The sequence below is a fragment of the Sphingopyxis sp. USTB-05 genome (genome assembly GCF_023822045.1).
GTDB lineage: Bacteria > Pseudomonadota > Alphaproteobacteria > Sphingomonadales > Sphingomonadaceae > Sphingopyxis.
Window position 1 is genome coordinate 3,233,955 of record NZ_CP084712.1, and the last position, 57,671, is coordinate 3,291,625.

Here is a 57,671-nt window from a genome sequence, read left to right on the forward strand (position 1 = left end):
TCGGCGCCATCGACTGGCAGGGCAAGGAAGCGCAAGCGCTGCTGGCCGAGGCAAGCCGCTGATACAAGAAAGGGCGGGTGCCCCATGACACCCACCCTTCCCTGCGACCCAGAGCAAGGCTCCGGGGAACTTGATCGAGCTTAGCCGCCGACCGTCACGCGGCCGCTGCGATAGCCCTTCTTGCGCATTTCCTTCACATAATCCTTGTCGGCATCGACGATTTCATTCTCCCACTCGTCCCACGCATCCCAGCGGTCTTCGCGGTCGGTGGAGTGGCGAAGGTCGCTCCGCAATTCCTTCTCCGCCTCCAGAATGTCGGCTTTGTAATTATACCAATATTGGTTCACGACGCCCGCAATCGGGGTAGTGCGGATATGCGGCGCCTCAAAGCCCGGCGGCATCGAGCCATAGGGCACGGCAGCGACGGCGGCTGTGGCGGGGAGAGCCACGAGAATAGCGAGGGTGGTCCATTTTTTCATCGTCCATCTCCTGATTGCCGGCCCGCTAGCGAGCCGGTCAGGTGAGTCAACGAAGCAGACCGCCCTTTTATTCCCGGCTTAACGGAGATTCGGCACGTCTGACGGTGGAATCGTAGATTCTCGTCATTGCGAGCGAAGCGAAGCAATCCAGTGGCGGGCTTGCACGCTCTGGATTGCCGCGTCGCCTTCGGCTCCTCGCAATGACAGGGATAAGCTTAGCCGGGATGCGATTCGTCGCCGACGCTGGATTTCAGCAGGCCGCGAAACACGTCCTGCGCGCTGCGTTTTCCCTGCGTCACGTCATAGACGTCGCGCGCAATCGGCATGTCGAGGCCGTAACGTTCGGCAAGCGCAATCACGGTCGGCGCGCTCTTCACGCCCTCGGCGACCATGTTCATGCCCGCGATAATCTCGTCGATCGGCCGCCCCTTGCCGAGTTCGACGCCGACATGGCGGTTGCGCGACAAGGGGCTGGTGCATGTCGCGATCAGGTCGCCCATGCCGGTGAGCCCCGCAAAGGTTTCCGCCCGCCCGCCCATCGCGACGCCGAGCCGGGTGATTTCGGAGAGCCCGCGCGTCATCAGCGCCGAACGCGTATTGTCGCCCGCGCCGAGGCCGTCGCCCATGCCGACCGCGATCGCGATGATATTCTTGAGCACTCCGCCGAGTTCGCAGCCGAGAAGGTCGGTGTTGGTGTAGACGCGGAACAGCCCCGAGTGGAACACGGGCTGGAGCGCGCGCACGACGATCTCATCCTCCATCGAAAGCACGCTAGCCGCCGCCTGCCCCGTCATGATTTCGCGCGCGAGGTTCGGGCCGGTCAGAACGCCGACGGGGTGGCCCGGAAGGACCTCCTCGATCAGCTCGGTCATGCGCTTGCCCGAAGAAAGTTCGAGCCCTTTGGTCAGGCTGATTACCGGAACCCACGGGCGCAGGTGGTTGCGCGCTTCCTCTAGAACGCTGCGAAAGCTGTGCGAGGGGACCCCCATGACCAGCACATCGGCGCCCGCGACGACCTCCGCCATGTCCGCGGTCGCACGGAGCGCCGAGGGCAGCTTGATGCCGGGCAGATATCGGCGGTTCTCATTATCGCTGTTGATGCCATCGACCGTCTCGGCATCGCGCGCCCAAAGCGTGATCGGCGCGTTGCGCGACACCACCGACGCAACCGTCGTTCCCCAGCTACCCCCGCCGAGCAGCCCCACTTTCAACCGCATCCCGCCCTCCCTGTTTTCGAAGAGAGACTGACGGCAGTTTCAATGCTTGGCAAGAAACTCGCGCTGTACCTCTGCGGTCGCCTTGGGATCCTCGATCATCGGCACATGCGCGACATGTTCGAAGATATGCGACTTACTGCCCACGATACCAGCTTCGAGCACCGCGACGCAGCTCACATCGATCAGCTTGTCGTGGCGGCCCCAGATGATCAGCGTCGGCACCTTCACACCGCCAAGCTGGTCGTTGAGCGGCTTCTGCTCCATCTCGTCGGCGATGATCCAGAAAATCTGGTCGAGCAGGTCGCGGTGTTTCAGCGCATCGGCATAGATGACGGGCTTGAGCCGCGCCGGCACATGCGTCGGCTTGCGGACGACGAAGGCGATCAGGCGGTCGGCATCCTCCAGATTGGCGAGCACGAGCGGATTATAGTCGCGCCCCGCCGCCAGCTTCTGTAGCTCGCTTTCGTCGGCGCCGATAATCCCGGCATTGTTCATCAGCGTCAATGTGCGCAAGCTGCCCGGATAATCGATCGCAAAGCGCAGCGCGATCCAGCCGCCCATGCTGTTGCCGCCAAGATGCGGGCGCTCGATACCCAGTGCGTCCAGAAAATCCTTGAGCCGCCGCGCCTGGCTGGTCACGTCGAAGGGCAGTTCGCGGTCGCGGTCATTCTCGCCAAAACCCGGCAGGTCGGGCGCGATCAGATGATAGTCGCGCGTCATCCACGGCGCATAAAAGGTCCAGTGATCCTTGTCCGCACCGAAGCCATGGACCATCACAAGCGTCGGCTTCGACGGATCGCCGCCCTCTAGATAGGGCCAGTTACGACCGCCCACCGTCACCGTTTTGCGCACCAACCGTGCGCGTCTGCGCATCAGCCAGCGCATCAGTTGCACAAGCTGTTCGGGAAAGAGGAAATAGAGGAGCGCGAGCGTGATGAGCGGCGCGAAAATTAGGACCAGCAGGATTTTCATGCCGCAGCCGGTCCCTTCACATGCGCGTCGAACCATCCGATCAGATCATCGAGCACCGCGTCGCGTTCGGGCTCATTGTAGATTTCGTGGAACAAGCCGGGATAGATTTCGAGGCGCTTGTCCTTCGATGCCACATTATCGAACAGATAGCGCGACCCAGCAGGCGCGGTGAGGCGGTCGGCCTCGCCATGCTGGATCAGGATCGGCAGGCGTATCTTCGGCGCATCGGCCTGCGCGACCGCCATTGCATCCATGAATTCCTTGCCGAGCCGCGCGCCGATCTTGCCGGTGTAGACGAGCGGGTCGGCCTTATAGGCCTCAACGACCAGCGGATCGCGGCTGACGCCGTTTGCATCGAGCGACAGCACGCCGAGGCGCGGGAAGAAGCGCGCAAGGAAACGGCTGATCCAGACAGTGAAGCGCGACGGCGGTTCGGCGGGCAGAATTGCGGGTCCCGAAACGGCGGCGGCGAGAAACGCCTGCTGCCGTTCGACGAGGAACAAAGTCGCGATCAGTCCGCCCATGCTGTGGCCGAGCAACAGGCGCGGCGTATCGCCATGATTGATCTCGACGAGCGTCAGAAGTTCGGTCATGCCGTCGAGAAAGGCAGAAAAGCGCGGGACGAAACCGCCGTCGCCGTCCGAATTGCCGTGACCCCAATGGTCGACCGCATAGATTGCATAGCCCGCGTCGGTCAGGCGCTTTGCCACATATTCATAGCGCCCGGCATGCTCGGCATAACCGTGCGCAAGCAAGACCACCGCGCGCGGGCGCCCCTCGGGCAGCCAGTGGGTGACGTGAAGCTTTGCGCCCGCACCCGCGGATTCGGCCGGCAGGATCACCGCTCCGCTTGTCATATCAAATCCCAACCGTTCGCCCTGAGCTTGTCGAGGGGCCGTTCTTTCTTTCAGCGTCGCCAAAGGAAATACGGTGCTTCGACAAGCTCAGCACGAACGGGCAAAAGGGCAGTTCAAAGTCTCGACGCATCTAGCGAACCGCCTTTTGCAGCGCGGCGCTGCGGTGGCCGGGGCCGTCGTCACCCGCCTTGTCGATCTTCGCCAATATGGCTTCGAGCGCGCGGCTGATTGCGGTCTGGGTACGCACCATTTCGACCTTCGGCCAAGCGGTGCGCTCACCCGTATCGATCAGTTCGTCGATATCTTCCTGTCCCAGATCGCTCAAAATCTTGGTCGGCGACCAGAATTTGGGCGGGCGGATGATGTTGATGTCGCCGGTATATTCCTGATTGATCACCGAACGCGCCATGTTGGCGATGCTGTTGAGCGGCGGCACCCATTCGAGCGGCTTCTGGAAGATCACCATATTTGCGTTGAGCCACGCCCGGAAGGTCGTCATCGACGCGTGCTGAATCGCCTCGATCGGCGCCATCTGCTTACGCGTGTCGGTCGCGAACGGCAGCGCGATCGGGTTCGCCTGGCTGACGATATGGTGATTGACCCCATAGAGTCGTTCGAGCCGCTTGGTCGGAATGTCGTGCGTCACCGAACCATCGACCCAGCGCCGATCGGGCTGATAGGGTACGCGGTTGCCCGCATCGTCACGCGCCATCAGCATCACCGGCGGGAAGACTCCCGGCACCGCGCACGAAGCGAGCACCGCCTCGCGGATCAACACGTTCGGCGCGGTGATCGCATTCAGCAGCCGGCCGTTCTGATGCTTTTCGGCGGGCGCGACCGAAACGTTGAGGTGCCGCCCGCTGACCTCATAGGCCTCCTGAAAGGTGAGGTCGGGGATCAGGTCGGCGAGCCGCGCGCGGACCTCGTCGGGTGCAAGACGCCGCCCCTCCGGATCGCGGTCGGGATTGGCGAGGCGTTCGCTTTCCAGGAAAGCACCGATGTCGGCATTTTTGCGCGTGCAGACGACTGCGGCGACGATCGACCCGCCGCTCGCGCCCGACATGATCGCGGGCAACACACCCTCTTCCCACAAGGCCTTTACGACACCGATATGGAAGAAGAGGAAGCTGCCCGAGCCGGAGAGCAGCAGCGCCGAGCGGCCATAGCAATGTTGCGCACGGCGGAAGAAATCGCGCTTCTCGTCGCGGCCGATGCTGCGCGCGGCAGCAATCTTGTCGAGCGAGGCGACGACCTCCGCGACATAATCCTCGATCAGCTTTTTCGTGCCGAAACGCGCCTTCTGGTACAGCCGTTCGTGTCCCATGCCGTCGATATTGCCGTGAATGCCCTCGTTCAGGACAAAGAGCAGCCCCTTGACGTCACCCGCGGCGGATAGCTTGCGCAGCTTTTCCAGCCGCGCGCGGATCGCCTTATAATCGAAATGCTTGCTCTCATCGGCGGCGCGCCATGCCGACATCCCCGATTTGCGGTCATGTTCCTGCGCCGCTTTCGACCAGGCGGCATAATCGGTTGCGGTCACAAGATCGCGATCGGCGCTGAGCGTCGGGGTGAAAAGCATTCGGTAATCCTGCGAGAGCATGGTTTATTTTTTCCGAGTCTTGCCGGTTGCGTTCGCTTTAGCAACCGGTTTCACCCTGGCTTTTGTCGCAGTTTGGGCCGTCGCCTTTGGCTTTGCCCTGGATTTGGGGGCGGGTTTGGGCGCCGCTTTCGGCTTTGCCGTAGCGGCTTTCGGCTTTTCGGGTTTCGGCGTCGCGGCCATCAGGTCGGCGAAACTTTCGTCGATGCATTCGCGGAAAAAGGCGATGTCGGGCATGATCGAGCGTTCGCCGATGATCGAGAAGGCGATCCGGCCGTTATAGCTTGGGGTCGCAACGAACAGCCCCATATTGTTCGCGAGCGGTGCCATGCCATGCTGCTGCACCAACTGAGCACCGGCCAGATAGAGCGGCACCTGCGCGCCGGGGACATTCGAGATGAAGAGGTTGGTGCCGCGCACCGCGAAACGCTCGCTGGTCACGAGCCGGGCAACCGCCGCCATCGTGGCGCCCGGAATATGCTGCGACAGGTCGGTCATGATCCGCGCGCTGACCCCGGCCTTCGCCTCCTTCGCCTCGACCGTATAGTCGCGGATCGCCGCGAGCCGTTCGAGCGGTCCCGCGATGTCGGTGCGGATCGGGACGCTCATCGCCGACACCTGATTGCCCGGGGTCGATGCCTTTCCGCCCTTTCCGCGCAGATTGATCGGCGCGACCGCGACAAGGCTCTCGTTCGGCAGTTCCTTATGCTTCTGAAGATATTTGCGCAGCGCGCCGCCGACGGTGGTCAGCACCACGTCATTGACCGTCGCACCGAGCACTTTCTTGCGTATTTCCGCCACGTCGGTCAGCGCGACCGTCGTCGCGTCGAACATCTTGTGCGGGCCGACGGCCACGTTGAAGCGCGTTTCGGGGACTCCAGCGGTCATGCCGCCCTCGGAAATCGACTTCCGCGCCGAAGAGATGATCGCGGGCGACATCTTCATGAGCGCGTTCATGAACTTGACCGGCGACTGCATCGATGCCGACCAGGCGCGCGAGAGGGTTTCGGTGCTCGACGGTGCCTTGCCCAATTCCTCGACCGGCGGCGGTTCGGGTATCGCGGGCGTGCCCTTTGCATCGATGTCGCTCATCGCGATAAAGGCGTGCGCCCCCGACGCGCCGTCGACCGCTGCATGATGAACGCGGTGGAGCATCGCGAAGCTGCCCTTCGGGATGCCCGGAATGCGGTCGAGCCCCTCGATGATATAAATGTCCCAGAGCGGGCGATTCATATCCATCGGCTTTGAGAACCAGCGCGCGACCGCGATGCAGAATTGCCGCCAGTCGCCGGGTTCGGGCAGGCGCGCGTGGCTCATATGCGCCTCGATGTCGAAATGCTCGTCCTCGACCCAATAGGGATGGTCCATGTCGAACGGCAGGCGATGCAACCGCCGCTTGAACAGTGGCGAGGTGTCGACTCGGCTTTCGACGTGGCGGATGATGTCCTTGAAGCGCACGAAACCGCCCGGCGCGGTCGAGGGGTCATAGATATAGACCCCCATGATGTGCGTCAGATTGTTCGCGGTCTGCGTGTAGAGGAACTGGGCGTCCTGCGCGCTAAGCTGTTTGAGCATTTATCCTCCTGAACCCGGCAAGCGGTCGGCGAGCGCGACGGTCGAAAGCCGCATCGTCTCCATGACGTTGGCGAGGCCGCGCAGTTCCATCAGCAGCGCGCGGCGCGCCGCGAGATTCACCGGCGTCGCCTCTTCCGCGAGCCCCATGTGGCGCATCAGCGACAGGCCGTTGGCAAAGAGCAATTTTCCGATCGCCGCCTCGCTGCTGATACGGCGGAGCAGCCAGGCCTGCCGCCCCTCGACCAGCGCCGCGTCGAGCAGCGCCTTTTCGTCGACCGCATCGCCGGGATTCGCCCGCGCAAGCTGTTCGGCGACGACCGAATAGGCCTCGGCGAAGGGCAGCAGGATCGCGTGACCGACGACGGGCTGACAACGGCGTAGAAGCTGCGCGACACCGCGGTCGCCGCTCGCAAGCCGGCGGTCCCACACCGGGTCGATGCGGGCAAGTTCGGCCTCCAACGCGGCGCGATGTTCGTCGCGGGGCGGGTAGAAGAATTCGAATTTGAACAGATCGCGAAGGCGGTCGATCTTCGCCCAGAAGGCAGCCGTCGCATCGCCGCTGTCGCCATCGCGCAGTTCGAACAGGGCGAGTTCGATCATCGCACGGTCGAGGAAATGATGCGCGATGATGTTGCGGTAATAGCTTGCCATCGGATGTTTGGCGGGGTCGATCGAATAGACATTCTCGCTGCCCGCCTCGTAACGCGTCAGCAGGCCGCTCTCGACCAGCGTATCGACGGTTGCCGACAGCGCGCCGTCGTCGCCGCTCTCCAGTTCGCGGCTGAGACGGATATCGCGTGCACGCGCCCAGTCGGTCACCGCGCCGATCGCGCCGAGAAGTTCCGCGGCAGTTGCCCCCCGCGGCGCCATGCCGAGCAGGATCAGGCACATGACCGAGGTGACGGTGAGCGGGGTGACGCGGTTCGCCTCGACTGCGACCGCAAAGGCGATCTTCTCGAGCGCGCGCCTGTCGTCGGGGGCCGGCGCTTCGTCGATCACCACGGGATTGCCGATGTCCAGGCGGATGCGGCCCGATGGTTCCTTCAGGCTTTTCATATAGCCAATAAACCATGACAGGCTTTCGGGCTTCTTGTTCCGCCCCGTCTGTTCGGCCGCATATTCCTCGACATCGCGGATCAGGTCGAAGCTGGTGACGAAGGGAACGAAATGCACATCGCGCGTGCCCGTCGCATGTGCCGCGTCGAGGACATATTTCATCAGCCCATATTTGGGCGGCATCAGCTTGCCGAGCCGCGATCGCGTTCCCTCGAACGCCCAGCTCAGGGGGAAACGCTTGGCGAGCAGCCACGCGATATAATGACGCAGCACAAGCTTATAGACCGGCTGATCCTGAAAGCTGCGCCGGATGAAAATCATCCCCGATCGGCGGAAGAATTCGCCCATCACAGCGAAGTCGAGATTGGCGCCGCCGAAGCTGTGCAGCATCGGCATGTCGTTCTCATATGTCAGCCGGCTGGGCGTCGCGCCGTCGATATAGGTTTTGTGCGTGAAGAGAATCGCGGTGGGATGCTCGCGCAGGATGCCCCGCAGCTTCGCGAGCTCCGCCGCGTCGATTTCCATTTCAGGCGCATATCCGCCGAACATCATGCGATCGAGCCGCGCGCGAAGGTCGAGGAAGAGCGCCGACGGCCGCGCGATGACTTCCTTCATCAGCGGCCGTGCCTCGCGATAGAGATCGCCGACCGGGCGGCCCGTCTTCTCCGCCAGATCGGCGAGCGCGGCGCGGAATTTGGGACTGGTGCGCAGGCCATCGGCGACGAAGCGCGGCACCTTGTAACGCGTCCCCCGAATGCCGCGCTCCGCAACGTCGAGCGCAAGCGCCGCCTGCCGCGCGACGAAGCCCGCGAATTCCGGGCTGTCCGCGCCCTCGCCGTCGCCGCCGCCCGTTTGCGCGCAAAAGCGGTCGCGGAGCGTGTCGAGCGTCGCCGCCTCGCCGACCAATATCTGCGCCCGGCGGCGATCGCGGAGCAGAATCAGCCGGGACCGGAGCGGGCCCGGATGACGCGGATCGCCGAAGATCAGGTGGCGGAATTTGAGCGCGCGGTCCCTGTCGAACCCGGGGATGCGCCAAGCGACGCGCAGGGGCACCACCAGCCGCGACGGTGCACCGCCAAGCCGCGTCTGAAGCACGTCGACGGGCAGCGCATGGTCGCCATCCTCGATATCGAGACTTGCCCAGGCCGGTTCGTCATCGCCGCTCGTCGAATGGATCCAGTCGAGGAGCAGGCGCCGCTCGACCCCGTTGCGCGCGTCGATGATATAAAGCCGGTCGGCCGCCTGCTCCGCCACGATAGGGGTGCGGGGCGTTCCGTCCGCCACGGTTTAGACCGCCGTCATTGCGAGGAGCGAAGCGACGCGGCAATCCAGTGTCGCGTAAGCCGCCCTGGGTTGCTTCGCTTCGCTCGCAATGACGAGGTGAAACATGGCTAGGCCTTCTTTTCCTTTCGCGCGGCGGCTTTCTTGGCCGGAGCCTTTCTCTTCGCTGCGGGCTTCTTTTCAGCTGCCTTCTTCGTCTTGGCCTCAGGCGGAGCAGCCGCCGGCTCTTTCGCCACCGATTCCGCCACGCTCTCCTCAGGCTGCCCCAAGGTACGCAGGAACATGTTGCGGACGTCACGGACGTGATTGTTAATCGTCCGCGGGCTCCATTTCGACGTGTCGACGGGCGGCAGCACCGTGACGCGCACCGTTGCGGGACGCATCACGAACTCATTCTTCGGCGCCACGTCGGTCGCATTGTGAATGACGATCGGGACGATCGGAACGCCCGCCTGCATTGCAAGGTGGAACGCGCCCTTTTTGAAGGGTTCAAGCTTCGGCGTCAGGCTGCGCGTCCCTTCGGGCGCGATGCAGATCGACTTTCCTTCCTCGCGGATCGCGTCGACGAGGGGCTCCATCGCCTTGATCGCGCTCTTGCCGTCGGCACGGTCGACGAAGACGGTGCCGCCCCATTCCATCAGCTTGCCGAGGATGGGGATGTCCTTGATCTCCTTCTTCCCCACCCCGCCCATGTCGCGGCGGATGAGCTTGGCGAGGATCATCACGTCCGCCTTGCTCTGATGGTTGAAGATGAAGACGCATGGGCGCGATGACCAGAGATGGCGTTCGTCCTCGACCTCCAGCTCGACGCCGGTGATCGCGGTCGCGAAATCGCCGAACAGTCCCATCGAGAAATTGACCGCCTCACGCTGCGATCGGGTCAGCGCCCAGATCGGCAGGCCAGCAGCGAAGGCGCCGACGAGCGAGCCTGTTGCGTAAATGGTGCGCGTATAGTCGATCCACGACGGCGTGCCGCGGCTAGCAAAGCGCTGGACGGGCCAGTTGCGCTCATCGGCGATGCCCTTCAGCTTCATGTTCGGATTAAGCGGCCGCGGCTTGCCGACGCGTTCGAGCAGTTCGATATCGTCGTCGCTGTCCGAGTAGAAAAAGCTCTGATCGAGATCGAGGCCATATTCGGCGGCGAGTTCCTCGGCGGCAAGCACCTTCCCATCGCCAAAGCACAGCGGTCGGATGATCTCACCAGTGAAAACACCGTCCTCGATCTCATAGGCCGAGCATTTTATGTCGGTGATGCCAAGGTCGCGCGCGGTCGGTTCGATCTGGTAGATCGTCGCCGACGAGATGATTGCGACGCGATGCCCCTTTGCCTGATGCGCCTCGATAATCGCCCGCGTCTCGGGGTAAATTTTCCGCGCGATATGCTTTTTGTAGAGCTCTTCGCCAAACGCGACAAAGCTCTCCTCATCGACGCCCTTCATGAATTTGGCGGCGGCGGTCATCAGCCCCGAGAAACCGATCTGGCCGAGGCTGTGCTGCGCGACGACCTGTGCGGTCTCGGCAATCTCCTCGACCGACATTTCGCGGCGCTGAAATTTCTCGCGCAGCATCGCGGTCGCCGAATAGCCCGAGATGATCGTGCCGTCGAAATCGAACAGTGCGGCGATGTGCGGTCCGGGTTCGGAGCTGAGAACTTCTTCCAAATGTGGCTGCGGCCTTGGCACCCGTATCTCCCCACCAGCGGCTATGTTGCCGCTTATCCCTGCACGATGACAGGTAAAATGGGGTTAATCAATGGCCCGAAAGTGCCGACGCCTCGCGCGCGAGAGCTTCGACCCGCACCGGGTCGAGCGGCCCCGACGGGACGACCCAGCTGCCACCGACGCAAAGCACGGGCCCCAGCGCGAGCCATTCGGGTGCGGTCGCGGCGCTGATCCCGCCGGTCGGGCAGAAATTGATCCCGCCGAACGGCCCCGTGAGCGCCTTCAATGCCGGAATGCCGCCGCTTGTCGCGGCAGGGAAGAATTTGAAGCTGTCGAGTCCGAGGTCGAGCCCCGCCATGATATTCGATGCATTGGCGACGCCGGGCAGGAACGGGATGCCGCTTGCCACCGCCGCTTCGCCGAGGCTGTCGGTAAGGCCCGGGGAGACGATGAATTCGGAGCCCGCGTCAATGGCGTCCTTGAGCATCCGGGGGTTGAGCACCGTCCCCGCGCCGACCACCGCGCCGGGCACCGCCTTCATCGCCCGGATCGCATCGAGCGCCGCGGGGGTCCGCATCGTCACTTCGAGCACCCTGAGGCCGCCCGCGACGAGCGCCTCGGCCATCGGGACCGCATCCTCGACGCGGTCGATGACGATCACCGGGATGACCGGCGCGATGCGCATGATCTGCTCGATACCTGAATCCGACATTTCAATCTCCGTTCGCCCTGAGCTTGTCGAAGGGCTGTTCTTTTCTTGACCCGCTGGAAGGGAAATACGGTCCTTCGACAAGCTCAGGACAAACGGGTTTGAGGACTTAGGTCACCATTTCCATCGCCGCGAGCACCGCCGAACCGCCCTTCTCCGCCTCGTCGGCGTGATGGCGGAACAGCGCGAACAATTCGCGCCCGACGCCAAGCGCTGGCGGCGGCGCGGCGGCCGGTGTGCGCGATGCCCACTCGGCCTCGTCCACGAGCGCGACCGCTTCGCCGTTCACCGCGCACACGCGCACGATGTCCCCGTCCTGAAGATAGGCGAGCGGACCGCTCACCCCATCGGGGCCGGGCAAAGCTTCGGGTGAAAGGTGAATCACCGCAGGAACTTTGCCGCTGGCGCCCGACATGCGGCCGTCGGTGAGCAATGCGACGCGGTATCCCTTGTCCTGCAGCACACCGAGCGCGGGTGTGAGCTTGTGCAGTTCGGGCATGCCGTTGGCGCGCGGGCCCTGGAAGCGGACGACGACCACAACGTCGCGTTCCAGTTCACCCGCCTTGAATGCGGTGAGCACCTGATTCTGGTCGTCGAAGATCCGGCACGGCGCCTCGATCGTCCAACGATCCTGGGCCACGGCGCTGGTCTTGATGATCGCGCGGCCGAGATTGCCTGCGAGCAGGCGCATGCCCCCATCGGGCGAAAAGGGCGCCGCGACCGGACGCAGCATGGTGTCGTCGCGGCTGGTCTCCGGCGCGGCCTGCCAGCGGAGTTCGTCGTCCACGAGCACAGGCTCGGAGGCATAATCGGCCATCGTGCCGCCGACGGTCAGCACATCGCCGTGCAGCAAACCGGCGCCGAGCAGCTCGCGCACGATATAGCCGATGCCGCCGGCAGCGTGGAAATTATTCACATCGCCCGCGCCGTTCGGATAGACGCGCGCGAGCAAAGGCACGGCGTGGCTCAGCTCGTCGAAATCCTGCCAGTCGATGATAATCCCCGCCGCGCGCGCGATTGCGGGCAGGTGGATCGCATGGTTCGTCGAGCCGCCGGTGGCGAGAAGCCCGATCGCGGCGTTGACGATCGCCTTTTCGTCGATGCAGCGCGCAAGCGGGCGATAATCGTCGCCATCCCAGCCGATCTCGGCAATTCGGTGCGTCGCGGCGCGCGTCAGTTCCTGCCGCAGCTTGGTGCCGGGGTTGGTGAAGGCGCTGCCGGGAACGTGGAGCCCCATCAGTTCCATCATCATCTGGTTGCTGTTCGCCGTGCCATAGAAGGTGCAGGTGCCCGCGCCGTGATAGGACGCCGCTTCGGCCTCGAGCAACTCGTCACGCGTCGCCTTGCCTTCGGCATAAAGCTGGCGGACGCGCTGCTTTTCCTTGTTCGCAAGGCCAGAGGGCATCGGCCCCGCCGGCACGAGGATCTGCGGCAGGTGGCCGAAGCGCAGCGCACCAATCAGCAGGCCGGGAACGATCTTGTCGCAGATGCCGAGCAGCAGCGCGCTTTCGAACATCGCATGGCTGAGCGCGATCACCGTGCCCTGCGCGATATTGTCGCGGCTGAACAGCGACAGGTCCATGCCCGCCTGCCCCTGCGTCACGCCGTCGCACATCGCAGGGACGCCGCCCGCGACCTGTGCGGTCGCGCCCACTTCGCGCGCGAAGAGTTTGATCTGTTCGGGGTAGCGGCCATACGGCTGATGCGCCGAGAGCATGTCATTGTAGCTGGTGACGATGCCGATATTCATCGCGCCGCCGGTCCGGATCACCGCCTTGTCATCGCCCGACGCGGCAAAACCATGCGCGAGATTGCCGCACGACAGATTGCCGCGATTGGTCCCCGCCTCGCGCTGGCGTTCCATCAGGTCGAGATAGGCAGCGCGGCGCGGCGCGCTGCGCTGGATAATACGGTCGGTAACCTTGGCGATTACGGGGTTCAGATCAGTCATGCCAACTCGCTCCGTCGCGCTCGATCAGCGCGATTGCACTCGACGGCCCCCAGCTTCCCGCCGTGTAATTCTGCGGCGCCATGTCGACCGCGGCCCAGGCGTCGCGGATCGAATCGATCCACTGCCACTGCGCCTCGACCTCGTCGCGGCGCACGAACAGGGTCTGGTCGCCTTCGATGAAATCGAGCAGCAGACGCTCATATGCGATACGCCGACGTTCGCCCGCAAAGCTGTGCGAGAGCGAGACGTCCATCGTCACTTCTTTGAGCTTCACCCCGTCGCGATCGAGGCCAGGCTGTTTCGCCATCACCTTGACCCGGATATTTTCCTCGGGCTGCAAATTGATGATCATGCTGTTCGCATCGAGTTTGCCGGCGCCGACGCGCGCGAAAATATTGTGCGGCACGGGCTTGAACTGAATCAGCACCTCCGATTTGCGCTGCGGCATGCGCTTGCCGGTGCGCAGGTAAAAGGGCACGCCCTTCCAGCGCCAATTGTCGATATAGGCCTTTAACGCGACGAAGGTTTCGGTGTTCGACGGGTTGCCGAGTTCGTCGGCATAGCCCGCGACCGCGCCGCCGTTCACTGCGCCGCTGGTGTACTGGCCCTTGACGCTGTGCGACTTCACGTCCTCGGCCGTCATCTTGCGCAGCGAACGGAGCAGCTTGACCTTTTCGTCGCGTACCGCGGTCGACGAGACGCTCGCGGGCGGCTCCATCGCGATGATCGCGAGCAGTTGCAGCATGTGGTTCTGCACCATGTCCTTGAGCGCGCCGACGCCATCGTAATAGGATACGCGGCCTTCGAGCCCGACGGTTTCCGCAACCGTGATCTGGACATGGTCGATCGCCTGCGCATTCCACAGCGGCTCGAACAACATATTGGCAAAGCGCAGCGCGAGCAGGTTCTGGACCGTTTCCTTGCCCAGATAATGGTCGATGCGAAAGACGCGGTCCTCGGCGAAAGCGTCGCCGACCTGCGCATTCACGTCGCGCGAGGACACAAGGTCCTGCCCGATCGGCTTTTCCATCGCGATGCGGCATTCGGCGCAGGCGATGCCCGCGGCCTTCAGCCCCTGCGCAATCGGCCCGAACATCGAGGGCGGGGTCGAGAGATAGGCACCGATCGGGCGACCGAGCCGGTCGCCGAGCTGTGCCGCGAGTTCGTCATATCCCGTGCCCGCGCCTGCATCGACCGAACAATAATCGACGCGTTCGAGGAAGCCCGCGACCTGGCCGTCGTCGAGACGATCGGCGGAGAGATGATCGGTCAGCGCGTCGCGGACCATCTGGTGGCATGCTGCCCGATCCATCTTCGAGCGCCCCGAGGCGACAATCGTCAGCGCGTCTTCGAGCAGCCCGTCGACGTGGAGATTATAGAGCGATGGGAACAGCATGCGCTGCGCAAGGTCGCCCGTCGCGCCGAACAGGATCAGGGTTTCGACTTTCACGCTCACTACAGTCCCCTTGGATAGTATTTCAGAATTGGAGGATGCACCCCGCGAATGCAACGCGCATACGTAGGCCGCATACGATGTCGCCCCTTGGCAAATCGGACAACGCTGCCATAGGAATTCGCCATGTTCGACAGCCCTGCCCCTTATGATGTCATCGTCGTCGGCGGCGGTGTCAATGGCGCGGGCGTCGCGCGCGATGCCGCGGGACGCGGTGCGCGCGTGCTGTTGATCGAGGCAAATGACCTTGCCGAGGGCACCTCGTCGAAATCGACCAAGCTGATTCACGGCGGGCTGCGCTACCTCGAACATTATGAATTCGGCCTTGTGCGCGAGGCGCTGAAGGAACGCGAAATATTGTGGGGCATTGCGCCGCACATCATCCGTCCGCTGCGCTTCGTGCTGCCGCACCGGCCGGGGCTCCGCCCGCGCTGGCTGCTCCGCCTGGGCCTTTTCCTCTATGACCACATCGGCGGCCGCAAAAAGCTGCCGGCGACGCGTTCGATCGATTTGCGACGCCATGCCGCAGGTGGGCCGCTGCAGCCGCAATATGTCAAAGGCTTCGAATATTCGGACGGCTGGGTCGACGATGCGCGGCTTGTCGCGCTCAACGCGCGCGACGCGGCCGATCATGGCGCGCGGGTGCGCACGCGCACGCGGGCCGAAATGCTGCGCTGCGAGGACGGGTTGTGGATCGTCGATGCGCGCGACGATCAGGGGCACCAATATCGTTTCGCTGGCCGCAGCGTCGTCAATGCGGCGGGGCCTGCGGTGCTCGACCTGCTGAAGCGCGCCGACGCAGAACCCGATCACCAGATGCGGCTCGTACGCGGCTCGCACATCGTCGTGCGCAAGGTCTTCGAGCATGACTATGCCTATTTCTTCCAGCTTCCCGACGGGCGCATCTTCTTCGCGATTCCCTATGAACGCGACTTCACGCTGATCGGGACAACCGATCAGGATCATGAAGGACCGGCGAGCGAGGCGAAGGCAAGCGACGAGGAAATCGCCTATCTTTGCGAAGGCGCCAGCCTCTATTTTCGTGCGCCGATCACTCCCGCCGATGTCGTCTGGACCTATTCGGGCGTCCGGCCGCTGATCGAGGACGGATCGGGGCGTCCGGAGGCGGCGACGCGCGGATACCGCATAGACCTCGACATGGCGGAAGGCGCGCCGCTGCTCACCATCTATGGCGGCAAGATCACCAGCTATCGCCACGTCGCCGAAGACGCGGTCGACGAGCTTGCCGGGCACATCGACGCGCTGGCAGGCAGGCGCTGGACAGGAAAAGCGTCGCTGCCCGGCGGCGATTTCGTGACCGACGGTGCCGAGGCACTAAAGACTGAATATAGGCTCGCCTATCCCTTCCTGGCCGCCGCAACCGTCGACCGCATCGTCAAGGCCTATGGCACCGATGCGCGCCGCTGGCTGGGCGACGCGACCGACTGGGATGCGCTCGGCGGTGAAATCGCCCACGGACTCAGCGTTGCCGAAGTCCGCTGGATGGTGACGCGCGAATGGGCGCGCACGACCGACGACATTCTTTGGCGGCGGAGCAAGTTGGGGCTGCATTTCACGCCGGATGAAATAGCCGCGCTCGCCGAACAAAGCGCCCGCCTCGTCACCGAGGCGCGGCTCGCCGACGCGGAATATTATGACGGCCGCGTAGACGACTGATAGCTGGCCTGGCGCGCGCATCGCCCGCCGCGCGGGCAAGCTCGCCTAATCCGCGCCGAACTGTTCGGCGAGCTTGGCGCGCCGCACTTTCCAGGTTTCGGCGAGCGCGGGCACGTCGCGAAGCGCGCGAAGATCGGCGACGCGATCCTTCGCTTCGCCGCCGATCAGCAGCCCGAAGAGCGACGCGAGCGGCCATTCGGGCCAAGGCCGTTCGACCAGTTCAAGATCGTCGCCCGCGCGCACGGTGCCAGGTTCGAGCACGCGGTAATACCAGCCCGAGCGCCGCGTCTTCACGACGCCGGCCATCACGCCCTTGGCCCCGAAACGATGGTCGAGTTTCCAGCACGGCTGGCGCGCCTGCGTCACCTCGACAAGCGCGCTGCCGAGACGGAAGCGATCCCCCAGAAAAACGCTGTTTTCGTCGAGTCCGGCGGTCGAGATATTCTCCCCGAACGCGCCCGCCGTATCGAGCAGGGGCACATCGCCGAGCTGACCGCGCCACCAGTCATAATGATCGGCGGGATAATGATGGATCGCTTTGTCGATGCCGCCATGGACGCTGCGGTCGGCCTGTTCGTCGCCGACGAGCCCCATCGCGTCGACCGCGACGGCGTCGGCGACCGGCAGCTTGCCTATCGCGCTCGGCTCGTCGCCGCGAAAGGGGCGCGCCTTGCCCGTCAGGACAGCGAGAATCGGGGTCTTCATGCCCGCGATTGCATAGGCCAAGCGGCGCAAATGGCAATTGGCAGACTTTGGCAGGAGGCTTGGGACGCCAGACTTAGGCCTCGGCGAGCGCGGGCGTTTTTTGCGTCCGCGTCGCGAGTACGATCGCGAGCCCGGCGAGCGCCATCCCCGCCCCCGCGATCGACACCGCCGGAAAACCGAGGCCAAGGCCGATCACCCCGCCACCAACCGCGGCGCCGATCGCATTGCCGAGGTTGAAGGCGCCGATGTTGACCGCCGAGGCAAGGTTCGGCGCGTCGGACGCCGCCTCCATCACGCGCATCTGGAGCGGCGGGACGATGGCGAAGGTCGCGACGCCCCACAGGAAGATCGTGACCGCCGCGGCAATCGGCGAGTACATGGTCATCGCGAACAGCAGGAGCATCGCCGCAAGCCCGGTGAGCGAGACGATCAGCGTCCGATCGATCGAGCGGTCGGCGAAGACGCCGCCGAGCCAGTTGCCGGCGGTCAGGCCGAGCCCGTAAATCACCAGCATCGCGGTAACGAACAAGGTCCCTGCCCCCGTCGCTTCGGTCAGAATCGGGGCGATATAGGTGAAGACGGTGAACATCGCGGCAGAACCGATTGCGGTGAGGGCGAGCGCGACGAGCACCGCGCGGCGTTTCAGCACGCCAAGCTCGGCGAGCATATTGCCGTCCTCGGCACGCGGAATGTCGGGGAGCGCGAAGCGAAGCGCGACCATCGTGAACAGGCCCCAGATCGCGATGATGCCGAACGCGGTGCGCCAGCCGAAGGTTTCGCCGACCCAGGGCGCAAGCGGCACGCCGATGACGTTGGCGAGCGTCAGCCCCATGAACATGGCCGCGACCGCGCTCGCGCGTTTTTCGGGCGGGACGAGGCTCGCCGCGACGACCGAGCCGACGCCGAAAAACGCGCCGTGGTTCAGCGAGGTGATGACGCGTGCGACCATCAAGGTCGTGTAATCGCCCGCGACCGCGGACAGGAAATTGCCGAGCGTGAAGATGGCCATCAGGCCGATCAGCAAGGTCCGGCGGTTCATCCGCGCGGTGGTGAGCGTCATCAGCGGCGCGCCCAGCATGACGCCGAGCGCATAGGCCGAGACGAGCAGCCCGGCGGCGGGGATCGAGACGCCAAGCCCCTCGGCCATATCGGGGAGCAAGCCCATCGGGGCAAATTCGGTGATGCCGATACCGAAAGCGCCCGTCGCGAGCGCGAGCAGCGGGAAATTGATTTTCATGGGATGCTTCCTGTCAGACGAGCGGCGGGTTGAGGCGCGCGAAGCCCGCCTGTTGCCGGTAGGGCGTGTGCGGATAGGGCGGCAGCACGTCGCTCGCGGCGTCGAGCGCCGCCACCTGCTCCGCCGTCAGCGTCCAGCCGACCGCGCCCAGATTCTGCCGAAGCTGCTCCTCGTTACGCGCGCCAATGATCACCGACGAGACGGTCGGACGCTGGAGCAACCAGTTGATCGCGACCTGCGGCACCGTCTTGCCGGTTTCGGCGGCGACAAGCTCCAGCGCATCGATCACGCGGTAAAGCAGATCCTCGGCGACCGGCGGCGCAAACTGTTCGGTTTCGTGGAGGCGGCTGCCCGCGGGAACCGGCCGGTCGCGGCCGATCTTGCCGGTGAGGCGCCCCCAGCCGAGCGGACTCCAGACGAGCGCGCCAATACCCTGATCGGCGGCGAGCGGCATCAGATCGGCTTCATAGGCGCGGCCGATCAGCGAATAATAGACCTGATGCGCGACGAAGCGCGGCGCGGCCAGCCGGTCGGCGGCCGCCTGCGCCTTCATGAGCTGCCAGCCGGGATAGTTGGAGACGCCGGCATAGCGCAGCTTGCCCGCGGCGATGAGCGTGGCAAGCGTGTCCATCAGCTCGTCGACCGGGGTCGAGGCGTCGAACGCATGGAGCTGGAGCAGGTCGATATGGTCGGTGCCGAGGCGACGGAGCGAGGCGTCGACCGCGCCGATCAGCCGGCTGCGCGAGGCGCCCCAATCCTGCGGACCATCGCCCATCGGCAAGCCGGTCTTGGTCGAGATCAGCACCGCGTCGCGGCGGCCCTTGATCGCAGCACCCAAAATCTCTTCCGACGCGCCGTTCGAATAGACGTCGGCGGTGTCGAACAGCGTCACTCCCGCGTCGAGGCTGATGTCGATGAGGCGCCGCGCTTCGTCGGCATCGCTGCTGCCCCAGGCGCTGAACAGCGGTCCCTGTCCGCCGAAGGTGCCGGTTCCGAAGCTCAACGCCGGAACGCGCAGTCCCGATGATCCCAATTGGCGATAATCCATGATCCACCCTTTCGATTGCGTGTCGAACGCATAGATGGACGCGCGCATTGGGCCGTTGTAGCGTTGCATGAAGCGAAATATTTTTGAAATGAACGCAAAGATGGATGGAAGCGGCGACCGCGCACGATCGATGGAAGTCTTTGCCGCGACGATCGCCGAGGGCAGTTTTTCGGCCGCAGGGCGCTGCCTTGGGCTGACGCCGTCGGCGGTCAGCCGCACGATCGACCGGATCGAGGCGCGGCTGGGCGTGCGCCTGTTGCTGCGCTCGACGCGCGCGCTGACGCTGACCCCCGAGGGCGAAGCTTATCTGCGCGCCGCTCGGCGCATTCTCGCCGACCTTGGCGATGCCGAACAGGCGATCGCCGATCAGGGCGCCCCGCGCGGACGGCTGCGCGTGAGCGCGGCGCAGGCGCACGGGCGACAGACGATCGTGCCGCTGATCGGCGAGTTCGTGCGACTCTATCCGCACATCCTCGTCGACATCAGCCTTGCCGACCGGCTGGTCGATATCGCGGCGGGACAGGCCGACGTCGCGATCCGTTTCGGCCCGCTCGCCGACAGCCCGCTGACCGCGCGCAAGCTGGGCGAAAGCCGCCGCGTCATCGTTGCCTCCCCCACCTATCTGGCGGCGCACGGCACGCCGCGTAGCCCTGAAGATCTGCACGATCATAATTGCCTGAACTTCAACTTCCGCCGCGCCGAGCCCGTGTGGCCGTTCCGCGACGGGACGCGGGAGTACGCGCTGTCGGTGCGGGGCAATATCGAGGCGAACAATGGCGAGACGTTGGGGCAGCTCGCCGCCGCGGGGGTCGGCATCGCGCGCGTCGGCGCGTTCAGCATCGCCGACCAGATCGAAAGCGGCGCGCTGGTGCCGATACTGGAGGATTATAATCCGGGCGACATCGAGGCGATCCACGCGGTTTTCGCGGGCGGGGCGAACACGCCGGCGCGGGTGCGGGTGTTCGTGGACTTCCTTGTCGAACGGCTGGGGCGTGGAGGTTGAGATTGGTGGTCAGGGAACGACCGGAACCTGCCCTATCTTTCGTCGTCACCCCGGACTTGATCCGGGGTCCCGCTATTTCGTGAAGCGTGCCAGTGCCTTCAATAAGCGGGATCCCGGATCAAGTCCGGGATGACGGAAGTGTGTAACAGGATGTCCGCCCTCCACCCCGTTTCAGCCCTTCGGAGCCGATCCGGCTGAAATGACGGCAATCGACCGATTGCGGACAAGTTGCAGATGCTGCTGGGGTGCAGCCTGCTTGGCATAGTGAAATCGACGGTGAGCCGCTAACGTAGCAGTTCGTAAGGACAGTCTGTATATTCCCCGTCCAGCCTTCCGTCGGCAGGCATCGCCAAGTAACAAAAGCCTCCACTGGGCTTGGCCAGGCTTCCAAGACAGAAATAGGCACGCTCGTTCTTCGGAACAGAAATATTGTCCATCACCCGGGTGATCTCTTCTTCGCTTTCAAGGACATTGTAACCGACCTCCGACAGATATTGGCGGCAGCTAAGTTGGTCGGCCTCATCCCTCTCACCGGGATTAGAGCAACTTATGACTCCTAACCCGCACATAGAAACTAGGAAGCTGACGCAAATCTTGATCGAGATGTTCATATCGCCAGTTTTAATGCATTTCCGTCCGCTTCCCACTCCCTTTACGTCGCTGGCCGCTAATCTAGATACGATGGCAGCTCTCGACCAGAAGCGGACATTGCGTGCGCGCTGAGTCCTCCGTAATCTATGATTATGACTCAGAGCGCGTTTGAATGGGATCCTCGTCCACCCACCGCCCATGAGCGACTCATCTGTGGCGTATGGTTGACGGCATTTATGGTTGCCGTAGCAAATCGGTATTTTGCGTGGCGGTTGTTTCAAGGTTTTGACAATGGGGTTCTCTTTGTCCTGTTCGTTGTCGCTTTTTTCCTCATCGCTAGATTGCCTACAGTAAGGCGCAATGAGGACATTCGACGGCCTTTGGCATATTGGCTAACAATTGGCGCCGGTGTGGTTGGTGCGCTAGTTTTGACATTTACTGGCTCTCAGCACTGAAGTCAGCTTCCCCACCCCAAAACAGACATTACCTTCAAATAGGTCTTTCCTACATTATCCGGCCGTGCCAGCCTTCATCCGGCTCTTTCATTCGGTGAGAAAAAAGACGGTCGCTGCCTGGCTTTCCGGTGACCATGATCGGACGTGCCGCGCACATCCAGCACTCCGCGACCGGCAAACCGGCGCGCTCATAGGGCTGAACTTTCCTGAACTTTGAAATATTGCGCGGCCCTTGCACCGAAGCGAGCGCCTACTGACGAACTGACACGCCCCGCATCGCCGGGTTGAGACAAGCCCATATCGATGAGCTATCGTACGATCATGACCAGCGAAAAGATCGACCTGCCCGTCCGCCGTCTGGGCCTTGCCGAACCCGGCGACGAAACGCTGATGCGGAGCATTGCCGTCGAGGCGCCGGTGTCGGTCGAGGTCGGCGGCATCGCCTATGCGGTGATGATGGCGACCCCAGCCGACCTTGAAGATTACGCGATCGGCTTTGCGCTGGGCGAGGGTCTGATCGAGACGGCGACCCAGATCGGCCGCGTCGATGCGCACGCGATCGAGGGCGGCTGGGCGCTGCGCATCTGGTTGCCGCCCGAACGCAATGCGATCGCGCTCGAACGCGCGCGCAAACGGGTGAGCGAGAGTAGCTGCGGTCTCTGCGGGATCGAGAATATCGAGGAGGTGTTGCGCCCCCTGCCCACCGTCACCGCGCGGATCGCCACCGACCGGGGCGCCATCGCGGCGGCGCTGTCGGCGCTTGGCGATCACCAGCCGCTCGGGGGCGCGACGGGCGCGGTCCATGCCGCGGCTTTCTGTACGCCCGATGGCGCGATCCGGATCGTGCGCGAGGACGTCGGGCGGCACAATGCGCTCGACAAGCTGGTCGGGGCGATGGCGCGCGCGGGGATCGATCCGGGGACAGGCTTTATCCTGCTGTCGGCGCGTTGCAGTTACGAGCTGGTCGAAAAGACGGTGCGCGCGGGATGCCCGATGCTCGTCACCATCTCGGCGCCGACGAGCCTGGCGGCGGAGCGCGCGGCAGCGGCGGGATTGACGCTGGTCGCGCTGGCGCGGACGGACTCGGCGCTGGTGATCAGCGATCCGCGCGGGATGATCATATGAGGACGCTCGGCGCGGTGCTTGCGGGTGGCCGTTCGAGCCGCTTCGGGTCGGACAAGGCGCTCGCGATGCTGGATGGGCGCACGTTGCTCGATCATGCGACGGCGACGCTGCGCCCGCATTGCGACGCGGTGGTCGTCGTCGGTCGCGGCGACGTCGCCGACTGGCCGCGCCCCGACATGGGGCCGCTCGGCGGCATGGCAGGGGCGCTCATCCATGCGGCGGATCGGGGGTTCGATCAGTTGCTGACGGCGCCGGTCGATTGTGTGCGCCTGCCCGATGATTTGCGGGCGTTGCTGGAGCCCGCGCCGGCATTTCTGGGCACGCAGCCGGTAATCGGGCTTTGGCCGGTCGCGGCGCTGCGCGACCTTCGCGTCATGCTGGAGGATGGAAGCGATCTTGCGGTCAAGGCCTTTGCCCGGCGGATCGGCGCGCGCGCCGTGACGAGCGACTTCGTGCCGCCGAATATCAACCGCAGCGCCGACCTCGACCGCCTGACGGGATCATGATCCGCCGATGGCGTTCACGGTGAACGCCAATATGCCCATGTTGAAGATGAACGCCGCCATGCAGTGGCCGAGCACGACGCGGCGCATATGCGCGCCCGATATGGTGACGTCCGACGTCTGGAACGTCATGCCGAGCGTGAAGGCGAAATAGAGGAAGTCCCAATAGCCGGGCTCGTGCACCCCCGGCACCTCGATCCCGCGCTGGTCGCGGCCGTCCTTCTGCAGATAATAGAGATGCGCGTAGTGGAGCGTGAACACCATATTCGCGAACAGCCACGCGAGCGCGAGCGTCGCGACGATGAGGACGACGTCGGTGCGGCCCAGATGGCCGGGGCTCGCGATCAGCGTGCCGACCGCGAACAGGATAACGAGCGAGAGGAGCACGGTGATCGCGAGGAGCCCGATGCGGTTCGCGTCATTATTCTCGGCGCGGCGGCGCATCTGATCGGCACTGGCACCGAACAGCGGCATCACCGTGCACAGGAAGATGAATGCGGCCGCGTCGAAGCCGATCAGAAAGGCCGCGCGCGGATCGATCCGCGCGGCGAGGGCGGCGGCCAGCGCGGCGACCAGCACGACGGGAAAGATCAGGAAACGGACGGGCGCGATATGCTTGCCGACAGCCATCGGCGGCGTCAGCCCGCGATCCCGACGACGCGCACCGGGATCGACTTCGCTGCCGGACAGCCGCTGGTCTTGTCATAGAAAGCAAGCGGCAGCAGCGGATTGAGTTCAGGATAATAGCCCGCGACCGAGCCGCGCGACATCGGATAGTCGATGATGGTGAGCCCGTCGACGCGGCGTGCGATGCCGTCGGCGCCGATCGTTTCGAGCGCGACCTTGGTGCCCGCCTCCAGCCCGCGCGCCGCAATATCGGCGGCATTCATGAACAGGATCATGCGGTCGTTATACACGCCGCGATAGCGGTCGTTGTAGCTATAGATGGTCGTGTTGAACTGATCGTGCGAGCGGACGGTCGCAAGGCGCAGCATATCAGGATCGTCGACCGGCGCGTTGACCGCGAGCCCTGGAAGCACAAGGAAATTGGCCTTGCCGTTCGGGGTCGCCCACGCACGGCGGCGCGGCGGAATGTCGAGGTGAAAGCCGAGCGGCGCCTTGATCCGCTCCGAAAAGCCAGCGTACAGCGCGGGATAGACTTCGGCGATCTTGTCACGGATCAGGCCGTAATCGTCGATATAGCTGGCCCAGTCGACCTTGCTGTCCGGCAATGTCGCCATCGCCATGCGGCAGACGATCTCGGTCTCGGTCAGCAGATCGGGGCTCGCCGGGTCGAGCACGCCGCGCGAGGCGGTGACGTTCGACATCGAATCCTCGATCGTCACGAACTGCTCGCCCTTCGCGGTCTCGATCCGTTCGGAGCGCGCGACGACGGGCAGGATCAGCGCGTCCTTGCCATGGACGAGGTGGCCGCGGTTGAGCTTGGTCGCGATGCCGACGGTCAGGTCGAGCTTTCGCATCGCGTCGTAGGAGCGGTCGGTATCGGGCACCGCGCGGACGAAATTGCCGCCGAGGCCAATGAAGACCTTGGCGCTACCCGCGAGCATTGCCTCGACCGACTCCACGGTGTGATGGCCGTGGTCGCGGGGCGGTTCGAAACCGAAGACGTCGCGCACCTTGTCGAGATAGGCCTGGCCCGGTTTCTCGTCGATGCCGACGGTGCGGTCGCCCTGCACGTTCGAATGGCCGCGGATCGGCGAGATGCCGGCGCCAGGCTTGCCATAATTGCCCTTCAGGAGGAGCAGGTTCGCGATCTGCTGGACAAGCTGCGATCCCTGCTGGTGCTGGGTGACGCCCATGCCATAGCAGATTATCGTGGCGTTCGAGCGGATGTAGATTTCGGCGCAGCGGCGGATCTGCGCCTCGTCGATCCCCGACGCTGCGACGAGGTCGGGCCAGTTCTGCGCCTCGACATCGGCCTTCAGCGCCTCGAAGCCCGACGTATGTTCGGCGATGAAGGCGTGGTCGAGCAGCGTCTCGCCCGCCGCCTCGCGCTCGAACAGAACCTTCATCATGCCCTTCAAGAGCGCGAGGTCGCCGCCGATCTTGATATGCACGAACTCGCTGGTGATGTCGCTGGAGCCGAAGGTCGCCATCTGAACGATGTCCTGCGGCTCGGTGAATTTGATCAGCGCGCGCTCGGGCATCGGGTTGACCGCGACGATCGGAATCCCGCGTTTTCGTGCCTCGACGAGCGGCGTCATCATCCGCGGCGCGTTGGTCCCCGCATTGTGGCCAATCAGGAAGATCGCCTCGGCATGGTCGAAATCCTCGAGGATCACCGTGCCCTTGCCGACGCCGATCGACTGCGGCAGGCCGCGGCTCGTCGGTTCGTGGCACATGTTCGAACAATCGGGGAAATTGTTGGTGCCATATTCGCGCACGAAGATCGAATAGAGGAAGGCCGTCTCGTTCGCGGTACGGCCCGACGTGTAGAATTCGGCCTGATCCGGGCTGGCGAGCGCACCGAGGTGTCGGCCGATCAACGCGAAAGCGTCGTCCCATCCGACAGGAACATAATGGTCGGTCGCCGCGTCGTACCGCATAGGCTCGGTCAGCCGCCCCTGCATTTCGAGCCAGTAATCCGACTGCCCCATCAATTCGGTGACGCTATGCTGCGCAAAAAACTCGCGCGTGACGCGGAACTTCGTCGCCTCATGCGCAAGCGCCTTCGCGCCGTTTTCGCAAAATTCGAGCTTCTTGGTGCAATGCGCGTCGGGAAAGGCGCAGCTCGGGCATTTGAACCCGCCCGGCTGGTTCATCGACAGCAGCGCGCGCGATCCCTTGGTAACGACGCTTTGTTCGAGCAGCACCTTGGCGGTCGCCGCTGCGGCGCCCCAGCCGCCGGCGGGGCTATTATAGGTCTTATACCGGGGGACATTGTCGGCCATGTCGCCGACTAAAGCATAGCGGCCCGGGCATATCCATCGGTCTTTGGTGTTAACCTGGCCGCCAACGATCAGGAAAGCGGCGGGGACGGTCGTTCCGTCCCCGCCGCACGGATCAGTCGAAAAGCTCTTCGAGGAAGGATTTTCGCCGTTTCGGATATCCTTTGTGATGTTTCCCATAGTGCGGGTCCCACCCGTGCGACGCCGCGGGATAGCCCTGCGGCGGCGGCGCGGATTGGGGTGCGGGCTGCGCTGCCGGTTGCGACAGCGCGCTACGTTCGATGATCTTGTCGAGTTCGCCGCGATCGAGCCACACACCTCGGCATTGCGGGCAATAGTCGATCTCGACTCCCTGACGATCGGACATGGCGAGCGGGGTTTTGCATGCCGGACAGGGCATGCCAACGGCGGCGCCGGTCATCGCGCACTGCCCCCATGTTCGCAGGGAAATTCAGAAAAATGATGCGTCATCGCATGGTCTCCAATCATGATCGGATCGGGGACATGATGCGGCTTGAAAAAGCATATTGGTCGAGCCGGCATCGGAAATCCCCGATGCGGTCCGACATCACGATCCCGAAGGATCGCCAGAGGGGCCCGGCCCGCATAGCTGACATAAGCGATGTCGGCGGGAATTCAACAATGGCGCGCGCCTGCTCCGTCGTTTCAGCCCGCGTCAGCCTCCGCCCATGGCGTGAACCGGGCCATGATGCGTTCGAACAGCTCCGACGACACAAGGCGCGCCAGCCACGCCCGGACCCGATGCGGCGCATGGGCCGCGAACCAGTCCGCATCGACCCCCGCAAACTGCCGCACGAACGGGAATAGCGCGATGTCGCTGAAGCCCCTGTTCGTCCCGTCCAGATGATCATGTCGCGCCAATCGTTCATCCAGCCTTGCCAGCATCGACAGGCCCGCAGCCCGATGCGCAAGCGGATCGGCGTCATATCGTCCGGAATATTTGTAACGATCGAGATGATGTTTGAAGACCTCGTCGAACTCGGCAACCAGGGCCGCGTCGGCGCGGGGGCTCCAGTCCTCGGGGTCATGCCGTGCCAATGCCCAGCGCATGATGTCGAGGCTTTCGTCGATCACCGTGCCGTCCGGCAGAACGAGCACCGGCACGGTGCCTTTGGGCGATGCCGCCAGCATCGCCGGCGGCTTGTCGCGCAGCACCACCTCGCGATGCGAATGAGGCGTCTCGCTGACCGCCAAAGCCATGCGCGCCCGCATCGCATAGGGACAGCGCCGAAAGCTGTAGAGGATCGGGATATCGGACATGGCCCGTCCCTTAAACGGCCCTCCCGCTATCGCCAAATACGGCCCGCGCCGAAGGCTTACCGATTTGGCGCAAGCCGTATCGCCGCGCCGCCGCCCGGCGCGAGCCAGAGCTTGTAGCTGTCGCCCTTCTTCACCTTGATCGTTTCATAGGCGATGCGGTGGCGCGCGTCGGTCAGATAGGTCGCGCCCTCGCCATCCTTCCAGACCGTCGCAGTATAGGTTTTGCCCGGCTCCAGGAAATCGAAGTCCAGCGTCAGCGTGCGTTCGGTCGCATCATTGACCCCGCCGACATACCAGTCGGCGCTGTTCCGGTCCTTGCGCGCGAAGATCGCATAATCGCCGACCTCGCCCGCGATCAGCTTGCTTTCGGCCCAGTCGGCGGGAACCTGTTTGATGAAAGCCAGTTCGCGCGGATGCGCCTCCAGGCTTTCGATGAAATCGGCCGCCATCTGGATCGGCGAATAGATGGCAAGATAAAGGCCGAGCTGCTTGGCGAGGGTCGATGCGAACGGCGCCTTGTTCGATCCCTCGAGGCTCAGCACACCCGGCGTATAGTCCATCGGTCCCGACAACATCCGCGTGTAGACGAGCGTCGGTTCATGGTCGGGACCGCTGCCGAAGTCACTCCAGGCATTATATTCCATGCCCCGCGCCCCCTCACGCGCGACCCAGTTGGGATAGGTGCGGCGAAGCCCGGTGTCCTTTACGGGCTCGTGCGGGTTGACCGCGACCTTGTACTTCGCGGCGGTCTGGACGACCTTCAAATGGTGCTGCACCTGCCGCTGGCCGTCGTGCCATTCCATGCGCGTCGTCCCGGGCGTGTCGCCGGGCGCGATGATCCCGCCGGCATCGGCGACATAGCCGGTCTTCACCGCCTTGACGCCAAGCTGTCCATAAAGCTTCATCGCATCGTCGAGCTGCGCCTCGTAAACCGCAATACTGCCGCCGGTTTCATGATGGCCGATCAGCGTCACGCCCTTCTTTCGCGCGTAATCCGTGACCGCCTTCAGGTCGAAATCGGGATAGGCTTCGGTGAAGCTGAACTCGTCGCCATGGCCGAACCAGTTGCCGTTCCAACCCTTGTTCCAACCCTCGACCAGCACGCCGCCGAAGCCGTGCTTCGCCGCGAAATCGATATATTGCTTCGTACGCTCCGTCGTCGCGCCGTGCTGCGGGCCCTCGGCCCAACTCCACGGACCGCGGATCATACCCCACCAGATGCCGATATATTTCATCGGCTTGACCCAGCTTACATCGCCAAGCTTGTTCGGTTCGTTGAGGTTGAGTTCAAGGTCGCTTTCGACGAGGCCCGCCGCATTGTCGGCGATGCGGATGGTGCGCCAGGGCGTGTTGAACGGCAGGTCGCGGATCACCCGCGGGCCCTGCGAAGAGGGCGACAGTGTCGCGCGGAACTTGCGCCCCTCGACACGTTTGAACCACATGCCAGCATAATCGACGAGCGCTGCCTCGTGGAACGCCAGATGGGTTCCGTCGTCGAGCTTCATCGTGATGGGGGTGTGTGCGGTCGCTACGCCCTCGATCGGCGTCTTTTGATAGATTTGTTCGTACCGGTTCCACTCGCCGCCGGTGATCCACCATGCGGTGCCGTGGGGCGCGATATCGAATTCGGTGAACTCGTCGCCGATCTTCGCGGTCTTCAGCCCCGCCTGTTCGGGCAGCTCGTAACGGAAACCGATGCCGTCGTCGAACAGGCGGAAACGGACATTCATCGCGTGCCCGCCCCAGCTCTCAGTCTGGCGAAAGCGCACGAGCAGTTCATTGTGCCGGTCGCGGACGAAGCGCCGTTCGCCCCAGGGCTGTTCCCAGCGTGTGTCGCCGTTCGCCCGCTCCGAACCCGCGATGGTAAAGCCGCGCTGCAGGCCGATCCCGTCGGTCAGGGTGAAACCGAGCTTCGACGGGGCAATGAGGAGCTTGCCCTTGCGCGACAGCGACCATGTCGGGCGCTGATCGCTGTCGGTCGAAACGGAGAGGACGATGCTGCCATCGGGCGAGGTCGCGGTCAGCGGCGCTTCCTGCGCGGCGGCGGGGGCCGCAATGGCGGCGGCGAGGAACAACAGGTTACGCATCAGTTCGTGTCTTTCATTTCGAGCCAGAGCGCGCCGGCGGCAGGCAATTGCCCGGCGTCGGCGCCGTTCACCGCCAGCAGCAATTTGCCGCCGGCGGTATGCGCGGCAACGTTCGCAGGCGCCGCGCCGAAATTGAAGAGGCAGCGGATATGCTGCCCGCCCGCGACCCGGTCGAAGCCGAGCAAATCGCCTTCGACCACCCAGCGGCCATTTGCGCCCTCGCGCAGCGCGGCGTTCGCGGCGCGCAGCGCAATCAGCCGCCGCGTATGCGCGAGCATCGAGTGCGGGTCGGCGTCCTGCCGGTCGACCGCTAGCGCAGCATGCGCAGTGCCGAGCGGCAGCCATGGTTCGGCGCTGGAGAAGCCGGCGTGGACCGCCTCCGCGACCCACGGCAGCGGCGTCCTCGCACCGTCGCGCGACAGCGTCAGCGGCCAGTTCTTCAGCGCTTCGGGATCCTTGACCAGCTCGAACGGAATCTCGACCTGATCGAGCCCCAATTCCTCGCCATTATAGAGGATGATATTGCCGCGAAGCGCACAGAGCAGCGCCATCTTCATCCGCGCAAAGGCTTGCGGGTCGACACCCGGGGGCGTCCAGCGCGATACCGCGCGCGGCGCGTCGTGATTCTCGAACGCCCAACTCGGCCAGCCCGTGCCAGGCGTGTCGGGCCAGGCGTCGGCCGCCTCGCGCACCAGCGTGGGCGTGAGCCGGTCGGCATAGAGAAAGTTGAAGCCGTATGCGCTGTTGAGCCGTCCCTCGCCCGCGGTGAAGCTCTTCATCTCGCGCAGCGCGTCGTCGCCGCCGACTTCGGCGACGGTGAAACGGCTGGGGTAGCGATCGGTCAGCGCGCGGATACGTTCGAGGAACAGCGGGATGTCGGGGTGCGACTGGTTGTAAATTTTTTGCTGAAAGTCGAACGGCCGGGTGCGCGGCTTGTTCGATGGCGGGGCGGGCGGATTGTCGCGCAATTCGGGATCGTGCATCGAAAAATTGATCGCATCGATGCGGAACCCGTCGACGCCGCGGTCGAGCCAGAAGCGCACGACATCGAGCAGCGCATCCTGAACCGCGCGGTTATGGACGTTGAGTTGCGGTTGGCTGGTAAGGAAATTGTGCAGATAATATTGGCCGCGCCGCGCGTCCCACGTCCATGCCGGGCCGCCGAACACCGACTGCCAGTTCGTCGGCGGCGAGCCGTCGGCTTTCGCGTCGGCCCAGACATACCAGTCGGCCTTGTCGCCATGCTTGCCCGCGCGGCTTTCGGCGAACCATTGGTGGTGGTCGGACGTGTGCGCAAAGACCAGGTCCGTCGTGACCTTCAGTCCAAGCGCATGCGCCTTTTCGACCAGCGCGTCGAAATCGGCGAGCGTCCCGAAAATCGGGTCGACGCCGCAATAATCTGCGATGTCATATCCGAAATCGTCCATCGGTGAGGGGTAGAAGGGCGAAAGCCAGATCGCATCGACGCCGAGCGAGGCGATATGGTCGAGCCGCGCGGTGATGCCCGCAAGGTCGCCGACGCCGTCGCCGTTCGAATCGGCGAAGCTGCGCGGATAGACCTGATAGATCACCGCGCCCTTCCACCAAGGGGCCTGGGTGGCGGCCGGGATCGGATCCTGAACGAGGGGCTGGTTCGTCGTCACACGCACTTTCGCTTATTCGCTGGCCTGGCAGATGATCGTGCCGAAGGCGGGGAGGGACAGATGGAGGCTGCCCGGCGCGGTGGGTGCCGCGGGGCAGTCGCCGTGGAGCGCGGTAAAGCCCGCGCTTTTCATATCGATGGCAATATTCGCCGACAACGGCGTCGCAGACGTATTGAAGGCGAGCAGCACCTCGCGGCCGGTATCGGGATCGAAGCGCGATACCGCGAGCACGCCGGGCTTTTCCGAAAAGGCGCGGACCTTTGTCGCACCGCGCGTGAGCGCGGGGGTCTTGCGCCGGATTTCGGACAGCGCCGCGATATGGCGATAGAGCGGATGCGCGGGATCGAAGTTTGCGATCGCGGTCGTCGCGTCACTGCCGATCAGGTCATTGTCGTTATAGGCCGCAACGTTTGAAGCGAACATATCCTCGCGCGCGAGTTGATCCTTGTCGTCCGAGACGAACCCCTGCTCATCCCCATAATAGATCGTCGGCACCCCGCGCAGCGTCAGCAGCATGGCGTGGCCCAGCATGACGCGCTGAAGCAGCTCGGCCTCGCTAGCCCCGGGGTTCGCCGCTTTCACGAACATTGAAAAGCGGCCCATGTCATGATTCCCAAGGAAGGTCGGCAGCCCGAGCGCCGCCTCTGCCCCGCCCTTGTAGAGCGCGTCGCCGTCGAAGAGACGCGCGAACTGGTCGGTGCCCTTCGTCCCGCTCACCGCGTCGATCGCGGCGCGCGCGAAACCAAAGTCGAGCACTGCGGGCAAGCCCGCCGCATGCGTGTACCAGGCGAGCGCGCCCGGATCGACGGCATCGACATAGACTTCGCCAAAGATGTGGAAATTGGGAATGCCTCGCGCCTTCGCCCGCGCCTGCATAGCGGGGACGAAGGCCTGCCAGAATTCGGGGTTCACATGCTTGGCGGTATCGATGCGAAAGCCGTCGATGCCGAATTCGTCGATCCAGCGGCCATAAATATCGATGAAGCCCTCGACGACGCGCGGATGTTCGGTCGCAAGGTCGTCGAGCCCGGCAAAATCGCCATAGAGTGCCGATTCCCCGACCCAGTCGCTGTTGCCGCGGTTGTGATAATAGATCGGGTCGTTGAGCCAGGCGGGGACCTTCACCCGCTCCTCGCCCTTCGGGACGAGGGGCGTGTAGGCGAACGCCGGGTCGGTCAGCTTTTTCCAGTTCTCGGCATCGGCGACATGATCGCCCGCGAAGCCCGGATTGATCGGCGCACCCTTCACGCCGCCGCGCCGCGAGTAGGGATAGTCGGCGAGGCTGCGGTAGCGGAAGCCTCCGGGGGCATTTTCTTTGTAGGTGATGACGTCGGCGGTGTGGTTGGCGATGATATCCATATAGACCTTCATCCCGCGCGCGTGCGCCGCGTCGACAAAGGCCTTGAACTCGGCGTTGGTGCCGAAATGCGGGTCGACCTGCGTGAAGTCGGTGACCCAATAGCCGTGATAGCCCGCGCTCTCGTCGCCCTTCGGCCCCTGTACGGGCTTGTTCTTGAAGATCGGCGCGAACCAGATCGCGGTCGTCCCCATGCCCTGGATATAATCGAGCCGCTTGGTCAGCCCCGCAAGGTCGCCGCCGTGGAAGAAACCCTTGGCGGTCGGGTCATAGCCGGTCCGGAGCCGGTCGCCCTTCAGTCCGCCGCGGTCATTCCGTGCGTCCCCATTCTCGAAGCGGTCGGGAAGGACGAAATAGATGATCTCGTCCTCGGGCGGGCGCTGGCGGTAATCCGCGGCGGGCGCAGCGCCCGACAGGCTCAGCGCGATGATCGATGCGAGCAAGCTCATGCGGGCACTCCTGCCGCGCAATGTTGCGCGATGAAATCGTCGTGGCGGGGTAGTTGCGACGCCGCGCGCGCGACGATCGTTTCGATGTCGGCGAAAAAGCCCGCCAGTTCGTCGCGGGTGAGTTGATCGGCCATCGGATGATAGCTCTCCGGCATGATATTCTGGCCGGTCAGCACCTGGAACCAGCCGATCTCGACGAACAGTTCGTCGCCTTCGCGAACGATCTGGCCCTGGCTCCGAAAAAGCTCGATCTTTCGCGCCAACGTCTCCGGAATCGCCATCTCGCGGCAGCGGATCCAGAAGGGCGAGTCGGTGCGCTGGTTGGCATGATAGTGGAGGATGACGAAGTCGCGGATGCGTTCGTAATCAAAGCGCACGCGCCGGTTATAGGCATCGATATTGGCGGCATCGAAATCGCGATCGGGGAAGTGCGCGAGCAATTTGGCGATGCCATTCTGGATCAAATGGATGCTCGTCGATTCGAGCGGTTCGAGGAAACCTGAGGCGAGGCCCAATGCGACGACATTTCTATTCCAGGCCTGCTTGCGCATCCCGGTGCGGAAGCGAAGCGTTCGCGGCTCGGCGAGAGGGCGGCCTTCGACATTGGCGAGCAGGATCGCCGTCGCTTCGTCCTCGCTGACGAAGTCGCTGCAAAAGACATGGCCGTTACCCGTCCGGTGCTGGAGCGGGATGCGCCACTGCCAGCCGGACTTGTGCGCGATCGCCTGCGTATAAGGCCGCGCCGGGCCCGGATTTTCACTCGGCACCGCGATCGCACGGTCGCAGGGAAGCCAGTGTGTCCAGTCCTCGAAGCCGGTTTCGAGCGCCCCCTCGATCAGCAGCGCGCGAAAGCCCGAACAGTCGATGAAAAGCTCGCCTTCGATCGCGGTGCCGTCTTCCAGCACGACGGCTTGGACATGGCCGCTATCACCGTCCTTGCGGACACGGGCGATCTTGCCTTCGGTGCGTCGAACCCCGGCGGCTTCGGCGAGCTTGCGCAGATAGGCGGCATAAAGCGCAGCATCGAAATGAAAGGCATAAGCGATGCCGTCGAGGCTCGTATTCGGGATCTGCGGCAGCCGGGCAAAGCGGCTCTGGCGCCCCGCGGTTTCGTTAAGCGAATAATCGCCGAGGCGGCCCGCGACACCTTCGTTCCGGCCGCGGAGCCAATATTGCTGGAACGGCAGCATTCCCAGGCTGCGCCCAATCTGCCCGAAGGCGTGCATATAGACATCGCCGAGCCGGCCCCAGTCGTGGAACTGGATCCCGAGTTTGAACGTCCCGCCCGTTTCGCGGATGAATTCATTCTCGTCGATGCCGACCAGCGCGTTGAACAGACGGATTGCGGGAATCGTCGCCTCGCCAACCCCGACGGTGCCGATTTCGTCGCTTTCGACCAGCCGGATCGACAGATTGTCGATCGTCCGCGACAGCGCCGCGGCGGCCATCCAGCCTGCGGTGCCGCCGCCGACGATGACGACCTTCGTGATGCGACTGTCGCCCACCCTGTTCCTTCCTCTCGTCCGGAAGCGGGCCGGACGTGTCCGCCGGCCCGCTCATCCCGTCAGAACTTGTAAGTGATACCGGCCATCAAGTTGCGACCATAATTCTGATAATCGCGGATCTGGCGCGGGTCATTGTTGTAATAGGTCACGAAGGGCTCGTTGGTGAGGTTCGATGCCTGCAACAGGATGCCCAGCCCTTCGAGCGCGCCGCTCTGGAAGGTGTAACCAACCTGTGCGTCGACGACGAACTCGCTCTTGGCCATGAACATGTCGCGGGCGAGGCTGATCGTCGAGACTTCCGCGAGGAATTTCGAACGGTAGCGACCTGATGCACGCACCTGGAAGCCCGCTTTCTCGAAATAGGCGGTCCCGTTCAGGACCCATTTCGACAGGCCGGGCATCGAGATCGGGTCCTCCCCGCCCTCGCGCACGCGGCTCTTGGTATAAGAGGCGCTGCCGAGCACCCCGAAGCCGTCGAGCGATTGGGTGAAGTTGGCGAAGGGCAGCGAGAAGGACGCTTCGGCACCATAAACGCGCCCGGCATTACCGTTCAGCCACTGCTTGCTGAGACCCGCCCGCGTGCCCACCGTTCCGCCGTCGGGAACCTCGAAGTCGGTGAAGTCGAACGGATTGACCTGACGATAGATGTAATTTTCGAGATATTTGTAGAAGCCGCCGATCGAGACATAGCCGCCCTGGCCGAAATATTTCTCAAGCCCGATATCGACCGTGTCGGCCATCAGCGGACGCAGCTTTGCGTTGCCGAGGTCGAGTGACCAGGGCGAGGCGTTGACGTCGGTGTTGTTGCGCTTCGACGTGTCGAAATTGACGCCGCCGCCGGGCTTCAACTGGTCCATGCGCGCCCGCGCCAGAACGCGCGCGGCACCGAAACGCAGGAAGGTATTGTCGGCGAACTCGACCGACAGGTTCAGGCTGGGCAGGATGTCGGTATATTTGGTGCCGTCGGTGACCGGCGTCGACTGGGTCACGCCGCCGACGACCTGCGCATAGAAGCTGGAGCCCGTCTGATCCGAGTGGACGATCTGAACGCCGACATTGCCGCGGATCGGGGTGCTGCCCGCATCGGCGTCGAAATTCGCCTGGACGAAGCCGGTCAGCACCTTTTCGCGGATCGTATAGTCGTTGAATACGCGCGCCGGATCGAAGCCTGCACCGTCGGTCAGATTATAGTTATCGTCATTGTAAAAGCGCCAGCTATCGAATGCGACCATGCCGGGGATCCCGATGAAATCGAGCGACACCGGGTCGTAGAGATAATCGGCGGGCACGGGCGTGTTCGCCGGATAATTCTTGCTGGTCAGCACGAAGCCGCGGTCGTCGAGGCTCTTCTTGCGGTCCGAATAATTAGCGCCGACGCGGATGCTGCTGAGTACACCGTCAAGTTCCTGCGTCGCCTGCAGGCGCAGCGATTTTAGCTGATCCTTGACGCGCGGCGTGTTGACGAAGCCGTCCTGGCAGTTGGGAACCGCGCCGCCGCAGCTGTTCCAGCCCTGCGGATCGGTGATCACGAACAGGTTGGGATCGGAATAGTCGAGCGACGGATCGAACATGATCCCGCCGTTCGGGCGCATTTCGAAGCCCAGCGCCGTTTCGCGCGCACCGACGCCCTGTCCGCGGCCGGTGCCGAGATAGATTTCGAGATTTTCCTCGGTCTTCTTGATCCGCGAATAGCCAAGGTCGAGTTCGAGCGTCAGTTTCTCATTCGGCTTGAACTGCGCGTTCCAGCCGCCGGCGATGATCGTCGAGTCGCGATGGACGACGTCGTTGCGCATCACCGCCTCGGTCCCCGTCCAGACGCCCTTCGTCACCAGCCCGTCCTCAATGGTGAAGCCGGGCTGCAGCGTCGAATTGCCCCAGAAGAGCGGGAATTCGATGCCGCGCAGGCGCTGTTCATCCTTGAACTTCGACCAATAGCCGTCGATCGTCGTGTGGAACTTGTCGCTCGGTTCCCATTCGACGACCGCCATCACGCCGTCGCGCTTCAACTCGTTCGATTTCACATAGGGCTTGGCACCGCCAATGATGAAGGCGGTGTTCGTGCCGTCGGTCGCCTCGGGATAGCCCCACGCGTTGAAGCGTTCCTCGGCGGTCGGCGACTGCATGCGCGCGTAACCGATCGCCCAGCCGAGCGTGCCGTCGGCATTCTGGTCGATGTAGGAGATATTGGCGCGATAACCCTTGTTCGAGATGTCGGGATTGAGTTTGCCGAGATCGTTGATCTCGAAACGCGCGCCCGCGGCGATCGCGCGCTTGCCATAGGCGAGCGGCCGCACCGTCCGCATGTCGATCGTGCCGCCGATCGCCTGCCCGATCAGCGACGCGTCGGGGGTCTTGTAGACGATGGCTCCGTTCAGCAATTCGGACGGATATTGGTCCAGCTCGACGCCGCGGTTGTTGCTCGCCGAAACCTGTTCGCGGCCGTTGAGCAAGGTTGTGGTGAAATCAGGGGCGAGGCCCCGGATCGACACGACATTGGCACGGCCGTCGAGGCGCTGGGTCGCGAGACCCGGCAGGCGCGACAGCGATTCCGCGATCGACAGGTCGGGCAGCTTGCCGATGTCTTCGGCCGAGACGACCTCGACGATCGAGGTGTTCGCCTTCTTTGCCTGGACCGAATTGTTGATCGCCCCGCGGATACCGCTGACGACGATCTCGCCTTCGGCGGGCGCTTCGTCGACGGGCGCCGTACCGGCATCCTGCGCCATCGCGGCGGCAGGCAGCAATGCGGTCAAGGCGAAGCCGAGCGCGATGGCGCTGGCACCTCGGCGAAGATTTGTCGACATGGTCATATCTGGCTCCCCTGGCACGGACGGGTGGTCTTAACTCATGCACCGGGAGGGGGACGCGATGCGTCCGTCAGGCTCCTCTCCGACACGTGGGCTTTCCCATCTTGAGCCTCGCAATTGAAACCAATCACGACGCGCCGCCATAGGGTATACGTATACGCATAATATGCAGCGCTGCGCCCTGTCGCAGAAATACAACGCTTTCCGGACCGAAAACCGCGGAAATCGAGCGGTGCAATTTCTTGGCATCCACCAGACCAATCGCTAGTCTCCAGCGTCAGCGGCGACCACCGACAAGGCCGCCGCGTCAGGGAGAGAGACATGGGGCGTCAGCCCTCGGCCAAGCCGACGAGTTTCGACATCGCCTATCTGGCGGGCGTCTCGCAACCCACGGTATCGCGCGCGCTGCGCGGCAGCAAATCGGTGAGCGCGGCCACCCGCGCGAACATCGAACGCATAGCGCGCGAACTCAACTACACGGTCGACAAAAACGCATCGAGCCTGCGCTCGCAACGCACCCACACGCTCGCGCTGCTCTTCTTCGAGGATCCGAATCCCGACGAATCGATGATCAACCCCTTTTTCCTGTCGATGCTGGGGTCGATCACGCGCGAATGCGCACGCCGCGGCTATGACCTGCTCATCAGTTTCCAGCAGATGCACAACGACTGGCACGTCACCTATCAGGACAGCCACCGGTCGGACGGGATCATCCTGCTCGGTTATGGCGATTATCAGCTTTACCTGACCAAGCTCGAGCATCTGGTCGAGATGGGGACCAAGTTCGTGCGTTGGGGATCGGTATCCGAAGACGGTATCGGCCTCACCGTCGGTTCGGACAATGTCGGCGCGGGCGAACAGGTGGGTGCGCATCTGGTCGAGATCGGGCGGCGGAAGATCGCCTTCCTCGGCGACGCATCGGACCATGCGCCGGAGTTTCAGGATCGCTACGACGGGCTTTGCCGCGCGATGCGCGACGCCGGGCTCGAACCCGACCCGGCGCTGCAGCGCGATGCGGTGTCATCGGAGGATTCGGGCCATGCGGCCGCCACGTCGCTGATCCAAAGCGGCGAACCCTTCGACGCGATTTTCGCCGCGAGCGACCTGATCGCCATCGGCGCGATGCGCGCCCTCGCCGAAGCCGGTCTCGGCATGCCGCACGATGTTGCGATCATCGGCTTCGACGACATCCCGGCCGCCAGCCTGACGTCGCCGACACTGACCACGGTGATGCAGGATATGAAGGGTGCGGGCACCTTGCTCGTCGACGCGTTGCTCGCGCGGATCGAGGATCGGCCGGTCGAACAGCGCATTTTGCCGGCGCGGCTTATCCGGCGACAGAGCACGGCGGTTTGACGAAGCATCGTCTGTGCATTGGGATGGAAAGCGGGCGTTCAGTCACCCACTTCCGTCATCCCGGGCTTGACCCGGGATCCCGCTTTTTTTGACGCACTCACTGCCTTCGGTATCAAGCGAGACCCCGGATCAAGTCCGGGGTAACGAAGAAAGGAGGACTGCTCCCGGCCGTTGGCGCCCCCACGTATTCGTATACGTAACCCCGCCACGCTTGCTCTCTTCCGCGCGCGCTGCAACACCCCGGCGCAACGGACGCCGCGACCGACGGCGCCCAGGGGAGACGCATGATGGAAAAGCCGCGCCAGGGCTTCGCCGGCCTTTGGAATATCAGTTTCGGCTTTTTCGGCATCCAGATCGGCTTCGCGCTGCAGAATGCGAATATGAGCCGCATCTTCCAATCGCTTGGCGAGGATATCGAAAAGCTCCCCGGCCTGTGGGTGGCGGCGCCGCTGACCGGCCTGCTCGTCCAACCGATCATCGGCCATATGAGCGACCGAACCTGGTTCGGCCGTCTCGGCCGCCGCCGCCCCTATTTTCTTGCCGGCGCGATCCTCGCCGCGATCGCGCTGTTCGTGATGCCCGAAAGCCCGGCGATCTGGTTCGCGGCGATGACATTGTGGATCCTCGACGCCTCGCTCAATATTTCGATGGAGCCCTTCCGCGCCTTCGTCGGCGACATGCTGCGCAAGGATCAGCACAGCGTCGGCTATGCTGTGCAGACAGCGTTTATCGGTGCAGGTGCCGTTGTCGGATCGCTGTTTCCCACGCTGATGGAGGCGATGGGCGTCGCAAATGTGGCGCCGCCGGGGCAGATTCCCGATACGGTCCGCTATGCCTTCTGGTTCGGCGGGATAGCGCTGTTCCTCGCGGTTCTGTGGACCGTCGTCACGACCGACGAGTACAGCCCGGAGCAGATGGCGGCCTTCGATCCGCCGACCGTGGAGGACGCCCCGGCCATCCGTGCGCTTGCATCGCACAGCTATGCAAGCAGCCTCGGATGGATCGCGGCGGGTATCCTTGTGGTTCTGGCACAGGTCGAGCTTTCGCTTTTGCGCGAGGTGCTGCTGCTGGGCGCCTTGCTGGTCGGCTATGGCCTCGCGAGCATCGCCGCGATCGCGCTGGCGCGGCAGGGCAATGACACGAATATGCTGTCCAGCATCGTGGGCGATTTCTCCGGCATGCCGCCGCTGATGAAGCGCCTCGCACTCGTACAATTCTTCAGCTGGTCGGCGCTGTTCATCATGTGGATCAACACCACGCCGATCGTCGCCCAATATCATTTCGGGACCACCGATGCCGCCAGCGCGGCCTATCAGGACGCAGGCAACTGGGTCGGCGAATTGTTCGCAATCTATAACGGCGTCGCGGCGGTCGCGGCGCTGACCTTGCTCCCGTGGCTCGCTCGCCGCCTGGGACAAGCACGGACCCACATGATCGGCCTCGCCTGCGGCGCCGTCGGCTACGCCAGCTTCTTTGTGCTGCGCGATCCGTCGCAACTGATCGTGAGCGAGATTTTCATCGGCATTTTCTGGGCATCGGTCCTCGCGATGCCTTACGCGATCCTCGCCTCCAGCCTGCCCCAGGCAAAGCTTGGCATCTATATGGGGTTGTTCAACGTCTTCGTTGTCGTCCCGCAATTGCTCGTCGCAACCGTGATGGGCTCGATCATGAAATCGCTGTTCCCGGGCGAGCCCATCTATACGATGGCGTTCGCCGCCTTTACCCTGTTGCTGGCGCTGATTGCGATGGCGCGTGTCGGCCGGATCGTTCCCGCATCCGCAACGGAGGGACGAAGCTGACCGCTCGGCTCGATCCGGAAATCAGAACTGGTCCCTCAGCATCTCGCCGATCGAATTGTTGAAATGGCTTTCCATCGCGGCGCGGGCGCGCGCCGGGTCGCGATCCGAAATCGCTTCGGCGACTTCGCGGTGCAACGCGAGCGTTTCGTCGCGTTCCTCGCGTGTCGTCCGCCCCGCCCAGGCGCGCGGGATTGCAAGCGCCATCAATTGCTCGAACGAGCGGACGATCTGGTGGAAAAGCTGATTGCCGCTCGCCTCCGCGATCGTCTGGTGAAAGACGGTATCGGCGGCAGTACGCGCGGCCTCGTCATGTTCGACCGACAGGCCGTGCGCCGCGGTCAGGATCGCACGCGCCTGTTCGTCGCTGCGGTTGATCGCGGCGAGTTCGGCGGTGCGCAGTTCGAGCGTGCGTCGCACCTCCCAGACATCGGCGAGCGAGACTTGCGAAGTGTTCACCGCATGCCCCATCGAAGCGGCCATGACCGACCCGTCAATCGCACCGACGCGCGGTTTGCGGCCATTACCGACGTCGACGAGGCGGAGGGCAGCGAGCGCCCCGAACGCCTCGCGCATGACGGGGCGGCTCACCCCGAGCTGTTGCGCAAAGCTCCCCTCGCCCGGCAACGTGTCGCCGACCTTCAGGTCGTTGGTGCGGATGAAGTCGCGCACCGATTCGACCGCACGCTCGACGAGCGAGCCGCGCGCGCCGGGGTCGACCATCCCGCTCATGCTGCAACTCCGACGCGGCGCATCGCGGTGGGCGCCATGCCAAAGCGACGCGAGAAGGCCCGCGTAAAGCTGGCGTTGTTGAGATAGCCGCAGCGATAGCCGATGCTGGCCACCGGCAGATCGCTCGCCGCGAGCATCTGCCGCGCCTGACGCAGGCGGCGCTCGCTGAGCGCCTCGGCGATGCTGCATTGATAAAGCTCGCGAAAGCCGCGCGTCAGCTTGTCGCGGTTGATACCGCAGCTTTTGGCGATGTCGTCGATCGTCAGCTTCTCCTGCCAGCGGGTATCTACGATCCGGCGCGCGGCGGCGATGCGGGCGATATCGCTTTCGGTCAGGCTCGGCTGCCCTTCGACAGCGACAAGATTGCCGGCACGCAGCGCGGCGAAGAATTGGCAGAGAAGTTCGATACTGCGCGCGAGGCGGAGCGTGTCGGCCGCCGCCTCGTCGCTTTCGGGCGCAACGATCGACTGGCCGAGCGCGCGCAGGTCCGACGGCAGATACCAACGCGCGTCGGGATCGGGCATCTCGCCGAACAGGCGGCGGCATGCCGCGCGTGAGACGGCGATGACGAGCAGATGCTCTTCATTTTCGAGTTCGCGAAACGCCAGCGTGCGGACGACAGGCTCGCCGATATCGCCGAAGCCGAGCAACAGCGCATCGGGCGGCAGCAACAGCCGGTCGCAAGGACCGCGGCCGACATAGGTCGTCATTTCGGGCGACACGATCACTGGATGCTTTGACGGCATGGCACGATTCTCCCTGACGCCTTCTCTAGACCTATCTTATAGCTCTGACAATACCTATCTGATAGGTTCCGGCGCGCGGCGCATCGCAAGCAGAAAGGCGAAGAATGACAGCGCGCTGACGATGACGCCGACGAGCGCGAGCGCCTCTGCAAGCATGGTCTCTCCGCCCATCAACGCGCTGACACGCGTCACCACCCACGGCGCGAGGCCGAAGCCGATCAGCCCCGCTATCGCGATGAAGGCACCGATGCACAGGCCGCGAAGCTCGTTGGGAAGCAGCACGGTGAGCGCCACCGACACGACGAGCCCCGTCACTGCGCCGCACAGCGACATCACGCCGAGCGCGACCGCCAGGCCCGTCACGCTTGGCATTAGCGGGAACATCGCGGCGGGAACACCGATCCCCGCCGCGATGACCGCGCCCAGAAGAATGCCGCCGCGGCGGCGGCTTCTCTGTCCGATATCGGCCGAGAGCCCGCCCAGCACCGCGCCCGCAACGCCGGTGCCGAACATCAGCGCGCCGACCCAGCTCGCGAACTGCTGCGGTTGCAGCCCAAAGTCGCGCGACAATACGGGCGCGACCCAGACGGTCGCCGCGACATCGGCCATCACGACCGCGACCTGCCCGGCAAAAAGCGGCCCGAGAAATGCGCGGCGCGCCCAAAGTTCGGCGGCGACGACGCGGAACGGCGCATCGGGGCTGGCCTCGACCTCGCGCCGCGCCGGTTCGCGCAGGAACAGCAAGGGCAACAGGCACAGCGCGCTGATCGCAGCGAGCAGCACATGCGCTCCGCGCCATGGCGCGAGCCCGGCAAGCCAGCCCGGCGCAGAAAAATCGGCGAGTAGCCCGAACAGCCAGCCGGTGAGCGCAAAACCGAGCGCGACGCCCAGCGCCTTGCCCAGATTGACGATCAACATCGCGCGGCCGCGCTGTTCTGGCGCGCAAAAATCGGCGCAGAGCGAGAGTGCCGCGGTCAGCGATCCGGTCGACCCGATGCCGACGAGCATCCGCGCGGCAGTGAGCAACCCAGCGCTCGGCGCAAAGGCCGTGAGCAAGGTTCCCAGTGTCCAGAGCAGCGCGAGTCCGATCGTAAGCCGCACGCGGTTGCGCCGGTCGACGAGGATGCCGATCGGGATCGAGAAGAGCACCATAGGCACCGCAGCGCCGAGCCCCTGGATCAGCGCCAGCGCATCGTCGCTCAATGCGAGTTCGGCCTTGGCGCTTTCCTGGATCGTCCCGAAGCTGCCGAGCGCGGTGAAGCCCATCGTCGTTACCAGCGCGAGCAACAGCAGCGGGACGAGCGTCGCGGGCGCGGTCAAACGCGGGGCGGGCGCGCCGAGCGGTTCAGCGTGCGTCGCCATCACAGCGAAAAAATCTTGCCGGGGTTGAGCAGGTTCTGCGGATCGAGCGCGCGCTTGATCATCCGCATCTGTTCGACCGCATCGCCGAGTTCGGCGACGAGCCACTCCTGCTTGCCGATCCCGATGCCATGTTCGCCCGTGCACGTCCCGTCCATTGCGAGCGCGCGTTCGACGATGCGGGCGTTGATCGCCTCGACCTCCGCCATTTCGTCGGGCGCGTCGGGATCGATCGAAAAGATGACGTGAAAATTGCCGTCGCCGACATGGCCGAGGATCGTCGCGGGCACGCTCGACTGGTCGAGGTCGATGTGCGTTTGCGCGATACATTCGGCAAGGCGGCTGATCGGCACGCACACGTCGGTCGCCCATCCGATCGCGCCCGCGCGCATGTTGACCGCGGCATAATAGGCCTCGTGCCGCGCGCGCCACAGCTTGGTGCGTTCTTCGGGCAGGTTCGACCAGCTGAACGCGCTGCCGCCATTGGCTTCGGCGAGCGCCTTCACCGTTTCGACCTGTTCGGCGACGTTCGCGGCGCTGCCGTGAAACTCGAAAAAGAGCGTCGGGGCTTCAGGATAGTCGAGTTTCGACCAGCGGTTGACCGCGACCATCTGCTTTTTGTCGAGGATCTCGACGCGCGCGAGAGGAACCGCGCACTGGATCGACTGGACGACGGTATCGACCGCGCCGCCCAATGTATCGAAGCTGCACACCGCCGCCGAAATCGTATCGGGAACCGGATGCAGCCGCAGCGTCACTTCGGTGATGATCCCAAGCGTGCCTTCCGAACCGACATAAAGCCGCGTCAGATCATATCCCGCCGCCGACTTGCGCGCGCGGCGCGCGGTGCGGATCACCTTGCCCTGCGGCGTCACGATTTCGAGGCTGAGCACCGCATCCTTCATCGTGCCATAGCGCACCGCATTGGTGCCCGACGCGCGGGTCGACGCCATGCCGCCGATCGTCGCATTGGCGCCGGGGTCGATCGGAAAGAACAGCCCCTGATCACGCAGGTGGACGTTCAGTTCCTCGCGCCGCACCCCCGGCTGGACCACACAGTCGAAATCCTCGGCGTTCACCGCGATCACTCTGTCCATCTGACTCATGTCGAGCGAGATGCCGCCGTTGACCGTCAGCGCATTGCCCTCGATCGACGTCCCCGCACCGAAAGGCACGATCGGAATGTCGGCGGCCGAGCAGAGATTCACCAGCGCGACGACATCTTCGGTCGAATGCGCAAAGACGACGGCGTCGGGCAGCACGGGAGCGAAATGAGACTCGCTCGATCCATGCTGCCCGAGCACCGCCTGGCCGCGCTGGAAACGGTCCCCAAACCGTTGCTCCAACGCCGCCACCAGACCGGCGGGGAGCGGCTTGCGTTCCCCCGAATGCGCCGTCCCCGCCACGGTCAGAACTTCAGGCTCGCGCGCACGCCATAACGGCGGCGGTCGCCCGTGATGCCAAGGTCCGAGGCCGGCAGGCCCGCGAGCGCCAGCGTCGTCTGTTCGATATAGGATTCGAAATATTTGGTGTTGAAGATGTTGTTCGCGAACAACGCCACCTCGACCGGGCCGGTGCGATACGCGATCGACGCGTTGGTCAGCCAATAGCTGTCCAGGAAGGTCGGTGTCGTCTGGTTGAGCGTCGCGGCAAGGCGCTTGCCCTTGCCGACCAGTCCCGCGCTCAGCGTCAGGTCGCTGTCACCCCCGGTCTCGATCCGATAGTCGCTCGAAAAGCTGGCGGTCCAGTCGGGCTGGAAGGTCAGCCGGTCGGACGACAGCACGCGGCCCGTGGTCGCAGTATAGGCCGATGCGTCGGTGATGCGCGCATGCATCCAGGTGAAGGCGCCGTGCAGCGTCCACGCCTTTACCGGGCGGACCATCGCTTCGAGTTCGACACCATAGCTTTCGACATCCCCGGTGTTGAGATCGACGGTGACAAGCCCGCCGCCGATCGCCGGGGCGATCGAGTTGAGGCCGATATAATCCTTATAATCGCTATAAAAGACGGTGCCCGACAGGCTCATTCCCGGCGCAGCATATTTGGCGCCGGCTTCATAAGTCCATGCCGAGTCGCCCTTATACGTTCGCGTCGGCGCGGTCGGGGCGTTGAAGCCGCCGCCGCGATAGCCGCGCGCGACCGAGACATAGGTCATCAGGTCGGGGGTCCATTTGCGGGTGATCGACAGCTTCGGCTGCCATTCGTCCGACTTGATCTTGGCGGTTGGGACGATGCCGCCCGCCGTCGCGGTGCCGAGTATGGTCGTCGTGGCGGAGACGACCGAGCCGTTCGCGGTCCGATCTTCGTGGTCGAAGCGCAGGCCCGCCGCAATTTCCCAGTCGATGTTCGGCTTAAAGAAAAGCGTGCCAAAGGCTGCATAAGTATCGCCGACATTCTTCACGGCCGTGGTGCGCAGGATCGAAACCGGCCCCAGCACAGGATGCGTCAGGCGGATCGTGTCCTGCCCGCGCGCGCGCACCATCTCGTTCGAATAAAAGACGCCGAACAAAGTCGAGAATTGGTCCGACCATTCGCTGTCGAGCCGCGATTCGAGCGTCATCGTGCGCAGGCTGTCGCGCGCGATCGTCCGCACCGTGTCGGTCGGCCCGAAATCCCCCTCTCCATCGGGGGTAAAGCCGTTGCGCATATCATATGCGCCGATGACGCTGAGTTTCGAACCGCCGCCAAGATCGGCCTCGGCGCGCGCGTTGATGCCGCGATATTTGTACGAAACGCGGTTGATCGTGTTGAACTGGACGTCGCGGCGATAGTCGGTCGGCCCGCTGACGCGCGAATAGGGCGTGTTCACCCCGTCGACCCAATCATAATAGCCTTTGACGGTCAGCGCGAAGCCGTCCGACGGGGTAATCCGCAGCGTCGCGTTGACCGAGTCGGTGTTGAACGGGTTGGCGTTGCCGCCGATCACGCTATTCCGAAGGAAGCCGTCCTGCTGGCGGTGCGCGGCGGCGACGCGCAGCGCGACCTTGTCGGTAACGATGGGGCCAGAGACCGATCCCGACACCATCCAGCTATCGTCGGGACCGGCATAGCTGCCGTTCGCCCGGACCTCGAAATCATTGCCCGGCTGGCGCGTGATCACATTGATCGCGCCCCCCATCGTATTCTTGCCGTACAATGTGCCCTGCGGCCCGCGCAGCACTTCGATGCGGTCGACGTCGAGCAGCGGGTTGTTCAAATAAGCGGTGTTCGGCTGATAGATGCCGTCGATGAACAGGCCGACGCCCGGCTGCACCGACTGGACGAGCGTCACCCCGACGCCGCGGATCGACACGAAGGCGCGGCCGGTGCCGTCGCTGTTGATATTGAGACCCGGCGAGAGAACCGCAGCTTCGCGTACCGAGTTGAACCCGCGCGCGGTCAGCGTGTCGCCGGTGATCGCGGTGACGGCGATCGGCACGTCGGCCAGCGTTTCGTCGCGCTTGCGTGCGGTGACGACGATGATGCCGTCATCTTCGGTTTCGGCGGCAGCGGGCGTGGCAGCGCTATCCTGCGCAAAAGCGGGCGCGGCGCCTAAGGTAGCGGCCAAAACAAGCGTCGAAACAGCGGCAAATCGGAACTTGGTCATCAGGCATCCCCAAAAACGGCGGTCTTGGCCGCCCGTGTAAACCTATATGACAGCTTTTAGACCTATATGAAAGGTCTGCTCATTGTGCTGATCCGCAGACTGGGTTTGCAGGAGCGCTGCGCGCGCTCATCGTCACCCCGGGCTTGACCCGGGGTCCCGCTGTTCGTCGTCGCCAAGCGGGACCGCGGGTCAAGCCCGGGGTGACGAGAATGGGCTAAGCTGAAAGCCGGCCGTTACCAGCAACTATATCCGCCGTCGGCCAGCACGATGCTGCCCGTCATCAAACTCGCCATGTCGGAGGCGAGGAAGAGGATCACCGACGCCACCTCCTCCGGCTCGCCGAGGCGACTTTGCGGGGTGCCATCGATCCAGCGGCGATACATCTCGCTCGTCTTGTCGGCAAAAGCGTTGAGCGGCGTAGCGATATAGGTCGGCGCAACCGCATTCACCCGCACGCCGCGGCCTGCCCATTCGGCGGCAAGGCTCTTGGTAAGCTGATGTACCGCGGCCTTGGACGCGTTGTAATAGCTTTGCGGCTGCGGCCGATTGACGATGAAGCCCGACATCGACCCCACATTGACGATGCTCCCCTGCCCCGCCGCGAGCATGTGGCGACCAAAGGCGCGCGCGCACCAGAAGCTGCCGTTGAGATTGACGTCGAGCACATTCAGCCAATGCTCGTCGGCAACCTCCTCGGCCGCCGTCTCGCTGCGCGCGATCCCGGCATTGTTGACGAGGATGTCGACCCGGCCGTCGCGCGCCAGCATCGCGGCGGCGGCGGCATCGACGGCCGTGCTGTCGGTGACGTCGAGCGCCTCTGCGAAGACGGCATAGCCCTTGGCAGCAAGATCGGCGACGGCGCGATCGAGCGCGGCGGTGTCCCTGTCGGCGATCGTCACCTTCGCCCCCGCTTCGGCCAGCGCCTCGGCGGTCGCGAGGCCGATGCCCTGCGCACCGCCCGTAACGAAGGCGGTGCGCCCATCGAGGCGCAGCTTGTCGAGATACATAGAGTCTACTCCGGAACGAAGGCGGCGGCGGGCATCACGGGTTCGTGCAGCGCCTCGCCGCGCGTCACCTGATACACCATGCGGTACCCGCCGAACTCGGGCCACGGCATCGCGCCCGTTCGGGCGAAACCGGCCCATAAGTCATGCACCCGGTCGGCGAGCGCCTGTGGCGGGTCCATTCCCGCCAGGCCTTGCGGGCCCGTGACGCTCGGCAGCGTCTTGAACACGAACGGCATCTCGATCCCATGGCATGCGCCGAGTTCGCCGTCGCACGCGGGCGAGCGCCAGTCGAACTCGTACATCCACGTCTGGCCCTGATGCGCCGCGGCATATTGTCGTGCCGGCCAGCGGAAGACGAGGTCGTTCATCGCGTCGGTCAGCGCCTCGCCCGGCCGCACGCCCGGTTGCTTGTAGCCATAGGCCTTCAGCACCGCTTTCGCCTCCGGATGCGACCGCCCGAGCAGCCAGCGTGCGAACAGCCCGCCGATCTTTTTCCGGACTCCCGTGGGCACGAAATAGAGGTTCATCTCATCGGCATTGGAGCCGATGACAATTTCCACATCGCTACCGGCACCTTTGCGCAGCGCGTCGATCGGCTTTTCGGGAAGCACATCGTCGCCATAGACCGGGATGAAGCGGCTGATCCCATAGACCGGCTCGCGCCCGTCTCCGTCGCGGAGGTCGACCGCCCACGGCTTGGCAACCTTGTCGATCGCGTCCATCGCGTCCTTGTCGGACACCGGTAGAAATCCGCTCGCGTCGGGCACGATACGCAGCACTTTCGCCAACTTCCGCACCAACCGCTGCGCCACCCCGATCTCGCGCACCATCGCCCCATGCCCGCTCTGAATGATCGCGCGCTGGAACAGCCCCTTCGCGAGCGGCGAAGTCACAAGATCGGCAATCGCCATCGCCCCCGCACTCTCGCCGAACACGGTGACCTTGGCGGGATCGCCGCCGAAAGCCGCGATATTGCGCTGAACCCATGCAAGCGCGAACAGCATGTCACGCAGGCCAAGGTTCGTTGGGACGCCGGGTACGGGCAGGAAGCCGTCGATCCCCATGCGATAATTGATCGCGACACATACGGCGCCCGATTCCGCAAACGCGGTGCCGTCATGCACAGGGGCATCCTTGCAGCCCCCGACGAAGCCGCCACCATGGATGAAGACCATGACCGGCGCGGTTTTGGCATCGGTCGGCGCCCAGACGTTGAGGCGAAGATAATCGCCGTCGCTGCCGTCGCTGCCATGACCGACGAGCGGCGTCGGGTCGACCATGGGAAAAGGCCTGATCCGGTGCGGCGCTGCGGGACCCGGATCGTTCATGTCGCGCACGCCGTCCCACGCCTGCGGCGGTTGCGGCAGCTCGAAACGTTTCGGCGGTGCCGCATAGGGAACGCCAAGAAAAATTGCTATCGAGCCGCGAATTCGACCGCGGATCGAGCCGCCATCGACCTGGATTGAAGCGCTATTTCGTTCGTCGGTCATGGCGGGGGGATATCATCTCGCGCGCCATCGCACCTAGACCGGCGGATGTGCCCGGCGAAATAGGAAATATGCCCGGCGCCCTGAAGGGGTCGCGCGCGGACCGGCGCTCGTGCCCGAATGATCGCGACAGCGGACGCCCCGCGTCGCGATCACCGCCTCGGCAAGTCGATCCGATCAGCCCTTTTTGGGAGCGTCCCCGGCCCCGTCGGCATATTTGATCGAGCAGCCATAGGGCTGCGCAAATGCCGTCGCGACAGGCCGCCCTGCCGCGTGGTCGTCGAGCGCCGCGCGGACAAAATTCTTCGCACCCTGCAGATCCTCGACCTTGTTGGTCGGCTTGTCATCGATGCCGCCGGCATAAATGATCCGCCCCTCGCCATCGATCACGCGCATGTCGGGCGTCGTCTTTGCGCCATAGGCCTTACCCGTCGCGCCGGTCGGATCGAGGAGGAGATGGGTGAAGCTCGCGTTGAAACGCTGCCCCCAGTTCTTCGCACGCTCGCCCTCGACAAAGCCCTGTTCGCCGGGCGCCGACGAAATGATCGTCAGCCAGACGACGCCGTCCGCAACCGCTTGCTTCTGCAACGCCTGCATCGCGCCGCTATAATGTTTCTTCACATAGGGGCAGTCCTCGTTCGTCCATTCGAGTACCACGGTCTTGCCGCGAAAGTCGGCCAGCGAGACTTGCTTGCCATTGGCGTCGGCGAGTTGAAAGGCGGGCGCGATCTGACCGCCGGCGGCCTCCACCTTTTCCTTCCCTGCGGGCGCTTCGGCTGTTTTTTCCGCGGGCTGTCCGCAACCGGCGAGCATCAGCGCCGACGCAGCGGCGATCGAAAGCAATGCATGTTTCACGGCTATTCTCCTCTCGGTCATCATCAAGTTCAACCTTTCGCCCCAGCCCGCTTCACCGCATCGGCGACGATGCCCGGCGTCAAGAGCTGCGGCAATATTTCGGGCTCCGCCTTGCCCGGCGAATAGACGAGATAAAGCGGGACGCCGGAACGGCCGAAGCGTTCGAGTTCGCGCGCGATCAGGTCGTCGCGCCGCGTCCAGTCAGCAACCATGTAAACCGCCTCGTTGCCGGCAAACAATGCCCGCGTTCCCTCATTCGCGAGCGCGGCACGCTCGTTGACCTTGCAGGTGACGCACCAGTCGGCGGTGAAGTTCACGAAAACGACCTTGCCCTCCGTCCGCGCGGCAGCGACGGCGTCCTGCGACCAGGCCGTCTGCGACGCGGTTTGCGAACTCGCGGCCTCATTGTCTGGCGTTAGCGACGCGGCCGACACCGTGAGGGTCGCCGCCACCAACAACGCCAATGTCGACGCAGCAGTCGTAGCAATCGCGCGTCGTCCCGACATTCGCGCGACCTGCCGCCAACCCCACAGGGTCAGCGCGAATGCCAAAAGGAGACCAGCGGCAAGGATCAATGCCAGCGCTTCGCCGCTCGTCTGGCGCGCGAACACCCAGACCAGCCACAGGGCGGCGCCGTACATCGGAAAGGCGAGGATCGATTTGAGGCGGTCCATCCACGGGCCGGGTTTTGGAAAGCGTCCGAGCAGGCCGGGCGACAGGCTGATGATCAGATAGGGAAGCGCCAGGCCCAGCCCGAGCATCGCGAAAACGGCCAGCGCCATCGGTGCCGGCATGACGAGCGCCGCGCCGAGCGCAAATGCCATAAAGGGCGCGGTACAGGGGGCCGCCACGACCACCGCGAGAACGCCGGTGAAAAACGCGCCGGACCCGCCGGGTAGCCGCGTCAGTCCACCACCCGTTCCACTTCCCGAAAGGGCAATCTCGAACACCCCCGAAAGGTTGAGGCCGACTGCCAGCATCAGCAGCGCAAGCGCCGCGGTGACCGCCGGGTTCTGGAGCTGGAAGCCCCAACCCGCTGCCTCGCCCGCCGCGCGGAGCGCGAGCAGAACGCCGGCAAGCAGAATGAATGTCGTCAACACGCCGAGGAGGAAAGCGATACCGTCGCGCCGGGCCTCGCGCGGCGCATGTGCGGTGGCCGACAGCGATGCGGCCTTCATCGCCAGGATCGGGAATACGCAGGGCATGAGATTGAGGATGAGGCCGCCGATTAGCGCAAACAGCGCGGCTTGGCCAAAGAAGAGGAGGCTGGTTTCTGTGCTTACTGCGGGAGGCGCCCGCGCATCTGCGACGATTTCCCACGCTCCGCCCGATGTCGCAATCACCCCTCGCACTGGCTTCGCAAGGCCGCTCGCGAGTATGGCGCCCCCGGCCTTCATCCGGAGGATAAGGTCATCGCCTTTCCCTTCGGCGCGCTGATCGGCGGGATGTTCGACGATGCCGCCCTCGAAGGGAAAGAAATAGGCATCCCCGCCGCCCGCACCACGCAAAGTCGGACCGCGCAAGGTGAGGACAAGATCGGCACCATCGCGCGAAATATGCGCATCGATGTCAGCGGCGCGCGGAGCAGCATTGACGACGCGTTCGAGAGCGGCCCCATCGGCGCCGGCCAGCGGAGACGTCCCGTCGCGGATCGCAAGGTCGAGGCTCACCGTCCGCTCGTCGGGAACGCACATGTCCTCGCTGCAGACCATCGATAGGACCTTGACGCTGAGCGGCACGATCGACCCGGCTTTTGCCGTGCGCGGTACCTCGATCGGGACGGGCAGATAGACCTGCCGCGAATAGCCGTAGTTCATCAGCCCCTTGACCGGCTGGCGTTCGGGGAGCGGCCACAGGATCGGCCCGGCGGAGACGCCGGCCGGAAGCGTCCAGGTCAATTCGGTCGCACCGCCCGAATCCCCCGGATTGCGCCAATATGTATGCCAGCCGGGCGCGATGTCCTGTCGGACGGCGACGATCGCCGTCGACCCGGGGGCCGCCCATTGGTGCATCGGGGCGAGCGAGACTTCGACATTCGGCGAAAACATCGTCTGCGCCGAGCTTGTCGCCGCGCCGGTTACCGCGATGAGCAATGCAAACAGGATAAGGCGGAACGAAGCGATCATGGACAGACCCGTCGAAAAATTTCGGACGCGACACGCCGGTCTGCCGCGCGGGGGAAAGGAGCATCACGATTTTGTCGCAACATTATGGCAGAGGCAAATCTATCCGCGCTGCCGCCACCAAAGCCGTCGCCAGGCCAGCCCGAACCAGCTTGATCAGCAATATGGCGCGCCCGGCAGGATTCGAACCTGCGACCACCCGCTTAGAAGGCGGGTGCTCTATCCAGCTGAGCTACGGGCGCGTGCACGAGGCTGTGGGCAGCGCGAATAGCGCGGTTTGCGTATGCTGCAAAGCACGTTAAGCAGCGGCTGCATGTCTGACTCTCCTTCCCTGACGAACAAGCCGGTCGCGGTCAGCGCCGCCAGCGTGCGTCACTTCCGCTATTACGACCTTTTGATGGCGGCGTTCGTCGCAATACTGTTGTTGTCGAACATCATCGGAGCGTCAAAACCCAGCTACGTTACGCTGCCGGACGGCACGCAATGGGCGTTCGGTGCCGGGGTCCTGTTCTTTCCGATCAGCTATATCATCGGCGACGTGCTGACCGAGGTCTATGGCTATGCCCGCGCCCGGCGTGTCATCTGGACGGGGTTCGCCGCGCTCGCCTTCATGGCGTTCATGGCATGGATCGTCGTAGCATTGCCGCCCGCCGACGGCTGGCCCGGACAGGCGAGCTACGAGTTCGTCTTCGGCAATAGCTGGCGCATCGTCATCGCGTCGATGACGGCCTTTTGCGTGGGCGAATTTGCAAACTCCTATGTGCTGGCACGAATGAAACTATGGACCGGCGGCAAGCAATTATGGGCGCGGACGATCGGGTCTACAATTGTCGGTCAGGGTCTCGACAGCCTGATTTTCTATCCGCTCGCCTTTTACGGCCTGGCCGGCTGGCCGCCCGAGCAGCTTTACGAAGTCGTCCTGTCGCAATGGCTGATCAAGACCGCGTGGGAAGCCGCACTGACGCCCGCAACCTATGTGGTCGTGGGCGCGTTGAAGCGGCGCGAAGGTGTCGATGTGTTCGACGAAGGCACCGATTTCAACCCGTTCGGCGCCAAGGTTTGATCCCATGACTCTCATCGAAATCGCCTCGCTGTTCGAGGCGCGAAAAGGCTCGGTCATCGACGCTACCGGGCTCGATAAGGACGCGCTGCATATCTATTTCGGGTTGGCGTTGTTCCTCACCATCCGGCTCGTGTGGCGCTGGCGTGGCGGCTGGATCGTTGCCTGGCTCGCGGTAATTGCGATGGCCTGCGGCGGCGAATGGCTGGACATGACGGCCGAAGTCGGACGATCGGCAATCCAGCCCGACCCCGCGCATTGGCACGACATCTGGAACACGGCCTTCTGGCCTACTGTCCTGCTAATCGTCGGTCGCTGGCTTCAACCTAAAGCAAAAGTCCCGGCCGCCGCGCCGGAACCCACCTCAGGCGAGGACGCCGAGCGCCGCTTCGAACAGGCGTAGTCCGTCGGTGCCGCCATGCGCGCGATCGATCGCGCGCTCGGGGTGCGGCATCATACCGAGCACATTGCCGGCGTCATTGAGCACGCCCGCGATATCGCGCGCCGATCCATTGACACTGTCGGCGTAGCGGAAGGCGACGCGCCCCTCACCCTCGATCCGGTCGAGCGTGCCTGCGTCCGCGAAATAATTGCCGTCATGATGTGCGACGGGAATGTTGATTTCTTCGCCCGCGTTATAGCTCGCGGTGAACAGCGACTGGCTGTTCTCGACCTTCAACGGTACGGTACGGCACACGAAGTTGAGGCCGGCATTGCGCATCAATGCGCCGGGCAGCAACTGCGCTTCGGTCAACACCTGAAAGCCGTTGCACACGCCGAGCACGGGAACGCCGCGGCCCGCGGTGTCCGAGACCGCGCGCAGGATCGGCGACCGCGCGGCCATCGCGCCCGAACGGAGATAATCGCCATAGGAAAAGCCGCCCGGCAGCGCGATGAAGTCGATGCCATCCGGCAGTTCGGTCTCGCGATGCCACACCATCGCGGGGGCGCGGCCGGTCACCTGCTCCAGCGCAACGGCCATGTCGCGATCGCAGTTGGAACCCGGAAAGACAATAACGGCGGTCTTCATGGCTTGGGCTCCTGTTACGGGCGTTCGATACGGTAGTTTTCGATCACCGTGTTGGCGAGCAGCTTGGCGCACATCGCGTCAAGGTCGGCATCGCTCGTGCCGTCGGCGACGTCGAGTTCGATGAAGCGGCCCGCACGGACATCGGCAACGCCGCCGAAACCAAGCCCCTCAAGCGCATGATGGATCGCCTTGCCCTGCGGGTCGAGCACCCCTGGCTTGAGCGTCACATAGACATTCACTTTCATGGGGGCGGACCTTTGCTTTGACGGGCGGAGAATATGCGCGCGCCTATGCCCGCGAATCACTTCGGGGGCAAGGGCCGGAGGACCGGCCGATCGCTGAAAAATGCCGTTGTTCGGATTGCGAACCAGTCGCATCTTTCCTGTTGCGAATCCCTCGCACTATCCCTAAATCAGCATTGTTGAGAAGGATTCGCACATGGTCGTCTGTGTCTGCAACGCAATAAGGGAAAGCCAGCTGCGTGATGTCGCGCGCGATGGCCAATTGCGGTGCGCCAAGGCCGCCTATGCGCAATTGGGTCGCAAACCCAAGTGCGGCCAGTGCCTGCCTTTCGCTCGCAATATCATCAGCGACGTCGCCGCGACCGCCTGATTTTTCTTGGTTTTCCGCCATTTTTGACCTTGGCCTGAAGGGGCTGGGGCGCGTATAATGCGCCCACTCCATTCCAAGACAAAAATGACAGGACAGACACCATGAAGGGCGACGAAAAGGTCATCGATTTTCTGAACGAGGCGCTCAAGAACGAGCTGACCGCGATCAACCAATATTGGCTGCATTATCGAATGCTCGACAATTGGGGCGTGGCGAAGCTCGCAGCGTTCGAACGCGAAGAATCGATCGACGAGATGAAGCACGCCGACAAGCTGGCCGACCGCATCCTCTTCCTCGGCGGCCTTCCCAATTTCCAGATGCTCGGGCGCCTCCGCGTCGGCGAGACGGTCGAAGAGATTTTGAAGGCCGACCTCGCGCTCGAAGAAGAAGCGCTCCCGCTGCTTAAGGATGCAATCGCGCATTCGGAAAGCGTACGCGACTATGTCAGCCGCGACCTGTTCGCCGACATTCTCGAAAGCGAAGAGCATCATGTCGACGAACTGGAAAAGCAGTTCGAGATGATCGAACGCATGGGTATCGCAAATTATATCCAGCTCCAGTCGAAGCCGGTGAGCGACGACTGAGTGATTCGGCGACGGAAAGGGCATGTCCACACCCTAAGTCGTTGAGAAAAGAGGCGCTTTCGGGCGCCTCTTTTTTCGCTTGTATTTGCGAATAATTCTCAATAGCAAGGTGCGGCAGTCCCCTCCTGCCGGCCGCTGCAACTTAAAGCTGCGCTTTAAAGCGGCCGGCATCTTTTTAAAAACGGGACGGACGGACTGCATGGGCCGGGAGAAACGAACCTCATGCAAAGCAGCGAGCTGATCCGCCAATTGTCCGAACAGCCGCTGGTGCGCGATTTGACCGTCGAAGCAGCGCAGGCTGTGCTCGCCCTCAGATACTGCATTCTATGCCGCCGCAGCGAACGCGACCCGATGCCCGAACTCGAACGGCGATGGGGCAATATCCTCGCCGCGCGCCGCTATCGCCTTGTGGTCGAAGCGATCGGCCATGTCTGGCCCGAACCCTTTGCGGTCGCCCCGCCCTGCTGCCCGCGCGTCAGTTTCGACGAAGCGCTGCTCGCCGCAATCGTCGGCGCTGCCTCGCGCAGCGACCGCGTTCAATTCGACTGGCTGACCGCCGAGATGCTCGGCAGCGACGCGCGGGAGATGCTGTTCGTCGCACTCGAGAATTTCATCCGCGCCCGCGCCCCGGGGCGAGTGTAGCGTCCGTTGTGGGGTGGTGAGCTGACATCCCATTTTCGTCACCCCGGACTTGATCCGGGGTCCCGCTTGAGGTCCAAGCCGGTCGATGCGCAAGAAAAGCGGGATCCCGGGTCAAGCCCGGGATGACGATAGGGAGAGGGCCGCAATCGGCCGAAAACTGCCCCTTCGCTGCCTAATCGCTCGCGACCGGCTCTACGTCCAGGAAACCCTGCTCGCACACCGGGCTGTCATCTCCGGCGAGGCAGTCCGACCAGCGATATAATTTCTCGATGCGAATGGTTGGACCGTCGGACCCGCCGCCGCCCATGCCGATAAATTGCTTGCCTATGACCTCCCCGATGATCGTGACATTGCTGTGCGCATTTATCAGGTCGGCATCATAGACGCCCGGTCCACAGGCGACGAAGGTCTGGTAGGTCGGTTCGGGTGTCCAGCGCGGCTCACCATAATCGCCGCTCCGCGCGAAGAGGATCGTCAGGCAAGGTCCGTCGATGGCATAGACGCCGCCCGCCCAGCGCACGCGCTTGCCGATATGCTGTTCGCCCAGCGCGTCGTCGGGCGTCAGCGGGGCAACCTCGGCCGTCCGCAAGGCTTCGATCTGCCGCAGGAGTTCGGCTTGTCCATCCACTTCCTTGGGTTCGGACGGCCGGGTCCAGGCGGCGGTGGCGCCCAGCGCAAGCAACGCGAAAAGCGCAGCCGCCCCGATGGCGCGGGAACCGACAGGATTTCTCTTCGACCACAACACGGCTCGCAGCCTGTTATTTGCCCGCCTTGTCGCTAACCGCCTTGATCACCAGCGCCTTGTCATCGACCAGATAGCGCTTCGCGAGAGCCTGCAACTCAGCCGGCGTCGCCGCCTCGACCTCGCCGATCCCCTTACGGCTGCGGTCGAGGCGATCGGCGTGGCTTGCCGCTTCCGAAACATAGTTCAGCCAATAGCTGTTCTCACGCCGCGATTTGACCATCGCTTCGAGCAACGGCTTACGCGCACGATCGAGCAGGTCGGCGTCGACGGGTTTGTCGCGCAATTCCTTGGCGATGGCGAAGATCGCGGCGCGCGTTGTCGCGAGATCCTTGTAGTCGACGTTGCTCGCAGCGAAAAGATGGCCATAGCCCGGAAACTCGTCCGACAAGCTTGCCGCCGCTCCGGGGCTGTAGCTTTCACCTAGCTTTTCGCGCAATTCTTCGGTCAGCATTAGCTGCATCACGCGCGACAACAGGGTGAGCTGCATCGCTTCGGCCAGGTCGCTGTCGTCGCGCGCCGGCCAATATACGCGCAGTTCCGCTTGTTCGGCGGGCCCCTTGTGGATCAACGTGCGTTCGCTGCGGTCGGTCGCATATTGGCGAATACGGGCATCGGCGCGCGGATCGAAGGCCGCACGCCGCTCAGGCAGCGCACCGAAGGTCGCGGCGATGGCGTCGATCGCCGACTGTTCGCCGATATCCCCGACGACGCCGATCTCGATCGCGCCATGCGCGAAGCTGTCGGCGACGACGGGCTTGAGC

General features: G+C 64.0%; 48 protein-coding genes and 1 tRNA gene (2 of these 49 cut by a window edge). 12 read left to right on the top strand and 37 right to left on the bottom strand.

Translation table 11 applies throughout. The annotated features are described in order from the left end of the window. On the top strand, nt 1–62 hold the 3' end of the coding sequence (locus tag KEC45_RS15050; RefSeq protein ID WP_062183435.1) for a TlpA disulfide reductase family protein. It extends 568 nt beyond the left edge of the window; 62 of the gene's 630 nt are visible here — the last part of the coding sequence; its start codon lies beyond the left edge, outside the window; it ends in the stop codon at nt 60–62. 78 nt (nt 63–140) lie between these two features. On the opposite strand, the gene KEC45_RS15055 is transcribed toward KEC45_RS15050, so the two are convergent. The 11 genes from KEC45_RS15055 to zwf all read right to left on the bottom strand — a co-directional run bounded on the left by KEC45_RS15055 (nt 141) and on the right by zwf (nt 14,751). Then, nucleotides 141–479 carry a hypothetical protein gene (locus KEC45_RS15055; protein ID WP_062177213.1) on the bottom strand — a complete coding sequence of 113 codons (339 nt, stop codon included), beginning with the start codon at nt 477–479 and terminating at the stop codon, nt 141–143. 215 nt (nt 480–694) lie between these two features. Continuing rightward, nucleotides 695–1,696: an NAD(P)H-dependent glycerol-3-phosphate dehydrogenase gene (locus KEC45_RS15060; RefSeq protein WP_062177212.1), complete on the bottom strand. Its 1,002-nt coding sequence runs from the start codon at nt 1,694–1,696 to the stop codon at nt 695–697. A gap of 39 nt (nt 1,697–1,735) precedes the next feature. Further along, nucleotides 1,736–2,668 carry an alpha/beta fold hydrolase gene (locus KEC45_RS15065; protein ID WP_062177209.1) on the bottom strand — a complete coding sequence of 311 codons (933 nt, stop codon included), beginning with the start codon at nt 2,666–2,668 and terminating at the stop codon, nt 1,736–1,738. Next, nucleotides 2,665–3,525 carry an alpha/beta hydrolase gene (locus KEC45_RS15070; RefSeq protein ID WP_062177207.1) on the bottom strand — a complete coding sequence of 287 codons (861 nt, stop codon included), beginning with the start codon at nt 3,523–3,525 and terminating at the stop codon, nt 2,665–2,667. Before KEC45_RS15070 ends, KEC45_RS15065 begins: the two co-directional genes overlap by 4 nt. Nucleotides 3,526–3,655: 130 nt before the next feature. After that, on the bottom strand, nt 3,656–5,104 hold the full coding sequence (locus tag KEC45_RS15075; RefSeq protein WP_062177205.1) for a DUF3336 domain-containing protein: 1,449 nt from the start codon (nt 5,102–5,104) through the stop codon (nt 3,656–3,658). 24 nt (nt 5,105–5,128) lie between these two features. After that, a complete protein-coding gene (locus tag KEC45_RS15080) occupies nt 5,129–6,697 on the bottom strand; it encodes a wax ester/triacylglycerol synthase family O-acyltransferase (protein WP_062177204.1) in 1,569 nt (522 codons plus the stop codon). Then, nucleotides 6,698–9,037, bottom strand: a complete 2,340-nt coding sequence (locus tag KEC45_RS15085) for a glycerol-3-phosphate 1-O-acyltransferase (protein ID WP_062177202.1) — start codon at nt 9,035–9,037, stop codon at nt 6,698–6,700. A 107-nt stretch (nt 9,038–9,144) separates the two neighbouring features. Beyond that, nucleotides 9,145–10,695 (bottom strand): HAD-IB family hydrolase, encoded by a 1,551-nt coding sequence (locus KEC45_RS15090; protein ID WP_238586540.1) that lies wholly within the window; start codon nt 10,693–10,695, stop codon nt 9,145–9,147. An 88-nt stretch (nt 10,696–10,783) separates the two neighbouring features. Then, on the bottom strand, nt 10,784–11,407 hold the full coding sequence (gene eda / locus KEC45_RS15095; protein ID WP_062177196.1) for a bifunctional 4-hydroxy-2-oxoglutarate aldolase/2-dehydro-3-deoxy-phosphogluconate aldolase: 624 nt from the start codon (nt 11,405–11,407) through the stop codon (nt 10,784–10,786). 106 nt (nt 11,408–11,513) lie between these two features. Then, nucleotides 11,514–13,355, bottom strand: a complete 1,842-nt coding sequence (gene edd / locus KEC45_RS15100; RefSeq protein ID WP_062177193.1) for a phosphogluconate dehydratase — start codon at nt 13,353–13,355, stop codon at nt 11,514–11,516. Then, on the bottom strand, nt 13,348–14,751 hold the full coding sequence (gene zwf / locus KEC45_RS15105; protein WP_062183432.1) for a glucose-6-phosphate dehydrogenase: 1,404 nt from the start codon (nt 14,749–14,751) through the stop codon (nt 13,348–13,350). The genes edd and zwf overlap by 8 nt, the downstream gene beginning before the upstream one ends. 183 nt (nt 14,752–14,934) lie before the next feature. Here zwf and glpD point away from each other — a divergent pair, with 183 nt between their 5' ends. After that, a complete protein-coding gene (gene glpD, locus KEC45_RS15110; protein ID WP_062177190.1) occupies nt 14,935–16,485 on the top strand; it encodes a glycerol-3-phosphate dehydrogenase in 1,551 nt (516 codons plus the stop codon). Between the two features lie 45 nt (nt 16,486–16,530). On the opposite strand, the gene KEC45_RS15115 is transcribed toward glpD, so the two are convergent. The 3 genes from KEC45_RS15115 to KEC45_RS15125 all read right to left on the bottom strand — a co-directional run bounded on the left by KEC45_RS15115 (nt 16,531) and on the right by KEC45_RS15125 (nt 19,475). Then, entirely contained in the window at nt 16,531–17,190 is a 660-nt protein-coding gene (locus KEC45_RS15115; protein ID WP_062183429.1) for an MOSC domain-containing protein, read from the bottom strand. Between the two features lie 73 nt (nt 17,191–17,263). Next, nucleotides 17,264–18,427 (bottom strand): MFS transporter, encoded by a 1,164-nt coding sequence (locus tag KEC45_RS15120; protein WP_062177186.1) that lies wholly within the window; start codon nt 18,425–18,427, stop codon nt 17,264–17,266. A gap of 13 nt (nt 18,428–18,440) precedes the next feature. Beyond that, on the bottom strand, nt 18,441–19,475 hold the full coding sequence (locus tag KEC45_RS15125) for an aldo/keto reductase (RefSeq protein ID WP_062183426.1): 1,035 nt from the start codon (nt 19,473–19,475) through the stop codon (nt 18,441–18,443). An 88-nt stretch (nt 19,476–19,563) separates the two neighbouring features. Between KEC45_RS15125 and KEC45_RS15130 the strand changes: the two genes are divergently transcribed. The 3 genes from KEC45_RS15130 (at nt 19,564) to KEC45_RS15140 (ending at nt 23,155) form a co-directional block, all read left to right on the top strand. Further along, on the top strand, nt 19,564–20,478 hold the full coding sequence (locus tag KEC45_RS15130; protein WP_062183422.1) for a LysR family transcriptional regulator: 915 nt from the start codon (nt 19,564–19,566) through the stop codon (nt 20,476–20,478). Between the two features lie 1,349 nt (nt 20,479–21,827). Next, nucleotides 21,828–22,649, top strand: coding sequence for a formate dehydrogenase accessory sulfurtransferase FdhD (gene fdhD, locus KEC45_RS15135; RefSeq protein ID WP_252171129.1), 822 nt, complete (start codon nt 21,828–21,830; stop codon nt 22,647–22,649). Next, a complete protein-coding gene (locus KEC45_RS15140; protein ID WP_062177179.1) occupies nt 22,646–23,155 on the top strand; it encodes a molybdenum cofactor guanylyltransferase in 510 nt (169 codons plus the stop codon). Before fdhD ends, KEC45_RS15140 begins: the two co-directional genes overlap by 4 nt. Here the strand turns inward: KEC45_RS15140 and KEC45_RS15145 are convergent. The 9 genes from KEC45_RS15145 to KEC45_RS15185 all read right to left on the bottom strand — a co-directional run bounded on the left by KEC45_RS15145 (nt 23,150) and on the right by KEC45_RS15185 (nt 37,193). Continuing rightward, nucleotides 23,150–23,782, bottom strand: coding sequence for a DUF1345 domain-containing protein (locus KEC45_RS15145; protein ID WP_062177176.1), 633 nt, complete (start codon nt 23,780–23,782; stop codon nt 23,150–23,152). The two genes, KEC45_RS15140 and KEC45_RS15145, sit on opposite strands and share 6 nt — an antisense overlap. Nucleotides 23,783–23,790: 8 nt before the next feature. After that, a complete protein-coding gene (locus KEC45_RS15150; protein WP_062177173.1) occupies nt 23,791–26,064 on the bottom strand; it encodes an FdhF/YdeP family oxidoreductase in 2,274 nt (757 codons plus the stop codon). A 112-nt stretch (nt 26,065–26,176) separates the two neighbouring features. Further along, nucleotides 26,177–26,482 (bottom strand): zf-TFIIB domain-containing protein, encoded by a 306-nt coding sequence (locus tag KEC45_RS15155; RefSeq protein WP_062177171.1) that lies wholly within the window; start codon nt 26,480–26,482, stop codon nt 26,177–26,179. 245 nt (nt 26,483–26,727) lie between these two features. Continuing rightward, complete coding sequence (locus KEC45_RS15160; RefSeq protein ID WP_062177168.1) at nt 26,728–27,342, bottom strand: glutathione S-transferase; 615 nt, start codon at nt 27,340–27,342, stop codon at nt 26,728–26,730. A gap of 56 nt (nt 27,343–27,398) precedes the next feature. Next, nucleotides 27,399–29,429 carry a glycoside hydrolase family 97 protein gene (locus tag KEC45_RS15165; RefSeq protein WP_062177165.1) on the bottom strand — a complete coding sequence of 677 codons (2,031 nt, stop codon included), beginning with the start codon at nt 29,427–29,429 and terminating at the stop codon, nt 27,399–27,401. After that, a complete protein-coding gene (locus KEC45_RS15170; protein WP_083435637.1) occupies nt 29,429–31,072 on the bottom strand; it encodes an alpha-glucosidase in 1,644 nt (547 codons plus the stop codon). The genes KEC45_RS15165 and KEC45_RS15170 overlap by 1 nt, the downstream gene beginning before the upstream one ends. A 12-nt stretch (nt 31,073–31,084) precedes the next feature. Then, a complete protein-coding gene (locus KEC45_RS15175) occupies nt 31,085–32,878 on the bottom strand; it encodes an alpha-amylase family glycosyl hydrolase (protein ID WP_083435636.1) in 1,794 nt (597 codons plus the stop codon). After that, nucleotides 32,875–34,383, bottom strand: a complete 1,509-nt coding sequence (locus tag KEC45_RS15180) for a tryptophan halogenase family protein (RefSeq protein ID WP_083435635.1) — start codon at nt 34,381–34,383, stop codon at nt 32,875–32,877. Before KEC45_RS15180 ends, KEC45_RS15175 begins: the two co-directional genes overlap by 4 nt. Before the next feature lie 59 nt (nt 34,384–34,442). Continuing rightward, nucleotides 34,443–37,193 (bottom strand): TonB-dependent receptor, encoded by a 2,751-nt coding sequence (locus KEC45_RS15185; RefSeq protein ID WP_202966775.1) that lies wholly within the window; start codon nt 37,191–37,193, stop codon nt 34,443–34,445. A 318-nt stretch (nt 37,194–37,511) separates the two neighbouring features. Here KEC45_RS15185 and KEC45_RS15190 point away from each other — a divergent pair, with 318 nt between their 5' ends. Both KEC45_RS15190 and KEC45_RS15195 read left to right on the top strand, forming a co-directional pair. Then, nucleotides 37,512–38,546: a LacI family DNA-binding transcriptional regulator gene (locus tag KEC45_RS15190; RefSeq protein WP_062177156.1), complete on the top strand. Its 1,035-nt coding sequence runs from the start codon at nt 37,512–37,514 to the stop codon at nt 38,544–38,546. A 287-nt stretch (nt 38,547–38,833) separates the two neighbouring features. Beyond that, nucleotides 38,834–40,345: an MFS transporter gene (locus tag KEC45_RS15195; RefSeq protein ID WP_062183410.1), complete on the top strand. Its 1,512-nt coding sequence runs from the start codon at nt 38,834–38,836 to the stop codon at nt 40,343–40,345. A gap of 21 nt (nt 40,346–40,366) precedes the next feature. Here the strand turns inward: KEC45_RS15195 and KEC45_RS15200 are convergent, their stop codons facing one another. The 10 genes from KEC45_RS15200 to KEC45_RS15245 all read right to left on the bottom strand — a co-directional run bounded on the left by KEC45_RS15200 (nt 40,367) and on the right by KEC45_RS15245 (nt 52,479). Beyond that, nucleotides 40,367–41,074: a FadR/GntR family transcriptional regulator gene (locus KEC45_RS15200; RefSeq protein WP_062177153.1), complete on the bottom strand. Its 708-nt coding sequence runs from the start codon at nt 41,072–41,074 to the stop codon at nt 40,367–40,369. Beyond that, entirely contained in the window at nt 41,071–41,820 is a 750-nt protein-coding gene (locus tag KEC45_RS15205; protein ID WP_062177150.1) for an AraC family transcriptional regulator, read from the bottom strand. The genes KEC45_RS15200 and KEC45_RS15205 overlap by 4 nt, the downstream gene beginning before the upstream one ends. Before the next feature lie 54 nt (nt 41,821–41,874). Beyond that, complete coding sequence (locus KEC45_RS15210; RefSeq protein WP_252171130.1) at nt 41,875–43,182, bottom strand: MFS transporter; 1,308 nt, start codon at nt 43,180–43,182, stop codon at nt 41,875–41,877. After that, on the bottom strand, nt 43,182–44,591 hold the full coding sequence (locus KEC45_RS15215) for an FAD-binding oxidoreductase (protein ID WP_252172042.1): 1,410 nt from the start codon (nt 44,589–44,591) through the stop codon (nt 43,182–43,184). The genes KEC45_RS15210 and KEC45_RS15215 overlap by 1 nt, the downstream gene beginning before the upstream one ends. Then, nucleotides 44,588–46,765 carry a TonB-dependent receptor gene (locus KEC45_RS15220; protein ID WP_252171131.1) on the bottom strand — a complete coding sequence of 726 codons (2,178 nt, stop codon included), beginning with the start codon at nt 46,763–46,765 and terminating at the stop codon, nt 44,588–44,590. The genes KEC45_RS15215 and KEC45_RS15220 overlap by 4 nt, the downstream gene beginning before the upstream one ends. Nucleotides 46,766–46,998: 233 nt before the next feature. Continuing rightward, nucleotides 46,999–47,772 carry an SDR family NAD(P)-dependent oxidoreductase gene (locus KEC45_RS15225; protein ID WP_062177139.1) on the bottom strand — a complete coding sequence of 258 codons (774 nt, stop codon included), beginning with the start codon at nt 47,770–47,772 and terminating at the stop codon, nt 46,999–47,001. Nucleotides 47,773–47,777: 5 nt separating this feature from the next. Beyond that, entirely contained in the window at nt 47,778–49,262 is a 1,485-nt protein-coding gene (locus tag KEC45_RS15230) for a carboxylesterase/lipase family protein (RefSeq protein WP_062177136.1), read from the bottom strand. Nucleotides 49,263–49,436: 174 nt separating this feature from the next. Further along, complete coding sequence (locus KEC45_RS15235) at nt 49,437–50,114, bottom strand: thioredoxin family protein (RefSeq protein ID WP_202966774.1); 678 nt, start codon at nt 50,112–50,114, stop codon at nt 49,437–49,439. Between the two features lie 29 nt (nt 50,115–50,143). Continuing rightward, nucleotides 50,144–52,240: a protein-disulfide reductase DsbD gene (locus KEC45_RS15240; RefSeq protein WP_062177133.1), complete on the bottom strand. Its 2,097-nt coding sequence runs from the start codon at nt 52,238–52,240 to the stop codon at nt 50,144–50,146. Between the two features lie 162 nt (nt 52,241–52,402). Continuing rightward, nucleotides 52,403–52,479, bottom strand: a tRNA-Arg gene (locus KEC45_RS15245). Between the two features lie 71 nt (nt 52,480–52,550). On the opposite strand from KEC45_RS15245, the gene KEC45_RS15250 reads away from it, so the two are divergent. Both KEC45_RS15250 and KEC45_RS15255 read left to right on the top strand, forming a co-directional pair. Then, nucleotides 52,551–53,300, top strand: a complete 750-nt coding sequence (locus KEC45_RS15250; protein ID WP_062177050.1) for a queuosine precursor transporter — start codon at nt 52,551–52,553, stop codon at nt 53,298–53,300. A 4-nt stretch (nt 53,301–53,304) separates the two neighbouring features. After that, nucleotides 53,305–53,700 carry a hypothetical protein gene (locus KEC45_RS15255; protein WP_252171132.1) on the top strand — a complete coding sequence of 132 codons (396 nt, stop codon included), beginning with the start codon at nt 53,305–53,307 and terminating at the stop codon, nt 53,698–53,700. Here KEC45_RS15255 and purQ read toward each other — a convergent pair. Continuing rightward, nucleotides 53,662–54,327 (bottom strand): phosphoribosylformylglycinamidine synthase subunit PurQ, encoded by a 666-nt coding sequence (gene purQ, locus KEC45_RS15260; protein ID WP_252171133.1) that lies wholly within the window; start codon nt 54,325–54,327, stop codon nt 53,662–53,664. The genes KEC45_RS15255 and purQ overlap by 39 nt on opposite strands. A 14-nt stretch (nt 54,328–54,341) precedes the next feature. Continuing rightward, entirely contained in the window at nt 54,342–54,572 is a 231-nt protein-coding gene (gene purS, locus KEC45_RS15265) for a phosphoribosylformylglycinamidine synthase subunit PurS (RefSeq protein WP_037513977.1), read from the bottom strand. A gap of 193 nt (nt 54,573–54,765) precedes the next feature. Here purS and KEC45_RS15270 point away from each other — a divergent pair, with 193 nt between their 5' ends. The 3 genes from KEC45_RS15270 to KEC45_RS15280 all read left to right on the top strand — a co-directional run bounded on the left by KEC45_RS15270 (nt 54,766) and on the right by KEC45_RS15280 (nt 56,165). Then, the gene (locus tag KEC45_RS15270; protein ID WP_037513974.1) at nt 54,766–54,939 is read left to right on the top strand and encodes a bacterioferritin-associated ferredoxin; all 174 of its coding nucleotides are present in this window, start codon (nt 54,766–54,768) and stop codon (nt 54,937–54,939) included. 101 nt (nt 54,940–55,040) lie between these two features. Continuing rightward, nucleotides 55,041–55,523 (top strand): bacterioferritin, encoded by a 483-nt coding sequence (bfr, locus tag KEC45_RS15275; RefSeq protein ID WP_062177042.1) that lies wholly within the window; start codon nt 55,041–55,043, stop codon nt 55,521–55,523. A 222-nt stretch (nt 55,524–55,745) separates the two neighbouring features. Next, complete coding sequence (locus KEC45_RS15280; RefSeq protein WP_062177039.1) at nt 55,746–56,165, top strand: hypothetical protein; 420 nt, start codon at nt 55,746–55,748, stop codon at nt 56,163–56,165. A 172-nt stretch (nt 56,166–56,337) separates the two neighbouring features. Here the strand turns inward: KEC45_RS15280 and KEC45_RS15285 are convergent, their stop codons facing one another. Together KEC45_RS15285 and KEC45_RS15290 are read right to left on the bottom strand one after the other, a co-directional pair. After that, nucleotides 56,338–56,910 (bottom strand): Slp family lipoprotein, encoded by a 573-nt coding sequence (locus KEC45_RS15285; RefSeq protein WP_252171134.1) that lies wholly within the window; start codon nt 56,908–56,910, stop codon nt 56,338–56,340. A gap of 13 nt (nt 56,911–56,923) precedes the next feature. Further along, nucleotides 56,924–57,671, bottom strand: the 3' portion of a protein-coding gene (locus KEC45_RS15290; RefSeq protein WP_252171135.1) for a pitrilysin family protein. 2,147 nt of this gene lie beyond the right edge of the window; the window shows 748 of its 2,895 coding nt (coding positions 2,148–2,895); its start codon lies beyond the right edge, outside the window; its stop codon occupies nt 56,924–56,926.

Bases quoted from the DNA above. Each gene is read 5' to 3' on its own strand.
- KEC45_RS15055 (WP_062177213.1), bottom strand. From the start codon at position 479: ATGAAAAAATGGACCACCCTCGCTATTCTCGTGGCTCTCCCCGCCACA.
- KEC45_RS15060 (WP_062177212.1), bottom strand. From the start codon at position 1,696: ATGCGGTTGAAAGTGGGGCTGCTCGGCGGGGGTAGCTGGGGAACGACG.
- KEC45_RS15065 (WP_062177209.1), bottom strand. From the start codon at position 2,668: ATGAAAATCCTGCTGGTCCTAATTTTCGCGCCGCTCATCACGCTCGCG.
- KEC45_RS15070 (WP_062177207.1), bottom strand. From the start codon at position 3,525: ATGACAAGCGGAGCGGTGATCCTGCCGGCCGAATCCGCGGGTGCGGGC.
- KEC45_RS15075 (WP_062177205.1), bottom strand. From the start codon at position 5,104: ATGCTTTTCACCCCGACGCTCAGCGCCGATCGCGATCTTGTGACCGCA.
- KEC45_RS15080 (WP_062177204.1), bottom strand. From the start codon at position 6,697: ATGCTCAAACAGCTTAGCGCGCAGGACGCCCAGTTCCTCTACACGCAG.
- eda (WP_062177196.1), bottom strand. From the start codon at position 11,407: ATGTCGGATTCAGGTATCGAGCAGATCATGCGCATCGCGCCGGTCATC.
- edd (WP_062177193.1), bottom strand. From the start codon at position 13,355: ATGACTGATCTGAACCCCGTAATCGCCAAGGTTACCGACCGTATTATC.
- zwf (WP_062183432.1), bottom strand. From the start codon at position 14,751: ATGCTGTTCCCATCGCTCTATAATCTCCACGTCGACGGGCTGCTCGAA.
- glpD (WP_062177190.1), top strand. From the start codon at position 14,935: ATGTTCGACAGCCCTGCCCCTTATGATGTCATCGTCGTCGGCGGCGGT.
- KEC45_RS15115 (WP_062183429.1), bottom strand. From the start codon at position 17,190: ATGAAGACCCCGATTCTCGCTGTCCTGACGGGCAAGGCGCGCCCCTTT.
- KEC45_RS15120 (WP_062177186.1), bottom strand. From the start codon at position 18,427: ATGAAAATCAATTTCCCGCTGCTCGCGCTCGCGACGGGCGCTTTCGGT.
- KEC45_RS15125 (WP_062183426.1), bottom strand. From the start codon at position 19,475: ATGGATTATCGCCAATTGGGATCATCGGGACTGCGCGTTCCGGCGTTG.
- KEC45_RS15130 (WP_062183422.1), top strand. From the start codon at position 19,564: ATGAACGCAAAGATGGATGGAAGCGGCGACCGCGCACGATCGATGGAA.
- fdhD (WP_252171129.1), top strand. From the start codon at position 21,828: ATGAGCTATCGTACGATCATGACCAGCGAAAAGATCGACCTGCCCGTC.
- KEC45_RS15140 (WP_062177179.1), top strand. From the start codon at position 22,646: ATGAGGACGCTCGGCGCGGTGCTTGCGGGTGGCCGTTCGAGCCGCTTC.
- KEC45_RS15145 (WP_062177176.1), bottom strand. From the start codon at position 23,782: ATGGCTGTCGGCAAGCATATCGCGCCCGTCCGTTTCCTGATCTTTCCC.
- KEC45_RS15150 (WP_062177173.1), bottom strand. From the start codon at position 26,064: ATGGCCGACAATGTCCCCCGGTATAAGACCTATAATAGCCCCGCCGGC.
- KEC45_RS15155 (WP_062177171.1), bottom strand. From the start codon at position 26,482: ATGACCGGCGCCGCCGTTGGCATGCCCTGTCCGGCATGCAAAACCCCG.
- KEC45_RS15160 (WP_062177168.1), bottom strand. From the start codon at position 27,342: ATGTCCGATATCCCGATCCTCTACAGCTTTCGGCGCTGTCCCTATGCG.
- KEC45_RS15165 (WP_062177165.1), bottom strand. From the start codon at position 29,429: ATGCGTAACCTGTTGTTCCTCGCCGCCGCCATTGCGGCCCCCGCCGCC.
- KEC45_RS15175 (WP_083435636.1), bottom strand. From the start codon at position 32,878: ATGAGCTTGCTCGCATCGATCATCGCGCTGAGCCTGTCGGGCGCTGCG.
- KEC45_RS15185 (WP_202966775.1), bottom strand. From the start codon at position 37,193: ATGACCATGTCGACAAATCTTCGCCGAGGTGCCAGCGCCATCGCGCTC.
- KEC45_RS15190 (WP_062177156.1), top strand. From the start codon at position 37,512: ATGGGGCGTCAGCCCTCGGCCAAGCCGACGAGTTTCGACATCGCCTAT.
- KEC45_RS15195 (WP_062183410.1), top strand. From the start codon at position 38,834: ATGGAAAAGCCGCGCCAGGGCTTCGCCGGCCTTTGGAATATCAGTTTC.
- KEC45_RS15200 (WP_062177153.1), bottom strand. From the start codon at position 41,074: ATGAGCGGGATGGTCGACCCCGGCGCGCGCGGCTCGCTCGTCGAGCGT.
- KEC45_RS15205 (WP_062177150.1), bottom strand. From the start codon at position 41,820: ATGCCGTCAAAGCATCCAGTGATCGTGTCGCCCGAAATGACGACCTAT.
- KEC45_RS15210 (WP_252171130.1), bottom strand. From the start codon at position 43,182: ATGGCGACGCACGCTGAACCGCTCGGCGCGCCCGCCCCGCGTTTGACC.
- KEC45_RS15220 (WP_252171131.1), bottom strand. From the start codon at position 46,765: ATGACCAAGTTCCGATTTGCCGCTGTTTCGACGCTTGTTTTGGCCGCT.
- KEC45_RS15225 (WP_062177139.1), bottom strand. From the start codon at position 47,772: ATGTATCTCGACAAGCTGCGCCTCGATGGGCGCACCGCCTTCGTTACG.
- KEC45_RS15230 (WP_062177136.1), bottom strand. From the start codon at position 49,262: ATGACCGACGAACGAAATAGCGCTTCAATCCAGGTCGATGGCGGCTCG.
- KEC45_RS15240 (WP_062177133.1), bottom strand. From the start codon at position 52,240: ATGATCGCTTCGTTCCGCCTTATCCTGTTTGCATTGCTCATCGCGGTA.
- KEC45_RS15250 (WP_062177050.1), top strand. From the start codon at position 52,551: ATGTCTGACTCTCCTTCCCTGACGAACAAGCCGGTCGCGGTCAGCGCC.
- KEC45_RS15255 (WP_252171132.1), top strand. From the start codon at position 53,305: ATGACTCTCATCGAAATCGCCTCGCTGTTCGAGGCGCGAAAAGGCTCG.
- purQ (WP_252171133.1), bottom strand. From the start codon at position 54,327: ATGAAGACCGCCGTTATTGTCTTTCCGGGTTCCAACTGCGATCGCGAC.
- purS (WP_037513977.1), bottom strand. From the start codon at position 54,572: ATGAAAGTGAATGTCTATGTGACGCTCAAGCCAGGGGTGCTCGACCCG.
- KEC45_RS15270 (WP_037513974.1), top strand. From the start codon at position 54,766: ATGGTCGTCTGTGTCTGCAACGCAATAAGGGAAAGCCAGCTGCGTGAT.
- bfr (WP_062177042.1), top strand. From the start codon at position 55,041: ATGAAGGGCGACGAAAAGGTCATCGATTTTCTGAACGAGGCGCTCAAG.
- KEC45_RS15280 (WP_062177039.1), top strand. From the start codon at position 55,746: ATGCAAAGCAGCGAGCTGATCCGCCAATTGTCCGAACAGCCGCTGGTG.